Source organism: Solimonas variicoloris DSM 15731 (assembly GCF_000382285.1).
Lineage (GTDB): Bacteria > Pseudomonadota > Gammaproteobacteria > Nevskiales > Nevskiaceae > Solimonas > Solimonas variicoloris.
Map to the genome: position 1 here is coordinate 449,215 of NZ_KB907925.1, position 55,741 is coordinate 504,955.

Below are 55,741 nucleotides of genomic sequence, written 5' to 3' on the forward strand. Positions count from 1 at the left end.
CGGCGAGCGCGAAGCTGTAGCCGCTGACCTTGCCCTCGCTGCTGCCGACGAAGCCGTCGAGCGTCGTCGCCAGCGACGACCAGTCGTAGGCGGGCGCCGATTCGCCATCACCGCCGCCGCAGGCGCCGAGCAGCAGCGCAGAGGCGAGGGAAACGGCGGGCAGCAGAGTCTTGACGCGCATGAGGCGGATCCTTCCGAAGGGCGGGCGCGCGACTCTAGCGGAGGCTGGCTGAACGCAAACCGTCGCACGCCCTGCCCGGACCGCGGCAAACGTGCAAGAACCCGGGAAGACGGCGCCTTACGGCGGGTAGCGAACCCCGGTCAGCGCTTCGGAGACGGTCCAGAGCCGGTCCTGCGCGGCGGGGTCCTGCGCGTGCCGGGCCGGCTGCACGCGGACCGGCGCGCCGCGCAGCTCGCCCAGGCCGCGCGGACCGTAGAAGCCGCCGCCGCTCGCGTGCGGATCGGTCGCCGCGTAGAGCAGCGGCAGCGCCCCGTCGGCCGCGGACTGGCCGCCCCAGCGCATCACGGCGCGATACAGCAGCACCTCGACGCGATCGCGCCAGCGCCGGCTCGGTTCGGTCATGCGCGCTTCGCCGATCGCCGTGCGGGCGACGCCGGGATGCGCGGCGAGGCTGGCCAGCGGCCAGCCGGCGGCGAGCGCGCGGCGCTGCAGCGCCAGCGCGTACATCAGGCAGGCGAGCTTGGTCTGCCCGTAGGCGCGCTGCCCTTCGTAGTGGCGCTCGGCCTGCAGATCGTCGAAGTCGATCGCCGCGTGGCGATGGACGATGCTCGACACGCTGACGACGCGCGCCTGCCGGCTGCGCAGCAGCGCCGGCAGCAGCAGGCCGGTCAGCGCGTAATGGCCGAGATGGCTGACGCCGAACTTCAGTTCGAAGCCGTCGCGCGTGGTGGCGCGGTCGAGGCGCGGCAGCAGCCCGGCGTTGTTGACGAGGATGTCGAGCGGCTGCGCCTCCGCGACGAGGTCGGCGGCGAAGCTTCGCACCGACGCCAGATCGCCGAGATCGAGCGCCGCGAAGCGGGCGCGGCCGCCGCCGGTCGCGAGCTGCCGCGCGGCGGCTTCGCCGCCGGCGACGTTGCGGTCGGCGATCAGCACCTCGGCACCGGCCGCGGCGAGTGCGCGCGCGACCTCGAAGCCGAGCCCCGCGGCGCCGCCGGTGACGAGCGCGCGGCGGCCGGGCAGCGGCGGGATGTCCGCGGTCGACCAGCCGGCCATGTGCTTCAGGCCGCGCTGGCCGTCTTCAGCAAGCCGCGCTCGCGCGCCATGGTGATGGCGGTGTCCTCGATCATGTCTTCCTGGCCGCCGACCATCTTCTGGCGGCCGAGCTCGAGCAGGATCTCGCGCGCCGGCACGCCGTACTTGGCTTCGGCGCGTTTGGCGAATAGCAGGAAGCTCGAATAGACGCCGGCGTAGCCGAGCGTCAGCGAGTTGCGGTCGATGCGCACCGGGAAGTCCATGATCGGCGTAACCAGGTCCTCGGCGACGTCGCTGACCTTGAACACGTCGACGCCGGTCTCGATGCCCATGCGGTTGCACACGGCCACGAACACTTCCATCGGCGTGTTGCCGGCGCCGGCGCCCATGCCGCCGCAGGCGCAGTCGATGCGCCGCGCGCCGGCGGCGACCGCGGCGATCGAGTTGGCGACGCCCATCGACAGGTTGTGGTGGCCGTGGAAACCGATCTCGGTCTCGGGCTTCAGCGCTTCGCGCAGCGCGCCGATGCGCGCCGTGACGTCGTCCGGCAGCATGTAGCCGGCCGAGTCGGTCGCGTAGATGCAGTTTGCGCCGTAGCTTTCCATCAGCCTGGCCTGCTCGATGAGCTGCGCCGGCTCGATCATGTGCGCCATCATCAGGAAGCCGACGGTGTCGAGGCCCATCTTGCGGCCGAGGCTGATGTGCTGCTCGGAGACGTCGGCTTCCGTGCAGTGCGTGGCGACGCGGATCGTCGGCACGCCGCAGTCCGCCGCCATCTTCAGGTGATCGACCGTGCCGATGCCCGGCAGCAGCAGGGCACTGACTTTCGCCTGCTTGAGCAGCGGAATCACCGCGCGCAGGTATTCCTCGTCGCTCGCCGCCGGGAAGCCGTAGTTGACCGACGCGCCGCCCAGGCCGTCGCCGTGCGTGACCTCGATCAGCGGCACGCCCGCTTCGTCGAGACCCTTGGCGATGGTCTTCATCTGCTCGATCGTGATCTGGTGCCGCTTCGGGTGCATGCCGTCGCGCAGCGACATGTCGTGCACCTTGATGCTGATGCCCTTGATATTCTGGCTCATTGCAAAAAACTCCTTCGTCTTGCTCCCCTCTCCCGCCTGCGGCAGAGGGGTTGGGGGAAAGGGCCGCGCGTCGGCGCGGAAGCTCGCCGGCTGCGCTGGCGCTCTCTCCCTGACCCTCTCCCGCAAGCGGGAGAGGGAATGGGTTCAGGCCGCTTCGAGCGTCAGCCGCCCGGAGAGGATTTCCTCGGCGAACATCTCGGCGGTGCGCGTCGCGCTCGCGGTCATGATGTCGAGATTGCCGGCGTACTTCGGCAGGAAGTCGCCGAGTCCTTCGACCTGCATGAAGCTGGTCACGCGATGGCCGTCGAACACCGGGCCGTTGACGAGGCGGTAGCCCGGCACGTACTTCTGCACTTCGGCGACCATGTCGCGCACCGAAGCTTCGATTTCCTTCTGCTTCGGCTCGTCGACCGTCAGGCAGTGGATGGTGTCGCGCATGATCAGCGGCGGGTCGGCCGGGTTGATGACGATGATCGCCTTGCCCTGATCGGCGCCGCCGATCTTGGCGACCGCGCCGGCCGTGGTGCGCGTGAACTCGTCGATGTTCTTGCGCGTGCCGGGGCCGACCGACTTGCTCGACACCGTGGCGATGATCTCGGCGTACTTCACCTTCTGCACGCGCGACACGGCATAGACCATCGGGATCGTCGCCTGGCCACCGCAGGTGACCATGTTGACGTTCATCTCGCGCTTGCCGGCGTGCTCCTTGAGATTGATCGGCGGCACGCAGTACGGGCCGATCGCCGCCGGCGTGAGATCGATCATCATCACACCGAGCGCGTTGAGCTTGTCGGAGTTGTCCTTGTGCACGTAGGCGCTGGTCGCGTCGAAGGCGATCTGCACGCCGTCGGCCTTGACGTGCGGCACCAGGCCGTCAACGCCCTTGTCGGTCGTCTTCAGGCCGTACTCACGCGCCCGCGCCAGACCTTCCGAGCTCGGGTCGACGCCGACCATCCACACCGGTTCGAGCACCTTCGAGCGGCGCAGCTTGTAGAGCAGATCGGTGCCGATGTTGCCGGGACCGATGATGGCGCATTTGATTTTCTGTGACATCGCGATGCTAAGCCTCGAAGCCGATAGCCGCTTCGCCGATGCCGGCGAGCGTCAGGTGGAAACGGTCGCCCGGCACCGCCGGCAGCAGCGGCGCCAGCGAACCGGACAGGATGATTTCGCCCTTCAGGAAGGGAATGCCGTAGCGGCCGAGCGTGTTGGCGAGCCAGGCGACTGCGGTCGCCGGATGGCCCTGCACGGCGGCGCCGGTGCCGGACGCGGCGTGCGCGCCGTTCTTGGTGATGTCCATCTTCACCGCGGCGAGATCGAGCGCGTGCGGCCGGACGCGATCATCGCCGACCACGAACACGCCGCAGGAGGCGTTGTCGGCGACGGTGTCCTGGATCCGGATCTTCCAGTCGTCGATGCGCGAATCGACGATCTCGAAGCAGGGCAGCACGTAGTCGGTCGCGTCGAGCACCTGATCCTCGGTAACGCCCGGCCCCTTGAGATCCTTCTTCAGCACGAAGGCGATCTCGCCCTCGGCGCGCGGCTGGATCAGGCCGGCAGCGGCGATGCCGACGACGGCGCCGTTGTTCACCTGCATGCGGTCGGTCAGAAAGCCGAAGTCCGGCTGGTGCACGCCGAGCATGTCCTGCACCGGCTTGCTGGTGACGCCGATCTTTTTGCCGATCAGCTTCTCGCCGTCAGCGAGGCGGCGGTGCAGGAAGTGCAGCGAGATGTTGTAGGCGTCGTCGATGTCGATGCCATCGACGCGTCCCGACAGCGGCGCGATCGTGCGGCGCGCGCGCAGTGCGGTATACAGCTCGTCGCCGAGCGCGACGATGGATGTCTGGGGCAGGGCCATCGCGTCAGCCGTTCCGCAGGAAGTCGGCGACCATGCGATTGAAGAACTCGCGATGCTCGACCATCACCCAGTGCCCGCAGTTCGGCACCGTGATCATGCGCAGATTGGGAATGCCCTTGGCGAGCTTGAGGATGCCGGTCTCCGGCATCATCTTCTCGTTGATGCCCCAGAAGGCGAGCGCCGGGCAGCGGATTTCGCCGAGGCGCGCCGTCATGTTCGGCACCTTCATCGTCTTGACGACCTGCGGGTTCTGCAGGCGCATCAGCGCGTGGCGCTCGGCGACCAGCGCATCGTCGATCAGCGACTTGTCGTGGACCAGCGCGTTTTCCATGAAGTAGCGCAGGCGTTCCGACGTCACCGGTTCCGCCGACATGAACACTTCCTTCATGAACGCCATCGCCGGCATCTTGAAGTAGTCCGGCTGGTCCTCGACGCCGCCCGGCGCCATCAGCACCAGCTTCTCGACCTGCTGCGGATAGTCGAGCGCGTAGCCGAGCGCGATCGCGCCGCCCAGCGAGTTGCCGATCAGCGTGCATTTCGCGATGCCGATCTGATCGAGCGTCTGCTTCACGCACTCGATGAAGAACGACAGCGGGTACTCGACGTCGTCCGGCTTGTCCGAATAGCCGTAGCCGATCAGGTCCGGCAGGATCACGCGGTACCCGGCGGCGACCAGCTCCCGATAGTTGCCCTTGAAGTTCGAGTAACCGCAGGCGCCGGAGCCGGAGCCGTGCAGGAACACGACGACCGGACCCTGTCCTTCGTCGAGATAGTGGATGCGATAGCCGTTCGGCAGCTGCGCGTACCGGCCTTCGGGAACCGGCTTGCTGGGAGTGTTTTGCGCGGGGGCGTTCATCGTCCTGGCCTTGGCGGCACGTGTGGCCGGCATGGTCCCGCATGCGAGGCCCCGCACTCTTCGTCCTTTTGGGTGATCGGCCGGCGCCTGCGGCCGCGATGGCTATCCGCCGTGCGCCGGCCCGGCGAAATGCCGTTGCCGGTATTCGCCCGGAGGCAGGCCGAGCCAGCTCTTGAATGCGGCGGTGAAGGAGCTTTGCTCGCCGTAGCCCAGCAGCAGCGTGATTTCGGACAGGCCCAGATCCGGCTGGGCGAGGTAGTGCAGTGCCAGTTCGCGACGCACCTGCACGAGCAGATCGCCGAACGACACGTGCTCGGCCTGCAGACGGCGGCGCAGGCTGCGCTCGCTCAGGTCCAGCGCCTGCGCGACCTCCGAAGCCGTCGGCGCCCGCTGCGGCAGGCGCTGGCGGATGGCCACGACCACGCGCGGCGTCAGTTGCGCGCCGTGAATCTGCTGCAGCTGTTCGCGCGCCCTTTGCTCCATCAGCAGGCGCAATTGCGCGTCGTGCTGGACCAGCGGCGTCGCCAGCAGGGCGATGTCGAAGCTCAGGGCGTTGTCTTCGGCATTGAAGCGCACCGGGCAGCCGAACAGGCGCTCGTACTCGTTCCCGCCGGTCGGCCGCCGGTGCTGGAAGCAGGCTTCGCGGATCTCGCCGCGGATGCCGGTGATCCAGCGCCCGAAGCTGAGCCAGCCGGCGACGATCGCTTCGTTGACCGGGCGCATGCGCTCGCCGTCCGGCATGCCGGAGCGCCAGGCCAGCCGCACCCGTCCGCCGCTGGTGCTCACCACCGTGCTGCCGCCGTCGTAGACCAGGCTTTCGTAGCGCGGGATCAAGGCCACCGCTTCGCCGAGCGTGTTGCAGCTCATGGCCGCGTAGCCCAGCGCGCTGAAGGTGCGCGGCCGCACCTGCATGCCCATGTGCAGGCCGATCAGGTCGTCGCCGCCGGCGTGGCGCGCGAGGTCGAACAAACGCAGCAGACCGTTGAGGTCGAGACGCCAGGCGGGATCGTCGAGATGCCGCATTTCGATGCCGGCTTCGGTCGCAAGCCGGCTGCGCTCGACGCCGCGCGCCGTGGCCGTATCGAGCAGCGCCTGGACATAAGCCGCCGATACCGAGCCGAGCACCGACTGGCCGTTGTGCCTAAGGATCTGGCCGGCCGTCATTACCGCAGCTTGGCGTGGCGACGGAAAAATACCGCGCATCTATTTTTGTTCTCCCCGGTCCTCATGATATCCGCCGAATCCGCTGCGCGCGCGCTGGGTCTCCTGCGCGATCCGACGCACTTCAAGTGGTACGTCATCCCCCTGCTGCTGATCGTCGTGTATGTCTACGCGGAGCAGGTTCGTGCGCGCCGGTGGCCGGTCGTGCTCGGCGGTCTGGCGTTCTGGTTCATGGACTGGATCAACGAAATCTGGAACGGCCTGGTCTTTCATTTCACGCAGTACGCGCCGGTCTGGGGCGCGCCCGGCGACACGGCCTACCTGATCCTGATCGGCCTCAACGTCGAGATCTGCCTGATGTTCGCGGTCATGGGCGTGAGCTCGCTGCTGCTGCTGCCGGCCGACCCGCGGCTCAGGATTCTCGGCATCAACAACCGGCTGTTCTTCGCCGCGCTGAATTCGGCGCTGGCGGTGGCGGTCGAGTGCTGGCTCAACGCCATCGGGGCGCTCACCTGGGAATACCGTTACTGGAATCGCGGCTTTCCCTATCTCGTATTCGTCATCGGCTATCTGCCGTTCTTCCTGGTGGCCTACTGGGTCCACGACCTGCCGGATACGCGCCAGCAGCTCAAGGCGGTCGGTGCGCTCGGCGGCGTGGTCGCGGCGAGCCTGTTGCTGTTCGGCTGTCTGCTGGGCTGGCTGTGATGCGGAGCTTGTCGATGAAAAAGCTGCTGGCGGTCCTGCTTCCCGTGCTGCTGACGCTCGGTGCCTGCGGGCGCAGCGAAACATCGGCGAGCGATCCCCCGGCCATGCCGTGGCCGGATACGCCGTTCATGCCGCAGCCGGACCCGTCCGCCGTGCTGCTGCCGTGCATCCCGGTCGGCACGATCGGACTCGAAGGCACGCTGGGCCGGGAGGACGATACCCGGCCCGCAGCGACCGGCCCGGACCTCGGCAACGGTCTGGCCGCCGATGCCGTCGGCAGCGGCCCCGCGGACCTGCCGGAACAGGTTTTCCTGCGTACGGACACCGAGACCTTCAACCGCCGCTACCAATTCGCGCTGCGCGACGGCAAGGTCTGGTTCAAGTCGAACACCGCCGTCACCGGCATCCGCCAGCCGTGGGCCGCGGTGACGATGCCGGCGTGCCTCGCCGGCACCGTGATCGGCATCGCCGTCGACGACGACGAGCTGATCGCCATCCGTGCCGACGGCGGTATCTACGGCATGGACAACGCGCTCAAGGACTACGCGCGCTTCAACTGGTCGTCGCGATGGGGCGCGCCGCTGTGGCTAGGTCTCGGCTACCAGCTGCCGCCGGACTACCGGGCCTGGAGCTGGACCGTGATTTCGCCCGCCGAGGACGTGCACTGGACCGATCCCGCCGACAACCTGCACGCGGTCGGCAACGGCAAGGTGTCGCACATCTGGTCGCTGCGCGCGGACGGCCAGCGCTACACCCTCAACGATCCCTGGCTGCCGCCCGACGGCAGCTACGAAATGTGCGGCCCGCGCCGCGGCCAGTTCCGCGGCGTGAATCTGTCGGCCAGTGGTTCGACGATCTTCACCGTCAATCGCTACGGCGATCTCTACACGCGCAACTACGATTTCGATCTGTGCGGCGACGATGGCGTGTTCTTCGACTATTCCTACGAAGACCAGCGCGGCGTCAGCAATCCGGCGATCCAGCTGCCGACCTTCGACTGGCAGCGGCAGCCGAAGATCCGCGGCGCGATCACGCAGAACATCAGCGTGCACAAGGTCGGCGTCGACATGGCGCACCGCATCCTTCGCGTTGAAGGCGAGGATGCCGCGGGCCATACCGGCTACTGGGAGAAGGACTACCGGGACATGGACGCCTCGCACTGGGCCTTCATCCGCACCGACCAGCCCTTGCGCGGCGTGCTGCTCGACAACCGGCCGTACGACAGCTCGCTGGACGACGCAGCGCCGAGCGAAGACGCGTACTTCTCCCGCAACATGGACCAGCTCGCGGCGCTGGCTGCGCATTCTTCGGTCAGCGGCGATGACGACTGGGCCGGCGAGCTGCCCGATTTCAACTTCTACTGCCCGCCGCAGGCGCTGCGCATCTGGTTCGCGCCGGATCAGCATCTCGATCTGATCCTGCACACCGTCGACACCATCCGCCAGCTGCCGGCCAGCCGCGGTCTCGGCGCGACGCCGCGCCGTTTCAGCGGCGACATCGAAGTTCCGGCCGAGACTCTGGCCGCGCTCGACACGCTGCCGGCGAAATCGCGGCAGTTCATCCAGCTCTATCTGAAAGACCAGCGCCACACCGGCGTCACGCTGCGCGGCACCAGCACGCGGATCACGATCACGGAGTTCGGATGGCAGTTCGAAAGCCCGTGATGCGGTGGTGCCGCGCTGCGGCGGCCGCGGCCCTGATCCTCGGCGTGGCCGGCTGCGGCTCGTCCGACGCACCGACGCCGGCCGAGGCGCTGCCGCGTTCGACCGGGCCGCTGCGCGCGGACGGCCGCTGGCTGCGCGACCAGCAGGGCCGGGTGGTGATCCTGCACGGCCTGCAGCTCGCGCACAAAACCGCGCCGTACTATCCGCCGCCGGAGAGTTTCACTGCGGACGACGTGCGGCTGATGCGCGACGCCGGCTTCAACGCGGTCCGTCTGGCCTGGTTCTGGAAAGGGCTGGAACCGGAGCGCGGGCAGTACGACGCCGACTATCTGGCCCAGTACCTGCGGCAGGCGCGGCTGATCGCCGAGCAGGGCTTGTTCGTGATGCCGGAGTTTCATCAGGATCTCTACAACGAGCAGACCCTCGGCGCCGGCTTTCCCGACTGGGCCACTCTGAGCGACGGTCTGCCGGCCGTGCCCGACGCGGGCGCGCTGAACCTCTACAACCTCGCCGCTGCGCGCGCGTTCGACAATCTGTACGCCAATCGCGACGGCCTTCAGGACGCCTTCGCCGACGCCTGGCGGCAGGTCGTCGTCGCCCTGCGGCCCTATCGCGCGCAGCTGGCCGGCTACGACCTGTTCAACGAGCCGGCGGCCGGCACGCAGAACCTGCTCTGCTCGCAGCCGGCCGGTTGCCCGCAGTTCGATCGGCTGTCGCTGCAACCTTTGCAGGACAAGCTCGCGGCGGCGGTGCGGGCCGAGGATGCCGACGGCATCGTCTGGTACGAGCCGCATACCTTCTTCGACTTCAGCGTGTCGTCCTGGCTGGCCGCGCCGCCGGCGGGCATCGGCGCGGTCGGCTTTGCCTTTCATGCGTACTGCCTGCCGGCGATCCTCACCGGCCAGCCGGATCAGGAATCGCAGGCGCCGGCTTACGGCCTTTGTCCCGCGCTCGACGGCCGGGTTTTCGATAACGCCGAGGCCACCGCGGCGCGCATGGCGGCGCCGCCGCTGTTCAACGAATTCGGCGACACCCAGGATCTGCACCAGATCCGGCGGCTGATCGCGCTCGCCGACAGCCGTCGCATCGGCTGGATGTACTGGGGTTACAAGGACTGGGTCGACGTGCCCGGCGGCGCCGGCGACGGCGGCCTGTTCGACGATGACGACGACAACCGTACGCTGCGCGGCGCCAAGCTCGACGTGCTGTCCGAGCCCTATCCGATGGCCGTCGCCGGCACGCCCGAGCAATACGGCTACGATCCGGACCGCCGCACGTTCGAGCTGCGCTACACGCCGGACCCTGCGCTTGCCGCGCCGACGCTCGTGTTCACGGCGCCGCGCCAGTACCCCGCAGGCTATCGGCTCGAACTCAGCGGCGGGCGCGTCGTGTCCGCCGAAGGCGCGGCCGTGCTCGGCGTGCAGCCCGTGCCCGGCGCCAGTACCGTGATCCTCCGCCTGCGGCCGCCCGACGCCTGAGCGCCGGCCCTGCGCGGCCGGCTCGTTCAGAGAGATGAGGCCGGCACCGCCGCGGCTGCGTACAGTGCGCGGGAACACTCGCCGAGGCTGCAGAACGAGGATGGCGCAATCACCGAGAACCGTGCTCGTCACCGGCGGCGCCAAGGGCGTCGGCCGCGGCATCAGCGAGCGCTTCCTGGCGCAGGGCGAGGCGGTCGTCGTCTGCGGCCGCGAGGCGCCGGACGCGCTGCCGGAGGTCGACGGCCGCCGCGCCGAGTTCATCGCCGCCGATGTGCGCGATGCCGCCGCGGTCGAGGCGCTGTTCGCGCAGATCGCGCAGCGCCACGGCCGCCTCGACGTGCTCGTCAACAACGCCGGCGGCGCGCCGTTCGCGATGGCCGACAAGGCCTCGCCGCGCCTGCACGAGAAGATCATCCAGCTGAACCTGCTGGCGCCGCTGCACCTGGCGCAGAAGGCCAACGCGATGATGCAGGCGCAGCCGCGCGGCGGCGTCATCGTCTTCATCGGCAGCGTCAGCGGCCTGCGCGCCTCGCCGGGCACCGCCGCCTACGGCGCCGCCAAGGCCGGCGTGCTGAATCTGGTGCAGACGCTGGCCGTCGAATGGGCGCCGAAGACGCGCGTCGTCGCCGTCAGCCCCGGGCCGGTGCTGACCGAGCATGCCGACCTGCATTTCGGCGATGAGGCGGGCGTCGCCGCGGTGGCGCGGACGATCCCGCTCGGGCGCCTGGCGACGCCGGCCGACATCGGCGAGGCCTGCGCCTGGCTGGCCTCGGACGCTGCCGCCTATCTGTCCGGCACCAACCTCGTGCTGCACGGCGGCGGCGAGCGGCCGGCCTTCCTCGACGCGGCGACCGCGAACCGGGACGGCTGAACGCCGGCCGGGGCGGCCGGATCGACGCCGCCGTGCAGGCGCGGACGTGAACGCGGCGGATCACCGCCAGGCAGCGGGAGACATGGCGATGCGCAGACTGGCAGGCAAGGTGGTGATCGTCGCCGGTGGCGGCTCCGGCATCGGCGCGGAAACGGCGCGGCGTCTGGCCGATGAGGGCGCGGCCGTGCTGGTCGGCGATCTCGACGGCGTCGCCGCCGAGCGCGTCGCCGCCCGCATCGTCGCCGACGGCGGCACGGCGCGCGGCCAGCACTGCGACATCGCCGACGAGGCCAGCGTCGCGGCGCTGGTGCAGGCCGCGGTCCGGGACTGGGGCGGTCTCGACGGCATTCACGTCAACGCCGCCGACATGCGCGCGCTGCTCGACGACACCGACGCGCTCGACGTGCCGCTGGACATCTTCGACCGCACGCTGCGCGTCAATCTGCGCGGCCATCTGCTGTGCACGCGCGCCGCGCTGCCGGCGCTGCTCGCGCGCGGCGGCGGCGCGATCGTCTATACCAGCTCCGGCGCCGCCGACATGGGCGAGCCGACGCGCGTGTCGTACGCCGTCAGCAAGAGCGGCCTGCAGGCACTGATGCGGCACGTCGCGACACGCTGGGGCAAGGCTGGCGTGCGCGCCAACGCGATCGCGCCCGGCCTGGTGCTCACCGAACAATTGCGCGAGCACTTTCCCGAGGATCTGCGGCAGGCGACGCTGGCGATCACGCGCAGCCCGCGCCTCGGCCGTTCCGAGGACATCGCGGCGGTGGTGGCGATGCTGATGTCGGACGACGGCGCCTGGATCAACGGCCAGGTGCTGGGCGTCGACGGCGGCGCGCGGCTGCGCTGAGCGTGCGGGCGCTCAGTGCGCCGGGCTGCCGAGCACCGGGAACAGCACCAGCAGTCCCGAGGCGATGAAGCCGATCGCGATCGCCGACAGGATCAGGCCCATGATGCGGGTCGCGATGTTGAGGCCGGTCTGGCCGATGAAACTGGTGAGGAAATCGCTGGAGCGCATCGCCAGCCAGGTCAGCAGCGCGACGATGAGGATGTCGACGAGCAGCACCGTCATGCCGAGCGGGCCGCCGGATTTCTGCGCGTAGATGATCGCGGCGCTGATCGCGCCGGGGCCGGCGAGCAGCGGGATGCCGAGCGGCACGACGCCGACCTGGCGCTTGTCATGCGCCTCGCTCTGTTCCTCGGGCGTCTGGCGCGTGTTGCCGGGGCTGGCGTTGAGCATGGCGATCGCCATCAGCAGGATCAGGATGCCGCCGCCGACCTTGAACTCGGGGATGCTGATGCCGAACAGCGCGAGCAGGAATTCGCCGGCCAGCGCCGAGACGATCAGGACCACGGCGATCGTCATCGCCGCGTAGCGCGCGGTCAGTGCCCGGTGCGCGCGGCTGTCGCCGGCGGTGAGCGTGGCGATTGCCGAGACGCCGAGCAGCGGATTGACGATGACGATCAGGCCGATCAGCGTGTGCAGGCCGCTCAGCAGCAGGCTCATGGGAATTCCGGGTCGGCGCGGGATCGGCGGCAATGGCCGGACTGTAGCGAATCGGCGGCGCGCTGCGTAGCGGACGCCGTGGACGACGGGGGAGACGGGCATGGACGACGCACGCGCGATCGAGCATCTGCTGTACCGCTATGCCGAGCACATGGATGACGGCGACTTCGCCGCGATCGGCGCCCTGTTCGCGCGCGGCCGCATCGTCGCGCCGGCGCTCGGGCTGGCCTACGAAGGCGCCGAGGCGGTGCGGGCGCTGTACGAGGCCAGCGCGCGGCGCTACGCGGACGGCACGCCGCGCACGCAGCACCTGGTCAGCAATGTGCGCATCGAGATCGACGCCGGCGCTGCCGGCGCGCGGGCCTGGTCGCGCTATACCGTGTTCCAGGCCGTCGAGCGCCTGCCGCTGCAGGCCATCATCGCCGGCCGCTACGAAGATCGCTTCGCGCGCGACGCGGCCGGCTGGCACTTCGTCGAGCGCGTCCTGCGCACCGACCTGCTCGGCGAGCTCGGCCATCACCTGCTCTACGAACTGCCGCGCTGAAGACCGCGCGCGCGGCGCTCACCTCATCCGCTTGAGCGATTTTTGCGTGCCGGCCAGCCACTAGGCTGCGCCTATTCGAGACGGCGCACCGACGCCGCACTGGCAGGCCCGAGAGGAGAATCCGCATGAGCGAGGCGTCCGCCCCGTATTCGCGTCATCGTCCGTGCCGGCCGCACGAAGTGCCGCGCTGGGATCTGGAGACCGAGGTCGCGATCGTCGGCTTCGGCGCCGCCGGCGCCAGCAGCGCGATCGAAGCGGCCGGGCTCGGCGCGAAGGTGACGCTGTTCGAAGCCGGCTCCGGCCACGGCGGCACCTCGGCACTGTCCGGCGGCGAGATTTATCTCGGCGGCAGCGGCGGCACGCCGATCCAGCGCAGCGCCGGCTTCACCGACGACACCGAGGATCTGTACCAGTACCTGCTGATGGCCGGCGGCCCGGACGCCGACGCCGACAAGTGCCGGCTCTACGCCGAGCAGAGCCTCGCGCACTACGAATGGCTGGTCGCGCAGGGCGTGGTCTACAAGAATTCCTTCATTGCGCAGCGCATCGTCGAGCCGGTCAGCGACGATTGCCTGATCTGGAGCGGCAGCGAGGAAGCCTGGCCGTTCCGCGAGCGGGCGCGGCCCTGTCCGCGCGGCCACACGCCGCAGTGGATGGGCATGGGCGGCGGCAAGTATCTGATGGACGTGCTCGCCGCGCGCGTGCAGGCACTCGGCGTCGATGTCCGCTGCGATGCGCGCGCGGTCGCGCTGATCGCCGACGACGCCAACCGCGTGATGGGCCTGGTCGTGCGCCGCGACGGCCGCGACCGTTTCGTGCGCGCGCGCCGCGGCGTGATCCTCTGCGCCGGCGGTTTCATCATGAACCGCGCCATGCTGCAGCAGCACGCGCCGCAGCTGCTGCGCGCCAACACGCCGATCGGCACCGTCGACGACGGCGCCGGCATTCATCTGGCGCAGAGCGTCGGCGGCCATGCGATCCACATGAGCGAGGGCTTCGTGACGCTGCCCTGGTATCCGCCGGAATCGCTGATCCGCGGCATCTTCATCAACGAGCAGGGCCAGCGCTTCATCAACGAGGACGGCTATCACGGCCGTACCGCGCAGGCGATCCTGCAGCAGCCGGGCACGCGCTTCTATCTGCTTGCCGACGGCGAGATCTTCAAGGAGCCGGAGTTCAGCGACTTCGCGCGCATCCGCATCGCCACCGCCGGCGAGAGCTGGGCGGAAGTCGAGCGCGATCTCGAACTGCCGGCCGGCGCGCTGACCGGCACCGTCGAGCTTTACAACGCGCATGCGGCGCGCGGCGCCGACCCCTTGTTCCACAAGCAGCCGAAGTGGCTCAAACCGCTGACGCAGCCGCCGTTCGTCGCGCTCGACTGCCGTATCGACTACTGCACCTACTTCACGTTCACGCTCGGTGGCATCGACACGCGGCCGGGCGGCGAGGTGCTCGATGCCGGCCGCGCGCCGGTGCCGGGGCTCTACGCCGCCGGCCGCACGACCAGCGGCCTGCCGCGCTGGGGCGCCGGCTACAGCTCCGGGCTGTCGCTCGCCGACGCGACGTTCTTCGGGCGTCAGGCCGGACGCAGCGCCGCGCTGCGCAACGGGGTTTGAAAGGAGGCGCCATGCCAGACGATGTTCTCGTGCTCGGCGGGACCGGCCTGATCGGCGGCCACGCCGCGCTGCACCTGCAGTCGCTCGGCCATCGCGTGACGATCGCCGCGCGCCGTCCGCCGCAGCCCGGCAGCGCGCTGGCCTCGCTGCCGTTCATCGAAGGCGATTACATCAGCGGCGAGGGCTTTCCGCCGCCGCGGCTCGCCGGCTTCGACACGCTGGTGTTCGCCGCCGGCAACGATATCCGCCACCTCGCGCGCGACGCCGACGCCGACGCGCACTGGCAGCGCGCCAACATCGAGGGCGTGCCGCGCTTCTTCGCCCGCGCCCGCGCCGCCGGTGTGCGCCGCGCCGTGCACGTCGGCAGTTTCTATCCGCAGGTGCGGCCGGAGCTGGTCGAGCGCGTGCCGTATGTGCGCTCGCGCCATCTCGCCTGCGCCGGCGTGCGCGCGCTGGCGACGCCGGATTTCCACGTGACCTCGATCAACGCGCCGTTCGTGGTCGGCCGCGTGTCGGGCCTGAAGGTGCCGATGTTCGATCTGTACACGCGCTACGCGCTCGGGCAGATGGCGCCGATGCCGGTGTTCGCGCCGGCCGGCGGCGTCAACTTCATCTCGACGCGCTCGCTGAGCGAGGCGATCGCCGGGGCGCTCGCGCGCGGCGAATCGGGCAAGGCCTATCTGGTCGGCGACGAGAATCTCAGCTTCGCCGATTACATGACGACGGTCTTCCACGCCGCCGGACAGGACATCGTCGTGCCGGCGCGCGACGAGAATCATCCGCTGCTGCCGGACGCGATGATCTATGCCGGCCGCGGCACGCTGCTGTACTACGAGCCGGACGCCGCCGAGGTGGCGCTGCTCGGCTACCGGCGCGGCGACGCGCGGCCGGCGATCGTCGAGGCCGTGCGCCAGGCCAAGGCGATGATCGGGGCGGGCTGAGGCCATGCTCCCGAACGAAGTGGCCGACGCGCTCGAAGCGATCCGCTGCCTGAAGGCGCGCTATTTCCGCGGCGTCGACGGCAAGGACGCCGCGCTGCTGCGCAGTGTCTTCACCGACGATGCCGTCACCGACTTCCGCAGCGAGTCGCCGGACGGCGATGCGTCATTGCTGCAACGCGACCCCGACGCCTTCGTCCGCAACACGCTCGCCGTGCTCGACGGCACGGTCACCGTGCACAGCGCCAGCATGCCGGAGATCGAGCTGTTGTCGGCCGACGAGGCGCGCGGCCGCTGGACCCTGCACGACCGCATCTGGGTGATCGACGCGGCGCGCTGCCCCTTGCCGTTCCGCTCGCTGCAGGGCTGGGGCTATTACCACGACCGCTACCGGCGCGGCGCGCAAGGCTGGCGGATCGCCGCGACGCGGCTCGAACGGCTCAAGGTGCTTGTCGACTAACGAAGGCTGGATCGCGCCGTCGTCGCGAGGCCGCGCCGCGGCCGTGGTGATCCAGCACCCCACTGGCGTCGTGCGCGGCTGGACGGCTTCGTCGCCTGCGCCTCGCAATGACGGTGGATCAACTCTTACGAGCTTTCCTGGCGCTGCCGGCGGCCTTCACGCGTGCCGCCGGCGTGCGCCGCCGCGCCGCGGGCTTCGCCGGCGCCGCGCCGCGCAGGTAGGCCGCGAGCAGGTCGGCGAGCGCGTCGATCACCTCGTCGCGCGACAGCAGCGGCGCGTCGAGGCTCAGGTAGTGCGCGACCGTGTAATGCAGCGAATTGATCGCCACGAACAGCGCCGCCGGCAGGTTCGGCACGCGGTATTCGTCGTGATGGCGCAGCAGGTAGAGGCGGCAGTGCTCGAACATGCGCTGTTCGAGCGCCTGAAAGGTTGCCCCGGTGCGCAGGCGGTGCCAGTGGCGGACCAGTTCGCGCTGCGCCGGATCGCGCTCGACCTGCTCGAACACGGCCTCCAGCACGCGCTGCGTCACCGTATGCGGGTCGGCGTCGAGCAGCGTGCGCAGGCGGGCGTCGACGGCGGCGAGCAGACGCTGCGCGTGTCGCTGCAGCAGCGCCTCGACGATCGCATCCTTGCCGGCGAAGTACTGGTACAGCGAGCCGATGCTGACGCCGGCACGCGCGGCGACGTGGTTGGTCGTGGTCGCATCGAGGCCGCGCGTGCCGATCTCGCGCTCGGCGGCGTCGAGCAGCGCATCGACCATCTGCCGGGACCGTTGCTGCGCGGGCTGTTTTCTCATCGGCACGGACGCGAGTTGAATGCGAGCAAATGCTCGCATTAGCGTGCCGGCATGGACAAGGCCGCCGCTCCCGCATCGCCCGTGCCGCGCCGTCACGGCGCCGATCCGCAGGTCGCACGCCGCATCGCGCGGCCGCTGCGCCGCCTGATCGACGGCGATCCGGAACCGACGCCGGCGCAGTGGCAGGCGCTCGGCGCCGCGTGGACGCAGGGCGATGCGCCGATGGACCGGCTGCTGGCGTGGATGGTGAGCGAAGGGCTGGCGCGCAGCCGGCCGCTGTTCGATCTCGCTGCCGCGCGCGGCATCGAGGCGCTGCCCGACGCGCCGGTGCCGCTGCGCGAATTCTTCTGCCGGATCGAGGCGACGCCGGACTGGGTCGATGCGGCGCGGCGCGACGAGGGCGCCCGCGTGTCCGGCATCGCCGGTCTGACCGGGCTCGACGTGCTGCGTGATCTCGGCCTGCTCGCCGGCTATCAGGCCGCGGCGATCAATCGCACGCTGCTGCTCACCGGCGCCCTGGAGAAGGGCGCGCAGCGTCGCGTCGCCGAGACCACGCAGTGGTGGGTCGCCTGCACGCGGCCCGGCGGCATGGCGCGCGGCGCGCCGGGCTACGTGGCGACGCTGCAGGTGCGACTGATCCACGCGCTGGTGCGGCGCCGCGTCGCCGCGCGGCCGGATTGGGACGCCGACGAATACGGCCTGCCGATCAACCAGGGCGATCTGCAGGCGACCTACCTCGCGTTCTCGGTGATCTACCTGTTCGGTCAGCGCCTGCTCGGCGTGCCGCTGCGCCGCCGCGAGGGCGCGGCGGTGATGCATCTGTGGCGCTACATCGGCTGGCTGATCGGCGTCGAGCCGCGCTGGCTCTGCGATACCGAGCAGCAAGGTCGCGTCGCCCTCTATCAGAACCTGCTGGCGCAGGCGCCGCCGGACGAGAGCAGCCGCCTGCTCGGCCGCGCCCTGCGCGACGAGCCGCTGCAGCGCCACTACGCGAACTTCGCCGCGCTGCGCGGCCGCTGGAACCGCGCCAAGCATCTCAGCATCGCGCGCAGCTTCATCGGCGCGCGCGGCATGCGCGCGCTGGGCCTGCCCGACGGGATCTGGCCCTGGTATCCGCTGCTGAGCGCGCCGCCGCGCCTGCTCGTGCACCTCGGCTGGCGCGCCTGGCCGGGCGGCCGCGAGCGGCTGATCCGCCGCGGGCTCGCCGCGCAGCAGGACTATCTGCGCGTGCTGTTCGGGCGCGACCGTCCGGCGCTCGCCGCCGCGGACGGCGTTTGACGCAAATCATCGCGGGGGGAGGGGGCTGGAGTTGTATCATTGCGCCCCTTCCAGTCATGCAAGGGATCCGCACATGATCGCGGTCGTCGAGGCAGCGAGGGCCGGCCTGTTCGGGCGCCGGCACTGGGTGCCCAATCTGGTCGCCGGCCTGATCGTCGGCATCGTCGCCCTGCCGCTCGCCATGGCCTTCGCCATCGCCAGCGGCGCCAAGCCCGAGCAGGGCATCTACACCTCGATCATCGCCGGCCTCGCCGTGTCGCTGTTCGGCGGCTGCCGCATCCAGATCGCCGGTCCGACCGGCGCCTTCATCGTCATCCTCGCCGGCATCACCGCGCACTACGGCATCGACGGCCTGATGCTGGCGACGCTGATGGCCGGCATCATCCTGATCCTGCTCGGCGTCGCCCGTTTCGGTGCCGTCATCCGCTTCATTCCCGATCCGGTCATCACCGGCTTCACCGCCGGCATCGGCGTCATCATCTGGGTCGGCCAGTGGAAGGAATTCTTCGGCCTGCCGGCGGCCGGCGGCGCGCACTTCCACGAAAAGCTGCTGCATCTGCTGCAGTCGCTGCCGCAGCTGCATCCGGCGACCACCGCGCTGGCGGCGCTGAGCCTGCTGCTGGTGCTGTACGGGCCGCGCCTGCCGGGTCTGGCCCGCGTGCCGGGGCCGATGCTCGCGATGGTCGTCGCCACCGTGCTGCAGTCGGTCTTCCACTTCGAGGGCGTTGCGACCATCGACAGCACCTTCGGCGGCATCCCGCGCGGTCTGCCGCACTTCGCGCTGCCGGACGTCAGCTTCGACCGTCTCATCACGCTGGTGCCGGCGGCGTTCACGATCGCCATGCTCGGCGCGATCGAATCGCTGCTGTCGGCGGTCGTCGCCGACGGCATGGCCGGCACCCGCCACGACTCCAACCAGGAGCTGATCGGCCAGGGCATCGCCAACGTGCTGACGCCGCTGTTCGGCGGCTTCGCCGCGACCGGCGCGATCGCGCGCACCGCGACCAACTTCCGCAACGGCGGCACCGGGCCGCTGGCCGGCATCGTGCACTCGGTCACGCTGGTGCTGATCCTGCTGCTGGTTGCGCCGCTGGCCGGCCGCATCCCGCTCGCCGCGCTCGCCGCGATCCTCTTCGTCGTCGCCTGGAACATGAGCGAGGCCAAGCACTTCGTGCGCATGGCCCGCACCGCGCCGCGCGCCGACGTCGGCATTCTGCTGATCACCTTCGGCCTGACCGTGTTCACCGACCTCGTCGTCGCCGTCAACATCGGCGTGATCCTGGCGATGCTGCAGTTCCTGCGCCGCATGTCCTCGTCGGTCGAGGTGCAGAAGCTCGACGAAACCAAGCTGCAGGCCGAACTCGCCGCCGCCGGCCACGCCGCGCTGCCGCACGACGTCATCGTCTATTCGATCGACGGGCCGTTCTTCTTCGGCGCAGTCGAGAACCTGGAGCGCGCGCTGCAGCAGACGCACACCGATCCGCGCTGCATCGTCATCCGCCTGAACCGCGTGCCGTTCATGGACATCACCGGCATCCAGACGCTCGAAGAGGCGATCCAGAACCTGCAGCGCCGCGGCGTGCGCGCGATTCTCTGCGAGGCCAATCACCGCGTGCTGCGCAAGCTGGTGCGCGCCGGCCTCGTGCGCCGCGACGAGCGGCCGATTCGCTACTACCGCGAGTTCGCGCACGCCATCGACAGCGCTGCCGCTACCCCCGCCGCCGCGCCGGCATGAGCGAGGCGGCGTTCGTCGTCGCCAGCCCGCGCCTGCGCCTGCGCGAGGTCGACGACGGCGACGCCGCCTTCATCGTCGAGCTGCTGAACACGCCGGGCTTCCTGCGCTACATCGGCGATCGCGGCGTGCGCGATCACGCCGGCGCCCTGCGCTACATCGCCGAGGGCCCGCGCGCGAGCTACGCGCGCCACGGCTTCGGGCTCTATCTCGTCGGGCTGCGCGCGACGGCGACGCCGATCGGCCTCTGCGGCCTGCTGCGCCGCGAGACGCTGGATGCGCCCGACATCGGTTTCGCCTTCCTGCCGGCCTACGAAGGCGGCGGCTACGCGCACGAGGCGGCAGCGGCCGTGCTGCAGTACGGCCGCGACACGCTCGGCCTGCACCGCGTCGTCGCCATCGTGCAGACCGGCAACGCCCGGTCGATCCGTCTGCTCGAAAGGCTCGGTCTGCGCTACGAAGGTCCGGTCGAGCTGCCGGGCCACGGCGGGGAGGGCGCGCTGTACGGGGCGGCCGATCGCGAAACCGCAGTCCGGATGGCAACGGCCGCGAGCTGAGTGGAAGCGGGGCCTGCGCCGCGGCGGAAGCAACGGCGATTGGTTCTGCGGCGGTTCTGCCGCCAAGCGATCCCAGGCGTCAGGGCGAGGCGGTCGATGTGCTGGCGAGTCCCGCTTCCAGTTCCGGAAAGCGGATGATGACCGACTGCAGATCGAGCTGGCCCGCAATCAGCTGCTGGCTGAAGCGCTCGCAGTAGCGTCCCCGTTCGTCGGGTGGCAGTGCTCGCAGCCAAGCCGCCGCCGACGCGACCGGCTGGTCGCTCGTCGACTGCAGCTCCCATTCGAGGCGCTGCTGTGGATCGCGGATCGTCGGATCGCCGGACTGGCGGCGCACCTGCTCGTAGTAGCGTTCTTTGTAGGCGTTGATCTGCGCGGCGACGCTGTCGTTGCGTTGATGCCAGGCCAGCAGCGCCGCCTGCACGGCGTCCGCCTGCTCCGGAGCGCGCGAACTGCAACCATGGCCCATGACCGCGACGAACTTGCGCATGTGCAGCGCCTGCGACACGCCGGCGAGCGCCGGAGGGACCAGCCCCTGTTGCGGCGCGAACGTCACCTTCATTTTGCCCCAGGCGCTGGCAGGCTGGCCGTCGACGATGGGCGGCGTGAATCGGCAGGGGCGCATGGCATCGACCGCGGCGCGATCGAGACGCTCGAAGCCGCTGGATTGCGCCACTTCGATCTTCTCCACATGACCATCTGCGGCCACGAGCAGCGACAGCAGCACCGAGCCGCTTTCGCCGGCGATCAGTGACTCTCGCGGATAGGCTGGCGTGGCGCAGGTACCGGGCAGGCCTTTCACGGCCGGCAGGTCGTCATGGTCCGCGCCGGCTCTGGCGCCGGCGAGCGGCAGCAGCAGCGGCAGTGTCAGCAGCGCGGCGCGGATCGATCGGGTGAGTCCCATAGGGTGCGGCAAGCAGCGGCGGTTGGCGGGCATGGCGGGATCGAGTGAAGCTCCATGTCGACCATACCGCTTGCTGGCACGGCGTGCTCATCGAAGGCGTGCTTCGCGATCGTCCCTATGGAGGATGCCCCGGATGCCGCCAGCTCCGCATGATCGGCGTGGTTCGATCACACGATGACAGACGAGGAGTGCGGCATGGCGACGTTTCCGAAGGGCGCGGTGCTGGTGTTCGGCGGCAGCGGCGGCATCGGCCAGGGCGTCGCCCGGACGTTTGCGGCGGCCGGCAGCGATGTGGCGATCGCCTATCGCGCGAAGCAGGACGTCGCCGAGCGCGTCGCCGGCGAGATCAAGGCGCTCGGCCGCGCGGTGACGGCGCATCGTACCGACGTCACCGTGGCGGCGCAGGTGCAGGCGACGGTCGCCGAGGTACTCCAGGCGCACGGCCGCATCCATACCGTGGTCTGGGCGGCCGGCCCGGTCGTCGAGCAGGTGTTCCTCAGCCAGGCCGACGAGGCGCTGTGGAAGCGTTCGATCGACATCGAGGTGCATGGCTTCTATCACGCGGTGCAGGCGACGCTGCCGGCGATGCGCGAGGCCGGCGGTGGCTCGTACGTGCATCTCGGCTCGGCCGGCCACCTGTGGTTCCCGCAGCGCGACGGCCTGTCCGTCGTGCCGAAGGCGGCGAACGAGGCCTTCATCAAGGGCATCGCCAAGGAAGAGGGCGCGCACAACATCCGCGCCAACTCGGTGCTGGTCGGCGTGATCGAGGCCGGCATGTTCCTCGAACTGACCAAGCGCGGCGTGTTCGACCAGAAGTGGATCGACGAGACGCAGAAACTGCTGTGCCTGAAGCGCTGGGGCCAGCCGGAGGACATCGGCAACGCCGCGGTCTACCTCGCCACCGCGAACTACGTCACCGGCCAGCAGATCAACGTGTCGGGTGGCTTCGGCGTCTGAGCGGGTGTCATCCGGACGCATGAGGCCGCGCCGCCGGCTTCGCGCCAGAGTCGTCGCGAATCCGCAGCCGACCGAGGAGAAGCGATGTCCCTGCCGCTCGAAGACCTGGAACTGATCCGGCGCCTGAAGTACGCCTATTGCCGCTGCATCGACACCGCCAATTTCGCGGAGCTCAAGGACCTGTTCACCGAGGACGTCAGCGTGCGCTACGTCGGCGGCAGCTACGTGTTCGAAGCCGCCGGCCGCGACGTGGTGCTCGAGGCATTGGCCAACGCCTTCCACTCGGAAGCGATCGCCGTGCATCACGTCAATCATCCGGAGATCGATTTCGTCTCGCCGACCGAGGCGACCGGGCAGTGGTACCTGAAGGACTGGTTCCTCGATCTGCGCAACAAGATCATCACCGACGGCACCTCGTTCTACCGCGACACCTACGTCAAGCAGGACGGCCGGTGGAAGATCAAGCGCGCCAGCTACGAGCGCGTCTACGAGATCGTCACGCCGTTCACCGACGTGCCGAACATCACCGCGCACTACCTCGCCCGGCACGGCCGCAAGCTGCCGCCGCTGGCCGCCTGAAGCCCCGCTGCCGATGCGCCTGCCGCGCCGCCTGATCGTCCGCGATCTGGGCGTGATCGCGCTGGCGCTCGGCGTCTGGCGCGGCAGCCACGTCCTGCACGACGCCGCTTCGGCGTACGCGTGGCCGGCGGCGCTCGCCGCCGGGCTGCTGATTCCGCTCGCCGCTTTTCTCGTGCACGAATGGGGGCATCTGGTCGGGGCGCGGGCCAGCGGTGCGCGCGTCGTTTACGCCGAGCGGATCCGCAGCGTGTTCCTGTTCCGCTTCGACGTCGCCCGCAACGACCGCCGCCAGTTCCTGGCGATGTCGAACGGCGGTTTCGCCGCCAGCCTGCTGCTGCTCGCGCTGCTGGGTACGCGGCTGTCGGTGCGCTATCCGGGCGACGCGATCGCACTCGGCTTCGCGGCGCTCGGCGTGCTCGCCACACTCGTCCTCGAAGTGCCGGTCGCCTGGCGTGTCTGGCGCGGCGCCGCGTTGCCGACCGGCGCGGCGTTCGTGTCCGGTCGCGACTGAAGCTCAGCGCGTTCCGCCGTTGCCGGCCGGCGGTTCGCGCAGCAGGGTCTGCATCGTCAGCCGCAGCGCCGCGAGCAGGCCCTCGCGGTCGAAGTCCGGATTGACCAGGGCGCGGATCGCCAGGCCGTCGAACAGGGCCGCGATCAGGTTGGTGCGGCCGTCGAGCAGGCGCGGGTCGGCGGCCAGCGCCGGATTGGCGGCGATCAGCGTTTCCTTCATCTTCGCCATCGCCACGCGGTCGGATTCGCACAAGGTGCCGAGAATGCCGGGGCTGCGCGCCGCCTCGGCGAGCACCTCGATCGTCATCGCCGCGCTGGCGCGCTCGGTCTGCTTGGCCATGCCTTCGTCGACTTTCTCGACGAGGGCGGCGAGCACGTCCGGGTGGCGGCGCAGCTCGTCCATCTTGTCGACGACTTCCTGCGCCTTGGCCTCGACCATCGCGCGAATGATCGCTTCCTTGTTCTCGAAGTAGTGATAGATGTGGCCGACGCTCATGCCGGCCGCTTTCGAGATCTCGGCCATGCTGGCGCTATGGAAGCCGCGCCGCTGAAAGCATTCGGCGGCGGCGGCCAGGATCTGGCGGCGACGCTGCTCGTTGCGTTCGGGGTTGCGGGGCGCTGCATCGGTCATGGGGTCCTCTTGAGGTCGTCGGGCTTGTGGCGCGCGACACCCAGGCCTAGAATGAACGCTCATTCTAAACTCTTGCGTCGACTTCGTCGCGCCCGCACACTGGCTTTCGGTTCATGAGCCGGTGAAGCGCAAGCCCGTTATTGCGTTGCGCAGCGCTTCGACGCCCCTTCAGCCCGTCGTGCCCCCGCACTCTATGGCCATGTCCCCGATTTCCGCACCGTCCGAAGCTGTGAAGCGCTCCGGCCTTCGTCCTGTCGCCTGCGTGGCGTTCGCCGTGCTCGCCGCCTGCGGCGGCAAGGCCGAGCAGGCCGCGCCGCCGCCGCCCGAGGTCAGCGTCGTGACGCTGAAGACGCAGGCGGTGCCGCTGACGACCGAGCTGCCGGGCCGCACCACGGCCTATCGCGTCGCCGAGGTGCGGCCGCAGGTCGGCGGCGTGGTCCTCAAGCGCCTGTTCACGGAGGGCGGCGAGGTTAAGGCCGGCCAGCCGCTGTACCAGATCGATCCGGCGACCTATCAGGCCAGCTACGAGAGCGCCAAGGCCGCGCTGGCGCGCGCCGAGGCGCAGGCCCAGTCGGCGCGGACGCTGGCTGAGCGCTACGAGGGTCTGGTCGCCGCCAACGCCGTCAGCAAGCAGAGCTATGACGACGCGGTCGCGGCGAATCTGTCCGCGCAGGCCGACGTCGCCTCGGCCCGGGCGGCGCTCGAGACCGCGCGCATCAACCTCGTCTATACCAAGGTGTTGGCGCCGATCTCGGGCCGCATCGGCCGCTCGTCGGTGACCGAAGGGGCGCTGGTCACCGCCGGCCAGACGACGGCGCTGGCGACGATCCAGCAGCTCGATCCGATCTACGTCGACGTCACCCAGCCGGCGACGATGCTGCTGCGCCTGCAGCGCGAGTTCGCGAGCGGCCAGCTCAAGAAGGTCGGCGAGCAGCAGGCCGAGGTGAAGCTCAAGCTCGAGGACGGCAGCGCCTACGAGCACGCCGGCAAGCTGCAGTTCGCCGAGGTCACGGTCGACCCGAGCAGCGGTTCGGTGACGCTGCGCGCGGTGTTCCCGAATCCCGAGGGCCTGCTGCTGCCGGGCATGTTCGTGCACGAGCAGATCCAGGAAGGCATCGACGAGACCGCGCTGCTGGTGCCGCAGCAGGCGGTGACGCGCGACCAGCGCGGCGACGCGACGGCGCTGGTCGTCAACGCCGAGAGCAAGGTCGAGCCGCGCGTGCTGCAGACCCGCCGCACGGTCGGTGACCAGTGGCTGGTGACCGGCGGCGTCAAGGCCGGCGAGCGCGTGATCGTCGAGGGCGTACAGAAGGTGCGGCCCGGTGCCGTGGTCAAGGCTGTCGAACAGGGCGCCGCGCCCGCCGCCGCTCCGCAGACCGGAGCGCGCTGATGATCAATTTCTTCATCGACCGCCCGATCTTCGCGTGGGTGGTCGCGATCGTCATCATGCTCGCCGGCGTGCTGTCGATCCGCTCGCTGCCGGTCGCGCAGTATCCGGCGATCGCGCCGCCGTCGATCTCGATCAGCGTCAGCTATCCCGGCGCCTCGGCCGAGACCGTGCAGAACACGGTCACGCAGGTCATCGAGCAGCAGCTGTCCGGCATCGATCACCTGATGTACTTCTCGTCCGAGAGCAACAAGGACGGCAGCATGACGATCACGCTGACGTTCGAGCAGGGCACCAACCCGGACACCGCGCAGGTGCAGGTGCAGAACAAGCTCTCGCTGGCGCAGCCGCAGCTGCCGACGGAAGTGCAGCAGCAGGGCATCCGCGTCGCCAAGGCGACGCGCAACTTCCTGCTCGTGGTCGGTTTCGTGTCGCGCGACGGCCGCATGGACCGCAACGACATCGCCGACTTCATCGTCTCCAATGTGCAGGATGCGATCAGCCGCACCAAGGGCGTCGGCGACTACCAGGTGTTCGGCTCGCAGTACGCGATGCGCATCTGGCTCGACCCCGCCAAGCTGAACAGCTACAGCCTGACGCCGGTCGACGTGAAGAGCGCGATCCAGGCGCAGAACGTGCAGATCTCGTCGGGCGAGCTCGGCGGCCTGCCGGCGGTGGCGGGCCAGCAGCTCAACGCCACGGTCATCGGCCCGACGCGCCTGCAGACGGTCCAGGATTTCGAAAACGTGCTGCTGCGCGTCAACGCCGACGGCTCGCAGGTGCGTCTCGGCGACGTCGCCCGCATCAGCTTCGGCGGTGAGTCGGAAGCGATACACGCGCTGTACAACGGCCAGCCGGCCTCCGGCATCGCCGTCAAGCTGGCCAGCGGCGCCAACGCGCTCGACACCGCCGCCGCCGTGCGCGCGACCATCGAGAAGCTGCGGCCGAGCTTCCCGCAGGGTCTGGACGTGGTCTATCCGTACGACACCACGCCGTTCGTGCGCTTGTCGATCGAGGAAGTGATCAAGACGCTGTTCGAGGCGGTCGTGCTCGTCTTCCTCGTCATGTATCTGTTCCTGCAGAACCTGCGCGCGACCTTCATCCCGACGATCGCGGTGCCGGTGGTGCTGCTCGGCACCTTTGCGGTGCTGGCCGCGGCCGGCTTCACGATCAACACGCTGACGATGTTCGGCATGGTGCTGGCGATCGGCCTGCTGGTCGACGACGCCATCGTCGTGGTCGAGAACGTCGAGCGGGTGATGGCCGAGGAAGGGCTGTCGCCGAAGGACGCGACGCGCAAGTCGATGCAGCAGATCACCGGCGCGCTGATCGGCATCGCCCTGGTGCTGTCGGCGGTGTTTCTGCCGATGGCGTTCTTCGGCGGCTCGACCGGCGTCATCTATCGCCAGTTCTCGATCACCATCGTCTCGGCGATGGCGCTGTCGGTGCTGGTCGCGCTGATCTTCACGCCGGCGCTGTGCGCGACGATCCTCAAGCCGGCCGCGCACGGCGAGCACGCGCCGCGGCGCGGCTTCTTCGGCTGGTTCAACCGCTTCTTCGACGCCAGCAACCGCTGCTATGAATCCGGTGTGCACCGCGTGCTGCGCGGCACTGGCCGCTACATGGTGATCTACGTGGTGCTCGTCGTGGCGATGGGCTGGCTGTTCACGCGCATCCCGACGGCGTTCCTGCCGGACGAGGACCAGGGCCTGATGTTCATTCAGGTCACGGCGCCGCCGGGCGCGACCAACACGCGCACCGACGCAGCGCTGGCGCAGGTTCGCGATTACCTGCTCAACGAGGAGAAAGCGGTCGTCAACTCGGTGTTCACGGTCAGCGGCTTCAACTTCAGCGGACGCGGCCAGAACTCGGGCATGGCCTTCGTCATGCTCAAGGACTGGGCCGAGCGCCCCGGCGCGCAGAATCGCGTGCAGGCGATCGCCGGCCGCGTCATGGGCCGCTTCGCCGGCTACAAGGACGCGATGATCTTCGCGATCGCGCCGCCGGCCGTCGTCGAGCTCGGCAATGCGACCGGCTTCGACTTCGCGCTGCAGGATCGCGGCGGACTCGGCCACGCCAAGCTGATGGAGGCGCGGAACCAGCTGCTCGGCATGGCGGCGCAGAACCCGCTGCTGATCGCGACGCGTCCGAACGGCCTGTCCGACGAGCCGCAGTACAAGGTCGACATCGACTGGGAGAAGGCCAGCGCCTACGGCCTGACGATCGGCAACATCAACGACACGCTGTCCTCGGCCTGGGGCTCCTCGTACGTCAACCAGTTCATCGACCGCGGTCGCGTCAAGCGCGTCTACATCCAGGGCGACGCGCCGTCGCGCATGAAGCCCGAGGATTTCGGGCAGTGGTACGTGCGCAACAGCGCCGGGCAGATGGTGCCGTTCTCGGCCTTCTCCAGCGGCCACTGGATCTACGGCTCGCCAAAGCTCGAGCGCTACAACGGCATCGCCTCGGCCGAGATCCTCGGCCAGCCGGCGCCGGGGCACAGCAGCGGCGAGGCGATGCAGCAGGTCGAGGCGATGATCGCCAAGCTGCCGGCCGGCATCGGCTACGAATGGACCGGCCTGTCGTACGAGGAGCGCCAGTCCGGCGGCCAGGCCCCTGCGCTGTACGCGATCTCGATGCTGGTCGTGTTCCTGTGTCTGGCGGCGCTGTACGAGAGCTGGTCGATCCCGCTGTCGGTGATGCTGGTCGTGCCGCTCGGCGTGCTCGGCGCGGTGCTGGCGACGCTGCTGCGCGGCCTCGGCAACGACGTCTACTTCCAGGTCGGCCTGCTGACCACGATCGGCCTGTCGGCGAAGAACGCGATCCTCATCGTCGAATTCGCCAAAGCCAACTACGAACACGGCATGGGTCTGGTCGAGGCGACCGTGCACGCCGCGCAGCAGCGTCTGCGGCCGATCCTGATGACCTCGCTCGCGTTCATGCTCGGCGTGCTGCCGCTGGCGATTTCGACCGGCGCCGGCTCCGGCGGCCAGAACGCGATCGGCACCGGCGTGATCGGCGGCATGATCGCCGCGACCGTGCTGGCGATCTTCTTCGTGCCGGTGTTCTTCGTCTGGGTGCGCAAGTTCGTCGAAGGCGAGCGCGTGCGTTTGCAGAACGGCCCGGCGCCCGTGGCCAAGCAGACCGCGGAGCACTGACATGAAACCGACCCTGAGCCTCGTCGCCATCGCCGCCACGGCCGCGCTCGCGGCCTGCACGCTGGAGCCGCGCTACCAGCGGCCGGACGCACCGGTCGCCGCCGCCTATCCCGCCGCGCCGGCCGCGGCCGCCGACCTCGGCTGGCGCGATTTCTTCGCCGACGCGCGCCTGCAGAAGCTGATCGAGATCGCGCTCGCCAACAACCGCGATCTGCGCGTCGCCGTGCTCAACATCGAGGCGGCGCGCGCGCAGTACCGCATCCAGCGCGCCGATCTGCTGCCGGCGCTCGACGCCAGCGGCTACGAGACCGCGCAGCGCAGCGCCGACGACTTCACCGCCGCCGGCCAGCCGAACACCACGCATACCTACAGAGCCGGGCTCGGCATCACCGCCTACGAATTCGACCTGTTCGGTCGGGTGCGCAGCCTGAGCCGCAGCGCGCTGCAGCAGTACCTCGGCACCGAGGAAACGCGGCGCAGCACGCAGATCGCGCTGGTTGCCGAAGTCGCCAACGCCTATCTCAGCCAGCTCGCCGACCAGGCGCTGCTGCGGATGACCGAGGACACCTTCGCCAGCCGGCAGTCCTCGTACGACCTGACGCGGCGCAGCTTCGAGGCCGGCGCCGCCAGCGCGCTCGACCTGCGCCAGGCGCAGACCGCGCTGGAGACGGCGCGTGCCAATCTCGCCCAGTACCGGCGCTTCGTCGCGCTCGATCAAAACGCGCTGCTGCTGCTGCTCGGCGTGCCGGCGCTGCCGGCCGAGCTGCCGCCGGCGCGCGATCTCGACACCCAGCAGCTGCTCGCCGAGCTGCCGGCCGGCGTGCCGTCCGAAGTGCTGACGCGGCGTCCGGACGTGCTCGCCGCCGAGCACAGCCTGATGGCCGCGAACGCCAACATCGGCGCGGCGCGCGCGGCGTTCTTCCCGCGCATCACGCTGACCGGCAGCTACGGCACGATGAGCACGCAGTTCGACGGCCTGTTCGACAGCGGCACGCGGGCGTGGAGCTTCACGCCGACGATCACGCTGCCGATCTTCAGCGGCGGCGCCAATCTCGCCAACCTCGATCTCGCCAAGACGCAGAAGAACATCTACGTCGCCCGCTACGAGAAAGCGATCCAGACCGCGTTCCGCGAAGTCGCCGACGGCCTGGTTGCGCGCGGCACACTCGATGAGCAGCTGGCGGCGCAGCAGACGCTGGTCGAGGCGACACAGGCGAGCTACCAGCTCGCCGACCTGCGTTTCCGCGCCGGTGTCGACGACTATCTCGCCGTGCTCGACGCGCAGCGCTCGCTGTACGCGGCGCAGCAGTCGTACATCGCCACCAAGCTCGCCCGGCTGCAGAATCTGGTGACGCTGTACAAGGCGCTAGGCGGCGGCTGGGACGAGCGCGGCGCCGCGCAGGACACGGCGCGCACCGCGCCATAGGCGCGGCGCGGGTTCAGCGCGCCGCGCCGGCCAGCGTGCGCAACAGCGTCTCGCTGTCGGCGTCGGCCGGGAAGAAGCTTTCGACGCGCAGCTCGTCGGTGGTGACGTCGAGCGGCGTGCCGAAGGTCGTCAGCATCGAGAACAGGCGCAGACGCAGCGTGCCGGCGCGGAACTCGGTCGGCAGCACCGGCAGCGGCGCCACGCGCAGATCGATCTGGCGCCAGTGGCGCGGCAGGCCCGGATAGCGCAGCACCTCGTCGAGCAGTGCGGCGAGCGCCGGATGTTCGAGCGCCTCGCGCGCGGTGCGCGCCAGCAGCGGCGGCGCCACCTCGTCGAGGTTGGCGATGTACGGCCGCAGGCCGTGCTCGTGCAGCGTCAGCTTCAGCAGATTGCGCGGTCCGTCGCCGCAGACCGTGTGCCACATCGTCGCGTCGACGCCGAGCGCGTCGAGCAGGCGCGGCGTTACGGCGTTGGTGCGCAGCACGTTCCAGGCGCGGTCGACGACCGCCGCCGGATAGGGCTCGTGATGACGCAGCAGGGCATCGAGCGCCTGCAGCGCCGGCTGCATGTCCGGCGCCTCGAGCGGGCGCTGCGGATAGATGCCGGCATAGCCGGCGGCGAGCAGCAGGCGGTTGCGCTCGCGCAGCGGCAGGTCGAGTGTCTCGGCGAGCTGCAGCACCATGTCGCGGCTCGGCTGCGCGCGTCCCGATTCGAGGAAGCTCAGATGCCGCTGCGAGACCTCGGCCTGCAGCGCGAGCCCGAGCTGCGAGAGGCGCCGCGCGCGGCGGTTCTCGCGCAGCAGCGTGCCGAAGTCCGGCAGATCGGTGCCGTGCGTCGCGGGCTGGAAGCTCATGGCCGGATGATGGCACGGGCCGGCGGCACGTCGATTACCCGGCCGGTAATTGAACGCCGGCAGCGCGGCGCGCACCGTGGCGGCCGACCGCTTCCGGTCGCTTGCCACGCAGGAGTTGCGCCATGAACCGCACCGTCACGCTCGTGCTGCTGGGCCTCGTTCTCGCCGATTTCGCGCTGCTGTCCGGCTATGCGCTGGTGCAGCATGGCTACTGGGGGCTGTTCGCGCAGCAGCTGCAGAACAGCGCCGGCTGGCAGGTGCTCGCCGATCTGGTCATCGTCTGCGCGCTGGCGATGATCTGGATGCTCGCCGATGCGCGCCGCAGCGGCCGCATCGTCTGGCCGTACCTGCTGGCGACACTGGCGTTCGGCTCGTTCGGTCCGCTGCTGTATCTGCTGGTCGGCGCGCTGCGCGGTGCGTCGCGGCGCACGCCGGTCTACGGCTGAGGCGGGCCCACCGCGCGTACGCCTTTGCGCCCTGGCAGGCCGAGCCGATGTCCGACGCCGTGCCCGTTCCGCAGACGCTGAGCATCGCGGCCGCCGACGGCTATCCGCTGCGTCTCGAACACTGGGCGTCGGCCGCCGGCCCGGCCCGTCGCCTCATCGTCATCGCCCCGGCGCTCGGCGTGCCGCCGGCCTTCTACCGCGCGTATGCCGCCTTCATGGCGCAGCAGGCCGAGGTCGGCTGCATCGTCTGGCGCGGCACCGAGCCGGATCAGGCGCACGGTCGCGGGGCGGTGATGGCGGACTGGGGCCGGCTCGATCTCGAAGCCGCCCTGCGCTGGGCCGAGGCTCGCCACGCGCGGCGCGTGCTGGTCGGCCACAGCGCCGGCGCCCAGCTCGTCGGGCTGGCGCCGGCCAGCGCCGGGCTCGAGGCGCTGGTGCTGGTGGCCGGCTCGGCGCCGCACCGCCGCCACTATCCGCCGGCCACGGCGCTGAAGTTCTCGCGGCTGTGGACGCTCATTGCGCTGCGCAGCCTCGCGCGCCGTCGCCGCTGGCCGCCGGGCAGCTTCGGCGTCGCCGGCACGCCGCTGCCGGTCGGCGTGCTGCGCCAGTGGGCGCAATGGGCGCGCCGCCCGCACTACCTGTTCGATCCGGCTTCGCGGCTCGATCTCTCCGGCTACGGGGTGCTGCGCCAGCCGCTGCTGGCCTGGCGTGCCGATGACGACGACTACGTCAGTGCCGCCGCCGAGGCGGCGCTGCTGGTGCGCTTCCCCAGGCCCGGATCGAGCAGCGCGCGCTGCGGGCGGCGCCGGGCGCGGCCGTCGGCCACTTCGGCTACTTCCGCAAGCCGGCGCGCGCCGCATGGCAGCAGACGCTGGACTGGCTGGACGCGTCGGGGCCGCGCGTGGCGTAAGCTCGGCGTCCCGAATCGCCGAGGAGCCCTTCATGCTATTGCCCGAACTGCCGAACGCCGGCCAGCCCTTCCCGCAAGTCGCCACCGCCGGTCGCCCGAGCGCCGACCAGTTCGCGCTGGCCAAGCAGCGCGGCGTCGGCACCATCGTCAATCTCTGCCCGCCCGGCGAGCCGGCCGCGTACGACGAAGCGGCGCTGGTCCGTGAGCTCGGCCTGCAGTACGTCAACATTCCGGTCGCCGGTGCCGGCGATCTCAACGAGGCCAACGCGCGCAAGCTCGCCGAGGCGCTCGAACACGCGCACGGCGTCGCGCTGGTGCACTGCGCGAGCAGCAACCGCGTCGGCGCGCTGTTCGCGCTGAAGGCCTACTGGCTCGAGAAGAAGAGCGTCGACGAGGCGCTGGCGATCGGCCGCGCCGCCGGTCTGCGCGCGATGGAGCCGGCGGTCCGTCAGCTGATCGGCGCCTGAGTCGCGCCCCGCGCGTTTCCGGACGCGCCAACAAAAAACCCCGCCGAGACGGCGGGGTTTTTTGTTGCGGCGACGGCGGTCAGGACATCGGCGCCGCGTCCGGCGCTGCCTCCGGTGCCGCGTCCGACGCCGGCGCGCTCGGCTCGGTGCCGACGTCCGCCGGTGGCGGGGCCGCGCCGCCGCCCTCGGTGATTTTCAGCTCGACGCGGCGGTTGTGCTCGCGGCCCTCGTCGGTGGCGTTGTCGGCGATCGGCTTGGATTCGCCGAAGCCCACCGTCGTCATGCGCTCGGCAGCGATGCCCTTGCTGGCCAGATAGGCTTTCACCGCATCGGCACGACGCTGCGAGAGCTTCTGGTTGTAGGCGTCCGCGCCCTTCGAGTCGGTGTGGCCGTCGACCTCGATCTTGATGTCGGCGTGCCGCGTCAGCTCGGTGGCGACCTGATCGAGCAGGGCCTTGGCATTGAGCGTCAGCGTCGCCTTGTCGAAGTCGAAGTTGACGCCGTGCAGCACCAGCGTGTCGCCGACCGTGCAGCCGTCGAGGTTCAGCGGTTCGCCGGGCTGCGGCTGATGGCATTCCGGCGGCGGCGGGGGTGGCGGCGGTGGCGGCGGCTCGACCGGCTCGACCACTTCGACCGGCGTCTCCGGCTCGGCGACCGGCACCGGGGCCGGCGGCGTGCTGAAGAAGTAGCGCAGCGTCAGCATCGCCGACTGCGCTTCGTAGTTGGTCTCGACATGCGCGCCCGGCTCGTCCTTGACGAGGCTGAACTTGCCGGTGTCGGACTTCAGATAGCGGTAGTCGAGCGACACCGTCCAGCGCGGGCTGAGGTCGTAGGCGAAGCCGGCGCCGAACTGCCAGGCCAGCACCGTGTCGAAGCGGCTCTCCAGCTGGTTGCCGTTGAAGCTGACGTCGTCGATCGCGAAGCGCGCGGCGCCGATGCCGGCGCCGAGGTACGGATGGAGGCGGCGGGCGCGGAACAGGTCGTACCAGACGTTGAACATCGCCGTGGCGACGTTCTCGCCGCCGTCGACGTCGGTGGTGGTGCTGCCGGAGCCGCCGAAGGGGCCGAGCGGCGGCAGATGCATGCGGTCGAGATCGTTCTCGCGGTAGGCGAGTTCGAGTTCCGGCCGCCAGCCGTTGGCGTAGGCGTAGCCGAGGCTCAGGCCGCCGAGCCAGCCGGTGTCGAACTCGGCGTCCGCGACCTTGGTGCCGTCGGGCAGCGAGCCGATCAGCGGATCGTAGTCATAGATCCGCAGGTTCTGTTCGCGGACCCAGTTGGCGCCGCCTTCGAGTCCGAGATACCAGCCGTCGCCGGCTTCGGCGGCGAGCGGCGCGGCGGCGGCGGCGAGCGCCAGCGGCAGCAGCCGCAGCCGGCTATGCAAGCGTTTGCGAGTCATGCGTGTTCCCCTTGTTCTTCGTTGAACGCGACTCCGGCAACCCGTCCGTTCCGCTACCGGAGAATGGGTGCAGCAAAGGCAAGCATAAAGAACTTCGGCCGCCGGCGCCCGCGCCGCGGCATTGCCGGCGCGACCGTTCAGGCGCGGTCGGGGTAGTCGGTGAACAGGCCGTCGACGCCCATGCGGCGCAGGCGCAGCATCTCCTCGGGGTCGTTGACGGTGTACACGTAGAGCCGGAGGCCGCGCGCGTGGGCATCGCGGATCAGCTTGTCGTCGACGAACTCGCTGGACACCGACAGCACCGCGGCGCCGAGTTCGGCGGCCGGCCCGGCCCAGTCCAGCGGCACGCCGCAGACCAGCGCGCCGATCGGCACTTCGGGCAGCAGCTCGTGGAACTCCCACAGCTCGGGGTGATGGAACGAGGACACCAGCAGGCGCTCGGCCGGCCAGCCGTCGGCGAGATAGTCGCGCAGGATGCGGGCGACGGCTGCCGCGCAGCCGTTCCAGGTCTTCAGCTCGATGTTGACGCCGGCGCGATTGGCGACGAGGTCGAGCGCTTCGTTGAGCGTCGGCACCGCCTGGCCGCCGCCGGCGTCGAGCGCGCGGATCTGCGCGGCGCGCAGCGCGTCGAGGCGGCCGTGGCCGTTGGTGGTGCGGTCGATGGTGAGGTCGTGCATCAGCCAGCATTCGCCGTCGACCAGCTGCACGTCGAACTCCAGCCAGTGCGCGCCGAGGCGGATGCCGGTATCGAGCGCGAGCAGGGTGTTCTCCGGCGCGTGGCCGCGCGCGCCGCGGTGGCCGATGATGGTGAAGGCCGGGGTATCGGACATGTCGCGCCTCCGTTCTCTGCGCCTATCTTGGCACGCGCCGGCGGGCCGGTGCGGGCTTTCTCAGGTCTGGCCGACCGTCATGATTTTCATCGTGTTGGTGCCGCCCGGGCCGACGCCGTCGCCCTTGGTGATGAGCACCCGGTCGCCATCGGCGACCATGCCGCGCGCCTTGAGCAGGTCGATCGCCTCGAAGGTCTTGGCCAGGCCCGGCGCCGCTTCGTCGCTCGGCTGGAAGGCGTACGGATAGACGCCGCGGCACAGCGCCATGCGCCGGCGCGTGCGCTCGTGCGGCGTCAGCGCGTAAATCGGGATCTGGCCTTCGCTGCGCGACATCATCAGCGCGGTGGCGCCGGATTCGGTCATGGCGATGACCGCGCGCGCGTGCATGTGCCGCGCCGTCCAGCTCGTCGCCATCGCGATCGCCTCGTCGGTGCGCTCGAAATGCGTGTCGAAGCGCAGGCTGCGGCGGATCGTCACCGGCAGCGTCGCCTCGGCGCCGATGCAGACGCGCGCCATCGCTTCGACCACCTTGACCGGATAGCGGCCGGTCGCGGTCTCGGCCGACAGCATCACCGCGTCGGTGCCGTCCATCACGGCGTTGGCGACGTCGAGCACTTCGGCGCGCGTCGGGATCGGGCTGGTGATCATCGATTCCATCATCTGCGTCGCCGTGATCACCATTCGGTTCTGTTCGAGCGCCTCGGCGATGATGCGCTTCTGCCAGCCCGGCAGCTCGGCGTCGCCGATCTCCACGCCGAGGTCGCCGCGCGCGACCATCACCGCGTCGCTAGCGGCGACCAGCTCGCGCAGCACCGGCAGCGCTTCGGCGCGCTCGATCTTGGCGACCAGCCAGGCGCTGCCGCCGCAGGCCTGCATCAGCGCGCGCGCCTCGGCCATGTCGGCCGCCGAGCGCGGGAACGAGACGGCGATGAAGTCGGCGTCGAGCGCCACCGCGGTGCGCAGATCGTCCTTGTCCTTCTCGGTCAGCGCCGCCGCCGACAGGCCGCCGCCCAGCTTGTTGATGCCCTTGCGGTTCGACAGCGGACCGCCGACCAGCACCGTGCAGATCACGCGCATGCCGGCGACTTCGTCGACGCGCATGGTGATGGCGCCGTCGTTGAGCAGCAGCACGTCGCCGGCGGCGACGTCGCGCGGCAGCTCCTGGTAGGCGCAGCCGACCACGCTGGCGTCGCCGGCCTGCGCGCCGAGCGCGGTGTCGAGCGTGAAGCGTTGGCCCTCGTGCAACTCGACCGGCCCGGCGGCGAACGATTCGATGCGGATCTTCGGGCCCTGCAGGTCGGCGAGGATGCCGACGTCGCGGCCGAGTTCCTGCGCGGCGGCGCGAACCTGCGCGGCGCGGCGCCGATGGTCGTCGGCCGAGCCGTGCGAGAAGTTCAGGCGCACCACGTCGACGCCGGCGGCGAGCACCTTGCGCAGGACGTCCGGGGCATCGGTGGCGGGACCGAGGGTGGCGACGATTTTGGTGCGGCGGGCCATGGCTTCAGCGCTACTCCGAATACAATGCGGGGCTGTACACGCAACGCTCCCGCGCGTTGGCGGGCCTCCAGTGTATGCCGGCGCCGGCCGCGGCGAGGCATCGCGTTTTCATCATCGTGGTTTCGGCGGAGATTGGCATGACGGTTTTCGGGACGCCCCTGAGCGGCAATGCGACCAAGGTGCTGATGCTGGGCTCGGGCGAGCTCGGCAAGGAAGTCGTCATCGAGCTGCAGCGCTACGGCGTCGAGACCATCGCCGTCGATCGCTACGCCAACGCGCCGGCGATGCAGGTCGCGCACCGCAGCCACGTCATCAACATGCTCGACGGCGCCGAGGTGCGGCGCGTCATCGAGCTGGAGCGGCCGGACCTGATCGTCCCCGAGATCGAGGCGATCCACACGCCGACGCTGCTCGCGCTGGAGCAGGAAGGCTACACGGTGATCCCGACCGCGCGTGCCGCGCGCCTGACCATGGATCGCGAGGGCATCCGCCGCCTCGCCGCCGAAGAGCTGGGCCTGCCGACCTCGCCGTACCGCTTTGCCGGCAGCATCGAGGAATACCGTGCCGCGGTCGACGCGCTCGGCCTGCCCTGCGTGGTCAAGCCGGTGATGTCCTCATCGGGCAAGGGCCAGTCGGTCGTCCGCTCGGCGGCCGACGTGCAGCACGCCTGGGATTACGCGCAGGCCGGCGGCCGCGCCGGCCAGGGCCGCGTCATCGTCGAGGGCTTCGTGCCCTTCGATTACGAGATCACGCTGCTGACGGTGAAGCACGCCGGCGGCATCAGCTTCTGTCCGCCGATCGGCCATCTGCAGATCGACGGCGACTACCGCGAGTCCTGGCAGCCGCAGCCGATGAGCGAGGCGGTGCTGCGGCAGTCGCAGGAGATCGCCGCCAAGGTCGTCGAGGCGCTGTGCGCGCCGAACGGCCGCGGCCTGTTCGGCGTCGAGCTGTTCGTCCGCGGCGGCGAGGCGATCTTCTCCGAAGTCTCGCCGCGCCCGCACGACACCGGCCTGGTCACGCTGATCTCTCAGGACCTGTCCGAATTCGCGCTGCACGCGCGCGCGATTCTCGGCCTGCCGATTCCCAACATCCGCACGCGCGGCGCGGCCGCGTCGTGCGCAGTGCTGTTCGAGGGCGATCGCCGCGCGCCGCGCTACGCCGGCGCCGCCGAGGCGCTGGCCGAGCCCGACACCCAGCTGCGCCTGTTCGGCAAGCCGGAGATCGTCGGCAAGCGGCGCATGGCGGTGACGCTGGCGCTCGCCGAATCGATCGACATGGCGCGCGACAAGGCGCGCCGCGCGGCGGCGCAGCTGCGCCTGGTCGACTGAAGGCGCGTTCGGCGCGGCGTCGCGCTGGCGAAGCCGGACGCTGCGCGCGCGGCCTTCAGCGCGCCGGCAGCGGAATGAACTCGGTCTCGCCGGGCACCGCCGCGAAGCGCTGCGCCAGCCAGTCGGCCTTGGCCTGCTCGATGCGCTCGGGCCGGCTCGACACGAAGTTCCACCACACCGTGCGCGCGCCGAGCGGTTCGCCGCCGAGCAGCATCAGGTGCGTGTCACGGTCGGCGACGATCTCGACCTCGGCGCCGGCCGCGAATACCGGCAGCATGCCTTCCGTGAAGTGCCGTCCGGCGGCGCTGACGCTGCCGTCGACGACGTAGAGCGCGCGCTCGCTGTACTGCGTGGGCAGAGCCAGGTGCGCGCCGGCCGCGAGGTGCGCCTCGACGTAAAAGGTCGGCGAATGGGTGGCGACCGGCGAGCGCAGGCCGTAGGCCTCGCCGGCGATCACGCACAGGCGCACGCCGTCGCCGGCGCTGCGCGGCAGCGTCGCGCCGGGGTAGTGGATGAAGGCCGGTTCGCATTCCTCGTCGGCTTCCGGCAGCGCGACCCAGGACTGGATGCCGTGCACGTGCGGGCCGGCCGCGCGTTCGTCGGCGGGACTGCGCTCGGAGTGCGCGATGCCGCGGCCGGCGGTCATCCAGTTGACGTCGCCGGGCACGATGGTCTGCACCGAGCCGAGCGAATCGCGATGGTCGATGCGGCCTTCGAACAGATAGGTGACGGTCGACAGGCCGATGTGCGGGTGCGGGCGCACGTCGACGCCGCGGCCGGGCGCCAGGTTCCACGGCCCCATGTGATCGAAGAAGATGAACGGGCCGACCATCAGGCGATGGGCGATCGGCAGGACGCGGCGCACGATCTCGCCGTCGCCGAGGTCGCGGCTCCGGCCTTGCAGGATGTCGATGACGGCGTCGCTCATGTCGGCTCTCGCGGGGGTGGCCGCCAAGCATAAGCGAGGGCCCGCGGCGGCGCCGCGGACGGGCGTGTGCCCGTTCCCGTGGCGCGCCGTCAGTGCTGGCGGAGCGCGTCGTTCGCCGCGCAGCGCGGCGCGCCGCCGGCGCCGAGCAGCGGCGAGTGCTTGCCGCGGAACGCCCAGTCGGCCTGCTCGGCGAAGATCTGGCGCTGGCGCTCGCAGGTCTCGATGGTCGCGCGCAGGTCGTTGAGCAGACCGCCGGCTTCGCCGTGCAGGTCGGGCGGCAGCGGCAGCAGGCGCTGCTCGCGGCGGTACGCGTGCAGGGCGTAGCGCGCCAGCGAAACCGGCGCCAGCAGCGCGTGGGTGAGCCAGATCGCCAGCGCCAGCGACAGCAATGTCGCACCGGCTGCCCAGGCGATCAGCGTCTGCGGCTGCCAGTCGTCCGGCGCCAGCAGCAGGAAGCCGATCAGGACCAGCAGCGGCATGCCGCCGGCGAACACCAGCACGCCGTAGAGCTGATCGGCGAGCAAGTCGAACGGCAGCAGGGGATGCAGCCGCCGGTAGCGTTCGAGAGGAAAATTCGTCATGGCCCGCAGACTAGCGCCTGCCGCCGCCGCTGCGCCGCCGACGCGCCGAACGGCCGCAAACAGGGGATCAAGCGCGGGCCGGGGCGGGGGAAATCCCGCCGCCGCACCCGGCTGCGGGAACGATTCCTAGCGGATGCTGACGCGCGGCGGTGGCGCCACCGGGTCCGGCACCGCCAGCGGCACGATGTGCATGCGGTGGCCGTCGGCTTCGAGGCGCTGCTGGACGGCCAGCGGCATCTGGTTGTGCAGCCAGCGCGTCAGCAGGGTCTCGTCGCCGAACACCAGCTTGCTGGCGAACACGGTCGCGTTCGGGAAGTCGGCGAACACGCGCGGCAGGATGCCGAGCAGCTCGCCGAGCGGATCGCCGCCGTAGGCCTGGTAGGTTCTGGTCGCCAGCCCGCGGCTGGCGCAGTAGCTGGTGAAGTAGTTCAGCGAGTTTTCGATGCGCGCGCGCAGGCTCTTGAGCGTGCGTTCGCTGTTGAAGGCGTCCTTGTCGACTTCGCCGACCGACACGAATACGAAGTTGCGGAAGCGGCCGGGGAAGGTGTCGAGCACCCAGCGCAGCGCGTGCATGCCGGCACCGCGACTGTTGCCGACCAGGATCACGGCGGTCTCGCCGGCCGCATCGGTGGGCAGCGGGCGGGTGTCCTCGTCCCAGTCTGGCTTGATGGCGTAGACCTGGTCGACGCGCAGCATCAGCCGGCGGATGTGTTCGTAGTGGCGGTGGATCAGCAGGCAGAAGCCGACCACGCCGCTGGTGATCAGCACCGTGACCCAGCCGCCGAGCATCAGCTTCTCGGCGAGGATCACCAGCAGGATCGCCACGCAGACCACGAAGCCGAGCGCGGCCATCGCGAACTTGGCTTTCCAGTCGAGCCGGTACAGGCGCTGCTCCCACCAGTGCCGGCAGAGGCCGAACAGCGACAGCGAGAAGGTCAGGAACACATTGATGCTGTAGAGCACCACGAGCAGGCCGACCTTGCCGCGCGTCAGCAGCAGGATCGCCAGCGCGGCGACGCCCATCACCAGCACGCCGTTCTGCGTGACCATGCGGCTCGACAGCTGGCGGAACTGGCGCGGCACCCAGTGGTCGGCGGCCATGCTGGCGAGCACCGCCGGACCGCCGAGGAAGCCGGTGTTGGCGGCGACCAGCAGCAGGCCGGCTTCGAGCGCGAGCACGATGATCAGCACCACGCGCGCGGTTTCGGCGTCCCACGGCAGGCTTTCGAGGATGGCGCGGAAGGTCACTGCGTTGAGCGTCTGGCCGGCGACCGGCTCGGCGTTCCACAGCAGGTAGAGCAGGATGATGCCGCCGGCGGTGAAGGCCAGCGACAGCGCCATGTAGAACATCGTCCAGTGGCCGGTGCGCACGCGCGGCTCGGCCAGCATGTTGATGTTGTTGGAGACGGCCTCGATGCCGGTGTAGGTGCCGGCGCCGACTGAGTACGCGCGCAGGAACAGGGCCACCGCGAACATCCAGCCCGACTCCTGGGTCAGTTTCGCGGTTTCCGACCAGGTCGCCGCGACCATGTCGTCGAGCGCCTCGGCGTGGAAGTTGATGCCGTAGACGATCAGGAAGACGTGCGTGATGAAGAAGCCGAGGAAGATCGGCGCGAGCACGGCGATCGATTCCTTCATGCCGCGCAGGTTGAGCACGATCAGCATGACGATCAGGCCGATCTCGGCGCCGAGCTTGTAGCCCTGCGCCTGCGGCGACAGCAGGCTGAACAGCGCGTCGGCGCCGCTGGCGACCGAGATGGCGATGGTCAGCACGTAGTCGACGATCAGCGCCGAGCCGGACACCAGGCCGGCGTGCTTGCCGATCAGCTGCGTCGCCGCCTTGTAGCCGCCGCCGCCGGACGGGAACAGCTCGATGACCTGGTTGTAGGCCAGCGAGATGATGAACACCGTCAGCGCCGTGGCGCCGGCCAGGTAGAGGGCGATGTGGCGGTGCTCGCCGAGCGCCAGGAACGCTTCTTCCGGGCCGTAGCACGATGACGACAGGCCATCCGCGCCCAGCCCGATCCAGGCCAGAAATGCGACCAGCACGATGTGCTGGCGGGTCTTCGGATCGAAGGGGTCCAGCTTCCTGCCGAGGATCAGGCGCCGTAGGCCTTGCAGCACGCTCATTCAGGTCTTGCGGTCGGGCGAAGCGCCCGATTCTAGCACCGTGAGCAATTGTTGCCCTATCGCTGCAATGGGCCGGCGCGTACAATTCAGCCCCTTTTGCCGGACGCCGTTCGTTCCGGTCCGTTCCGGCCGCCGGCGCGGCCGGGCCGGGAATTCGGCAAAAAGCCCCCATCTTTCGGAAAACTTTCCGGTTTCGGTGCACCCGTGATTCAGAACCTTCGCAATATCGCCATCATCGCCCACGTCGACCACGGCAAGACCACGCTGGTCGACAAGCTGCTGCGCCAGTCGCAGACCCTCGACGCCCGCGAGCAGCTCGGCGAACGCATCATGGACTCCAACGATCTGGAGCGTGAGCGCGGCATCACCATCCTCGCCAAGAACACGGCGATCCGCTGGACCGACAAGCGCAACGGCACCGAGTACCGCATCAACATCGTCGACACCCCGGGACACGCCGACTTCGGCGGCGAGGTCGAGCGCGTGCTGTCGATGGTCGACTCGGTGCTGTTGCTGGTCGACTCGGTCGACGGCCCGATGCCGCAGACCCGCTTCGTCACCCAGAAGGCCTTCAACATGGGCCTCAAGCCGATCGTCGTCCTCAACAAGATCGACCGTCCAGGCGCGCGTCCGGACTGGGTCGTCGACCAGGTCTTCGAACTGTTCGACCGCCTCGGCGCGACCGACGAACAGCTCGACTTCCCGTTCATCTACGCCTCGGGCCTCAACGGTTATGCCGGCCACTCGGCCGACATTCGCGAAGGCGACATGACGCCGCTGTTCGAGACCATCGTCGACAAGGTGCCGGCGCCGGAAGTCGACGTCGACGGCCCGTTCCAGATGCAGATCACCTCGCTGGCGCACTCGACCTACGTCGGCATCATCGGCACCGGCCGCGTCAAGCGCGGCAAGATCAAGACCAACACGCCGGTCTCGGTGGTCGGCCGCGACGGCAGCGTGCGCAACGGCCGCGTGCTGCAGGTGCTCGGTTTCATGGGCCTCGACAAGGTCGAGGTGCCGGAAGCGCAGGCCGGCGACATCATCGCCATCACCGGCATCGAAGAGCTCGGCATTTCGGAAACGGTCTGCGACGCCAAGGTGCCGGAGCAGCTGCCGACGCTGCAGGTCGACGAACCGACGATGAGCATGATCTTCGAGGTCAACAAGTCGCCGTTCGCGGGCAAGGAAGGCAAGTTCGTCACCTCGCGCCAGATCGGCGACCGCCTGACGCGCGAGCTGCGCACCAACGTCGCGCTGCGCGTCGAGCCGGGTGAATCGCCGGACCAGTTCCGCGTCTCCGGCCGCGGCCTGCTGCATCTCGGCATCCTGCTCGAAAACATGCGCCGCGAGGGCTATGAAGTCTCCGTCGCCCGTCCGCAGGTCATCCTCAAGGAAATCGACGGCGAGGTCTGCGAGCCGTACGAAACGCTGGTCGCCGACGTCGAGGAAGCCAATCAGGGCGGCGTCATCCAGGGCCTCGCCGAGCGCGGCGGCAAGATGCAGAACATGGTGCCGGACGGCAAGGGTCGCGTCCGTCTCGAATACATCGTGCCGTCGCGTGGCCTGATCGGCTTCCAGACGCAGTTCATGACGATGACCTCGGGCACCGGCCTGCTGTTCCACAACTTCGACCACTTCGGTCCGAAGACGGAGTCGACCGACATCGGCCAGCGCCACAACGGCGTGATGATCTCGAACGACCAGGGCAAGGTGCCGGCGTACGCGCTGTTCAACCTGCAGGAGCGCGGCAAGATGATCTCGTCGCCGGGCGACGAGGTCTACGAAGGCCAGATCGTCGGCATCCACGCGCGCGACAACGACCTCGTCGTCAACGTGCTGCGCGAGAAGAAGCTGACCAACATGCGTGCCTCGGGCTCGGACGAGAACGTCATCCTGACGCCGCCGGTGAAGTTCTCGCTCGAACAGGCGCTGGAGTTCATCAACGACGACGAACTCGTCGAACTGACGCCGACGTCGATTCGCGTGCGCAAGAAGTTCCTGAAGGAGCACGAGCGCAAGCGCGCCGAACGCGCGGACTGAGCCGCGCTCGGCCTTGCCATCGGGGGGCGCATCGACGATGCGCCCCTTTTTTGTTGAGAGCCCGCCAGGGGAACAAGAACGTGGACGGCCTGCTGCCGGCATATCTGCAAGGCTTCGCGCTCAGCGCCGGCCTGATCGTCGCGATCGGCGCCCAGAACGCCTTCGTCCTGCGCCAGGGCCTGCGGCGCGAACACGTCTTCGTCGTCGCCACGATCTGCTTCGTCTCCGACGCCTTGCTGATCGCGCTCGGCTGCGCCGGGTTCGGCACGCTGGTGCAGGCGCATCCGGCGCTGGTCGCCGCCGTGCGCTGGATTGGCGCCGCTTTCCTGATCGCATACGGCGCGCGCAGCGCCTGGGCCGCTTTACGCGCGCAGGCGCTGGACGCCGCGGCCGCGGCGGCGCCGCTGAGCCGGCGCAAGGCCGTCGCCAGCGTCCTGGCGCTGACCTGGCTGAATCCGCACGTCTATCTCGACACCGTGCTGCTGGTCGGCGGACTCGCCGGGCGCTACGCGGAGACGCCGCGCGCGGCATTCGCGGCCGGCGCCGCGTCGGTTTCGGCGCTGTGGTTCTACGGGCTCGCCTACGGCGCGGCTTGGCTGGCGCCGCTGTTCCGCCGGCCGCTGACCTGGCGCGCGCTCGACGCCGTCATCGCCCTGACGATGTGGGCGATCGCCGCCAGTCTGCTGCGCGGCGGCTGAGCCGCGCCGGCCGGTTCAGCCGAGCTGCGCCGCCTCGTAGCGCGCGCCGCGTTCGGCGTCGTACTGGCCTTCCCATTTGGCGATGACCAGCGCCGCGAGCGAGTTGCCGACCACGTTCAGCGCCGTGCGCGCCATGTCGAGGATGCGGTCGACGCCGGCGATGAAGGCGAGGCCTTCGAGCGGGATGCCGACACTGCCGAGCGTCGCCAGCAGCACGACGAACGACACGCCGGGCACGCCGGCGATGCCCTTCGACGTCACCATCAGCGTCAGGATCAGCACGATCTGCTGGGTCAGCGTCAGGTCGATGCCGTACAGCTGGGCGAGGAAGATCGCGGCGATGCTCTGGTAGAGCGTCGAGCCGTCGAGGTTGAACGAATAGCCGGTCGGGATCACGAAGCTGGCGATCGGCTGTGGCGCGCCGTAGGCCTGCATCTTCTCCATGATCCGCGGCAGCACGGTTTCCGAACTCGCCGTCGAGTACGCCAGGATCAGTTCGTCCTTGATCAGGCGGATCAGGCGCGTGATGCGAAAGCCGAACAGGCGCGCGACCGCGCCGAGCACGACCAGCGCGAAGAACAGTACCGCGGCGTAGACCAGCACGACGAGCTTGGCCAGCGGCAGCAGCGAGGCGAAGCCGAAGGTCGCCACCGTCACCGCGATCAGCGCGAACACGCCGATCGGCGCGTAGCGCATCACCATGTGGGTGACCTTGAACATGGTCTCGGCGATGCTGCGGAAGGTCTGCACCAGCGGCTCGCGGTGCTCGGCCGGCAGCGCCGAGAGGCCGAGGCCGAACATCACCGAGAAGAAGATGATCGGCAGGATCTCGCCCTTGGTGATCGCCTCGAAGACGTTGGCCGGGATCAGGCCGAGGATCGTCGTCACCAGGCTGTGCGGCGCGTGCTGAACGGCTTCGGTCGTCTTCTGGTACTGCGAGATGTCGGCGGCCGTCAGCTGCTGCATGTCGATCCCGGCGCCGGGCTGCAGCAGGTCGGCGAACAGCATGCCGACGAGGATCGCGACGGTGGTGATGATCTCGAAGTAGACGATGGTCTTCAGGCCGATGCGGCCGAGCTTCTTGGCGTCGCCGACGCCGGCGATGCCGACGATCAGCGAGGAGATGACGATCGGCACGACGATCATCTTGATCAGCCGGATGAAGATCTGGCCGGCCGGCTGCAGGATGTTGACGATCAGCCAGTCGCGCGGCCCGCCCATTTCGTGCAGCACGCTGCCGGCGACGACGCCGAGCGCGAGCGCGATGAGGATTTGCCAGGCGAGGCTGAGGCGGGGCAGGGGCATGGGCGGCGGATTTCCTTGCGTGAAGGACGGACCATAGAAAGCTTGCGGGTCCGGACGCAAATTTCGTCCCGCCGGCGGCGCCGCGGATCGCGTCTCCGGTGGTGCCGGCGCCACCGCGACGCTAGGATGCCGAACGGTGCCGCGCGCGGCATCGCCGCGTTCATTCCCCCTAGTCCGGAGCCCCCATGAACCTGTTCTCGCCGCTGTCGCAGCGGTCCCTCACCCTGCGCAACCGCATCGCCGTGGCGCCGATGTGCCAGTACTCGGCCGACGAAGGCGTGCCGAACCAGTGGCATTTCGTGCACCTGGGTTCGCGCGCGGTCGGCGGCGCGGCGCTGGTGATCAGCGAAGCGACGGCGGTCGAAGCGCGTGGCCGCATCTCGCCGGCCGACACCGGGTTGTGGAACGAGGTGCAGGCGCAGGCCTGGGCGCCGATCACGCATTTCATCCGTGAAGCCGGCGCCGTCGCCGGCGTGCAGCTCGCGCATGCCGGGCGCAAGGCCAGCGTCGCGGCGCCGTGGAACGGCGGCAAGCCGGTCGCGCCCGCCGACGGCGGCTGGCGGCCGGTGGTCGCGCCGTCGGCGCTCGCGTTCGACGCTGGCAGCATCGAGCCGCAGGCGATGTCGCTCGCCGACATCGACGCACTGGTCGAGGCGTTCGTGGCGGCGGCGCGACGGGCGCTCGACGCCGGTTTCGAGCTCGCCGAGATCCACGGCGCGCACGGCTATCTGCTGCATGAGTTCCTGTCGCCGCTGTCGAACCGCCGCGACGACGACTACGGCGGCAGCTTTGACAACCGCATCCGCCTGCTGCGTCGCGTGATCGCCGCCGTGCGTGGCGTGTGGCCGGATCGTCTGCCGCTGTGGCTGCGCATCTCGGCGACCGACTGGGCCGCCGACGGCGGCTGGGATCTGGAGCAGTCCTGCGCGCTGGTCGAGGCGATCCGCGGCGACGGCGTCGATCTGATCGACGTGTCGAGCGGCGGCATGCTGCCGAAGGCGGAGATTCCGGTCGGCCCGGGTTTCCAGACGCCGTTCGCCGCCGAGATCCGCCGCCGCTGCGGCGTCGCCACTGGCGCGGTCGGCCTGATCACGGCGCCGGCGCAGGCCGACCACATCGTGCGCACCGGCCAGGCCGACGTCGTGTTGCTCGCGCGCGAACTGCTGCGCGATCCGTACTGGCCGCGCCGCGCCGCCGCCGAGCTGCGCCAGAAGATCGAGGCGCCGCTCCAGTACCAGCGCGCCTGGTAGGCCGGGCTCAGCCGGCGGCGGGCACGCGCACGATCCAGGCCTGCCGCGCCGGCGGATCGCGACGGACCTTGGCCAGCGAGCGCTGCGCCGCGTCGCGCGTCGCATGGTGGCCGGCGAGCACGCGATAGACCGGCTTGCCGTTGGTGCGCATCAGCACCGTGTCGGCGGCGTAGCCGCGCGCGCCACTGCCGCGTCGCGCGCTGCGCGCTTGCGGCGTCCGGCAGCGAGGCCAGCACGATCCGCCATTCGCCGCCGCGCGCCGGACTGCGCGCGGCCGCCGCGGTCGGCGGCGCTGACGCGGGGCGTGCGACGGGCGTCGGCGCCGGTTCGATTTCCGACACGACCAGCGTGGTGCCGGCCTGCTCCGCCAGCGACGGCCGCGCGCTGCCGTCGCGCTGCGCCTGTTCGGCGGCGTAGCGCGCCGCGTAATCGTCGGCGAAGCGGGTGCGCGCCAGACGCGGCGCCAGCGAGCCGACCTCGGCGACACCGAGACGCTGCCCGCCACGCGCCGTCCAGCGCAGGCATTCGCCCGGCTCGTCGAGGCGCTCGTGGCCGCTCGGCGTCTGCACCTCGGCGGCGCCGCCCAGCAGGCACAGCTCGTCGCCGGCCGCCGAGGTCTCGGCCCAGGCGTCGGCGCCGTAGAGGCGCGACTGCAGATGGCGCTGCGCGAGGCGCACGTCGCCGGGCGCGCCACCATCGGGCTTGCGGGCGTCGACGTGCACGGCGCCGGCCTCGAGCTGCAGGTGCAGCAGCGCGGCGCGGCCCGGCGGGTCCGGCGGCTCGCCGCCGGCGAAGCGCAGCCGGCCGTCGCCGCCGAGCAGCAGCGTGCCGCCGCCGGCGGCCTGCAGGCTGATGCGGCCGCTGCTGCCGGTGCTGACGAGGCTGCCGATCGCCAGCGCCTGGCGCGCTTGCAGCGCGGCGCCGCCGTCGAGGAAGGCCGGCGCCTCCAGGCGGCGCGCGAGCAGCAGCTCATCGGCCAGCGCCGGTGCGGCGACCAGTCCCAGCATCCAGGCCCACAGCGGTGCGCGGTGCATCACGTGACGTCTCCCGAAACGGCGGCGAGGGTAGCAAATGCGGCGTCGATTCCGGCGGGCCGCGGTGCTAGCATGCGCCGCGGCTTTCAGGCCGCCCTCCGCCTCAGCCTTTCATGCCCGACGTGCCTTCAGAACCTCCGCCTGACGGGGCTCCCCGTCGCTACGCGCCATGAGTGGCGTCGTCGTTGTCGACCATCGCGGCGACTGGCCGCTGAACATTCCGGGCATCGAGGTCGTCACCGCCTGGGACTACCTGACGCATGAGGACCTGACGCGCGCGCGCAAGGTGCGCGTCTACAACCTGTGCCGCTCGTTCGGCTATCAGACGACCGGCTACTACGTCTCCCTGCTCGCCGGTGCGCGCGGCCACAAGCCGCTGCCGGAAATCACGACGATCCAGGATCTCAAGCTCGCCGAATCGCCGCGCATCCTCAACGACGAGATCGAAGAGCTGATCCAGCACTCGCTGGCGCGCATCGGCTCGGCCGAATACGTGATGAACGTGTACTTCGGCCGTTCGATGGCCAAGCGCCACGAACGTCTCGCGCGGGCGCTGTTCAACCAGTTTCCGGCGCCGCTGCTGCAGGCCAAGTTCAGCTATCGCGGCGACGAATGGCGGGTCGACACGCTCGGCCCGATCGCGCTCGGCGAGGTGCCGGGCTCGCACCACGCCTTCCTCTACGAGGCCGCGCAGGACTACTTCGTCCGCCGCCGCCCGCTGCGCGTGCGCCGCGAGTCCTCGCGCTATGACCTGGCGATCCTCGTCAACGACGACGAGAAGGAGCCGCCGTCGAACGCGCGCGCGCTGAAATCCTTCGAGCGCGCCGCCGAGGATCTCGGCTTCGACGTCGAGTTCATCGACAAGTCCGACTACGGCCACGTCGCCGAGTTCGACGCGCTGTTCATCCGCGAGACGACCGCGGTCAACCACCACACCTATCGCTTCGCGCGCCGCGCCGCGCGCGAAGGGCTGGTGGTGGTCGACGATCCGCTGTCGATCCTGCGTGCCGCCAACAAGGTCTTTCTCGCGCAGCTGATGGAGCGCCTGCGCATTCCGCAGCCGAATACCGTGCTGCTGCATTCGCGCAACCTCAAGCAGGTGGCGCGCGAACTGGGCTTTCCGTGCGTGCTCAAGCAGCCGGACTCGCAGTTCTCCAAAGGCGTGATCAAGGTCGAGTCCGAATCCGAGTTCCGCCGCGCGGCGTCGGAAATGCTGGAGCGCTCGGATCTGATCATCGCCCAGTCCTACGAGCCGACCGAATACGACTGGCGCATCGGCGTGCTCGACGGCCAGCCGCTGTACGCCTGTCGCTACTTCATGGCCAAGGGCCACTGGCAGGTCGTCAAGCGCGCCGGCAACGGCGCGATCGTCGAGGGCGGGCACGAGACGCTCGACGTCAAGGACGTGCCGGCGGCCGTGCTCAACGTCGCGCTGCAGGCGGCGCGCGCGATCGGTAACGGGCTCTACGGCGTCGACCTCAAGCAGTTCGGCAAGGTCGTCAAGGTCATCGAGGTCAACGACAACCCGAACATCGACCACGGCGTCGAGGATCTGGTCCTCAAGGAAGCGCTGTACCGCAAGGTGATGGAGTACTTCATCAAGCGCCTCGAGCAGCGCACGCGCGAGCAGGCGCGGTGAAGCCGAGACTGCGCCGGGCGCGGGCCGGCGACGTCGACGGCATGCTCGATCTCGAGCGCCATTTCCCGGGCGATCGCATGTCGCGCGCATCGGTGCGGCGCTTCCTGCGCGTGCCGAGCGCGCGGGTCTGGGTCGTCGACGCGCCGCCACACGGGCTGGTCGGTGCCCTGATCCTGCTGATGCGCCGCAACAGCACGACGGCGCGCCTCTATTCGGTGGTCGTCGATCCGCGCGCCCGCGGCCTCGGCCTGGGCCGTCGCCTGGTGCAGGCGGCCGAGCGCGGCGCGCGTGCAGCCGGATGCGATGCGGTGTCGCTGGAAGTGCGCGAGGACAACGCGGCGGCGCGCGCGCTGTACGCGCGCCTCGGCTACGTCGAGCGGCAACGCCTGCCGGGCTACTACGACGACGGCGGCAACGGGCTGCGGCTGCGCAAGGCGCTCACGAGTCGACGCGCGCGCTGAGAGCCTGCCGTGCGCAGCGCGTGCGCCTGCTGCGAACGCGGCGCCGTATCTCCACCGCCGGCACCAACGAAAACGCCGCCCGAAGGCGGCGTCTTCTCGCGACGAAGTCTGCTTACTGCGCGGACTTGTCTTCCTTCGGCTCGCCGACCGACAGCAGCTCGACTTCGAAGATCAGGACCTGATTCGGGCCGATCTTCACGCCGGCGCCGCGCTCGCCGTAGGCGAGGTCGGACGGGATGTAGAACTTGTACTTGCTGCCCGGCGTCATCAGCTGCACGCCTTCGGTCCAGCCCGGGATCACGTTGCCGAGCGGGAAGCTGACCGGCTGGCCGCGCGAGTAGGAGCTGTCGAACTCCTCGCCGTTGATCAGCGTGCCCTTGTAGTGCACGGTGACGGTGTCGGTGGCCTTCGGATGGGCGCCCTTGCCCTCGGTGATCACTTCGTACTGCAGGCCCGAGGCGGTGGTCTTCACGCCATCGCGCTTGCCGTTCTCCTCGAGGAACTTCTGGCCTTCGTCCTTGTTCTTCGTCGCCTGCTCCTCGCGCTGCTTGAGCTGGCGCTCCTGCATCTTCTTGGCGACCGTGTTCTTGATTTCCTCGCGCGCGGCGTCGTCCATCTTCGGCGCGGTGCCGGCGAAGGCGTCGTCGAGGCCGGCCTTCAGCGCGGCGAGATCGACGTCTTCCTTGACCGGCTGCAGCGACTTGCCGAGATCGACGCCGATCGCATAGCCGAACTTCTGCGCGTCGGTTTCGAGCGCGGCATTGCCGGCGGCGGCCTTGTCATCCTTCTTGGCGCAGCCGGCGATGAGCGCGGCGGCGGCGACGCTGAGGGCCAGCATGCGTAACGAATTCTTCATGGGGTCGTCCAGATGCGAAAAAGGCGCGATTGGCGCCGGTAGCGCTCGATTATAGCGGCTTTTCCGGGCCTGTCCCGGGGTGGTTTTCCCCCCGGTCCGGCCCGGTCGTGGCGGCCTCGGCACCCGCCTCCGGAGCAGTCGCCGAGCGCTCGGCGGCGCGCCGCCGCGACAGCAGCTGCAGCAGCATCTGCCGCGCCTCGTCGGACAGCAGCTCCAGCGAGCGTTCGGCGATGCGGTCGATGCGCGCATCGACGGCCAGCGTCTTGTCGGGGCCGACCGTTACCAGGCCGACGTCGATCAGGGTGTTGAGGTAGCCCTTGAACAGCGCCTTGTCGAAGAACTCGGGCGCGTCGCGGCCGGTGAGGATCGCCATGCGTTCGGCGAGCAGGCGGCAGTCCTCCTCGAAGCGCTCGCGCTTGAGCGGCTGCTGCGAGCGGCGCTCGTCGGCGAGCAGCAGCGCCGTCATGCAGTAGCGCTCGTGTGTCTCGCCGAGCACGCGGCCGAGCATCGCCAGCGTCGAGTACGCCGGCTGATTGGCGTCCGGGCGGCGCAGGCGGTCGTTCTCGCGGCTGAGCAGACCGAGGCCGAGCATGACGTTGATCCAGGCCTTGGCGACGCCTTCGATCTCGGCCGGCTGCCAGCGCAGGAAGAATTCGTTGCGCAGGAACGGATACAGCGCGCGCACGCCCATGATGACGGCTTCGTCGGACAGCATCTGCCGGGTGCGGAACAGGTTGGCGATCAAGGACGGGATCGCGAACAGATGCTGGATGTTGTTGCGGTTGTAGGTGAGCGCGACGGCGTCGCGCGCGGTGACGCCGTGCAGCTCGCCCCAGGGATGCGGCACGCGCGCGATCTGCGCGATCGGCCCGCTCCAGTCGACGACGGCTTTCGGCGAGACTTCCGGAATGTAGAGATGTTCACCGTAGGGCTCGCCCTTCAGCAGCCAGATCAGGTAGCCGATCTGCTCGATGAATTCCTCGTGCGCGACCACGCGCTGCGGCGAGGCGAGCAGGGCGATCGCCGCCAGACTCGACGGATTGGCGACCGCCGCGGCGTTGATGCGGCGGCTGTTCTCGAGCGCGAGTTGCGCGACGAAGGCCTTGAAGTTCTCCGGCAGCGCCTCGTCGTCGGCCGTCATCGCCTCGCGCCAGCCCGGCAGGTGCTGGCTGGCGTAGTCCTGCAGGATGATCGGCTCGCCGAAGTTGATGTAGGCCTTGCCGTAGGACTTGCCGAGGATCTTGCCGGCCTTGAGCAGGCCCTCGGCGGATTCCTTGCTCTTCGCCCCGCCGCGCAGTTCCTTGGTGTAGCTGCCGACTTCCCAGACGCGGTCGTAGCCGATGTAGACCGGCACCATCGCCAGGCGCCGCGTGTTCTGGCGCAGGCCGGCCTCGACGACCATCGACAGCAGACCGGTCTTCGGCTGCAGCAGACGGCCGGTGCGGCTGCGCCCGCCTTCCGGGAAAAACTCGATCGCATAGCCGCGCTTGATCAGCGCGTCGACGTAGGCACGGAACACGGCGGTGTAGATTGCGTCGCCCGAGAAGCTGCGGCGCAGGTAGAACGCGCCGCAGCGGCGCAGCAGGCCGCCGACCGGCCAGAAATTGAGGTTGACGCCGGCGGCGATGTGCGGCGGCACGACGCCGGCGTGGTACAGCGAGTACGACACCAGCAGATAGTCGGCGTGCGAGCGGTGCGAGGGCATGTAGACCAGCTCGTACTGCTGCGCCAGCTCGCGCATGCGCTCCAGGCCCTGCACGTCAATGCCGGCGAACACGCGCTTGAAGACGACGTAGGTCAGGAAGCGCTCGAGGAAGTTGATGCTGGTCGTCGAGTAGTCGGCGGCGATCTCCTCGGCGCACTTGCGCGCGTAGGCGCGCGCCTTGTCCAGGGTCATGCCGTTCTTGCCGGCGGCGCGCTCGATCGCGCGCTGCACCTCGGCGCTGTGCAGCAGGCCGTCGATGACCACGCCGCGGCGCAGCAGCGTCGGGCCCAGCGCTGCGGTGCGCGCGCGCAGGAAGTGGAAGTGCAGCACGCGCGTCAGCTTGCGGATCGAGGTCGTCGCGTCGGGGCCGCGGTCGACGTACTCGCGGAACGAGAACGGCAGGCCGAAGTGCGCCAGCACGTTGCGGCCGTTGAACAGCATGATGAAGAACTTGCGCACGCGGCCGGCCTGCACGCTGTCGGCGAACAGCAGCTTCCACAGGCTGGTTTCCTTGCCCGGATCGCGGCCCCAGAAGATCGACACCGGCACCAGCTGCGCCTCGAAGGTCTTGGTCGCGATGCCGGTCTCGATCAGGCGCGTCAGGTCGGTCGGCCGCATGCGCGTTTCGAGCAGCGCATCCATGTAGACCACGCCGGCGCGCTCGACGGTCGGGAAATTCGAGCCGGTGCGGTTCGGCCGCGGCAGCACCAGCTCTTTGCAGATGCGTTCGAGCACGAACATGTCGACCCAGGAGCGCTGGGCGAGGATGTAGACGACCGGCTTGGTCGGGTCGATCTTCAGCCCTTCGCGCAGCGGCTGCGGCGCGGTCTTGTAGCGGACCAGACCCGAGAACGGGCGGAACATCCACCACACCAGGCTGTAGAGGACACGATTGAGCAGAGCGCGCATGCGACTCCTTCCATAAAATGGTTCGCGGTCGCGCGACGCTGCGCATCGAAAGGCGCGCCTCGCGCGCCCGCCGTTCCCGCCATCACGCAAAAAGTTTACCGGAAGCGAACATGACAGGTCCCGGCGTATCGACTGATCCCGTTCGTGCCGCCGCCGCCGCGCTGCCCGCGCGGCAGGCGGCGCTGCATGCGACGCGGGCGCGCCTCGATCGCCTGGCGTGGTGGCTCGACAGCGGCATCGGCGTGCCGGGCACGCGCTGGCGCATCGGCGTCGAAGCGCTGATCGGCCTGATCCCGGTGGTCGGCGATCTCGCCGGCGCGCTGTTCGGCAGCTACTTCGTGATCGAGGCCTGGCGCGTGCGTGCGCCGCGCGGCCTGCTCGCGCGCATGACCGGCAATGTCGTGCTCGACGCCGCGCTCGGCTTGGTGCCGGTGGTCGGCGATCTCGCCGACTTCGCGTTCAAGTCGAACCAGCGCAATCTGCGCCTGCTGCATGCGCATCTCGACGCCGAGCTCGGCGTGCGCGCGGTGCGTCCGCGGCGGCGGCTGGCGTGGATATTGCTCGGCCTGCTCGCAGTCCTCGCCGCCGCGGCGATCTGGCGCCTTGGGGGATTTACCGGATGACCACCCGGCGGGGCGCGGGCATAGTGCGGCGGTTTGTGAACACCGAACCCGCATCGCGCGCGATCCGCGCGCCGGACGCGCCGTTTCTCTGACGAGGTCTTGATGAGCGAGAAAACCTGGCTGGGCCACCCGCGTGGCCTGGCGACGCTGTTTTTCACCGAGATGTGGGAGCGCTTCACCTATTACGGGATGCGCGCGATCCTCGTCTTCTTCCTCGCTGCCGCCGCGACCGAGATCAATCCGGGCCTCGGCCTGACGCGCGAGGAGGCCGGCGCCATCTACGGACTCTATACCGGCGCCGTCTATCTGTTCTCGCTGCCCGGCGGCTGGATCGCCGACCGCCTGATCGGCAGCCGCCGCGCGGTGTTCTGGGGCGGCCTGTTCATCGCCGCCGGCAACTTCGCGCTGGCGATTCCCGGCCCGGCGGCGCTGTTCTTCGTCGGCCTCGCGATCATCGTCGTTGGCGTCGGGCTGCTCAAGCCGAATGTGTCGGCGCTGGTCGGCACGCTCTACGAGGGCAATGCCGACGTGCGCCGCGACGCCGGCTTCTCGATCTTCTACATGGGCATCAACCTCGGCGCGGCGATCGCGCCGTTCGTGGTCGGCGCGATCGGCGAGAACTGGTCGTGGCGGCTCGGCTTCGGCGCCGCCGGCGTGTTCATGCTCGGCGGCGTCATCCAGTACCGGCTGACCGAGCACTACCTCGGTTCGGGCGGGCTTGCGCCGGCCGGCACGCCGGAGCAGCGCCGCGCCGGCTGGCGCCTGCTGGCGATCGCGGTGGTGGCGCTGCTCGCGGTGGCCGCGGTGCTCGCCAGCGGCCTCGTGCCGGTGGGCCCCAGCGATCTCGCCAAGATGGCCGGTGTGGCGATGGCCGCCGTCGCCATCGGCTTCTTCGGCTACATGCTGCTGTTCGCCGACCTGACGCGCATCGAACGCGGCCGCGTCGCCGTGATCGCGATCCTGTTCCTCAGCTCGGCGACGTTCTGGGCCGGCTTCGAGCAGGCGGCGACCTCGCTGAACCTGTTCGCGCAGGACTACACGGACCGCGCGCTGCTCGGCGCGTGGTTCCCGAGCGGCGAGCATCCGGCGTCGTGGTATCAGGCGGCGAACCCGGTCTACATCATCCTGTTCGCGCCGTTCTTCGCGGCGCTGTGGGTGCGGCTCGGGCGCCGCAACCTCGATCCCGCGGCGCCGGCCAAGTTCGGCCTCGCGCTGATCCAGATGGGCCTCGGCTTCATCGTCATCATGTTCGCGGCGCAGCTGTGCGTGACGAGCGGCGCCAAGGTCGCGCCGACCTGGCTGCTGCTGACCTATCTGCTGCACACGACCGGCGAGCTGTGCCTGGCGCCGGTCGGCATGTCGAACGTCACGCGCCTGGCGCCGCCGCGTTACGTCGGCCAGCTGATGGGCACCTGGTTCCTCGGCCTGGCGGTCGGCAATCTCGCCGCCGGCCTGATCGGCGGTCACGTCGGCGGCAGCGACATCAAGGACATGCCGGATCAGTTCCTCAGCGTCGCGCTGCTCGGCCTCGGTGCCGGCGGGCTGATGCTGCTGATCAGCAAGCCTGTCAAGAAACTGATGGCGCTGCCCGCAGCGCCGGACGCAAAGTGAAGTTTTCGGGAGAATGTCGATGCGCACCCTGCTGATTCCGCTCGCCGCCGCCGCGCTCGTCGCCGCCTGCGGGCACAAGGACACCGCCGCGCCGTCCGCCGCCAAGGCGACGCCGGCCGAAGCCGACGCTTTCATGGCCGGCGTCAACGACGACTACCGCCAGTTCATTCCGTACCTGAGTGCCGCGCAGTGGACGCAGGCGACCTTCATCAACGACGACACGCAGAGGCTGTCGTCGCGCGCCAACGACGAGTGGCTGGGCTACCTCGGCGGAAAGCTCGACGAGTCCAAGCGCTTCAACGGCGTGGAGATGGGCAAGGACACGGCGCGCGGCATGCTGCTGCTCAAGCTGTCGACCGCCAATCCGGCGCCGAACGACGCC

Annotated in this window: 52 protein-coding genes (2 of these 52 running past the window's edge); 30 read left to right on the forward strand and 22 right to left on the reverse strand. The window is 69.9% G+C overall.

Features of this window, described 5'->3' with window-relative positions; genetic code table 11:
• The 7 genes from H149_RS0102165 to H149_RS19400 all read right to left on the reverse strand — a co-directional run.
• Positions 1-181 carry the 5' end (the start) of a serine hydrolase domain-containing protein gene (locus tag H149_RS0102165; protein ID WP_020648087.1) on the reverse strand. 884 nt of this gene lie to the left of the window's left edge, so the window shows 181 of its 1,065 coding nt (coding positions 1-181); it begins with the start codon at positions 179-181; its stop codon lies beyond the left edge, outside the window.
• Between the two features lie 117 nt (positions 182-298).
• Positions 299-1,234 (reverse strand): oxidoreductase, encoded by a 936-nt coding sequence (locus H149_RS0102170; RefSeq protein WP_020648088.1) that lies wholly within the window; start codon positions 1,232-1,234, stop codon positions 299-301.
• A 5-nt stretch (positions 1,235-1,239) separates the two neighbouring features.
• A complete protein-coding gene (dmpG, locus tag H149_RS0102175) occupies positions 1,240-2,292 on the reverse strand; it encodes a 4-hydroxy-2-oxovalerate aldolase (protein WP_020648089.1) in 1,053 nt (350 codons plus the stop codon).
• Between the two features lie 144 nt (positions 2,293-2,436).
• Entirely contained in the window at positions 2,437-3,345 is a 909-nt protein-coding gene (locus tag H149_RS0102180) for an acetaldehyde dehydrogenase (acetylating) (RefSeq protein ID WP_020648090.1), read from the reverse strand.
• A 7-nt stretch (positions 3,346-3,352) separates the two neighbouring features.
• The gene (locus H149_RS0102185) at positions 3,353-4,150 is read right to left on the reverse strand and encodes a fumarylacetoacetate hydrolase family protein (protein WP_020648091.1); all 798 of its coding nucleotides are present in this window, start codon (positions 4,148-4,150) and stop codon (positions 3,353-3,355) included.
• 4 nt (positions 4,151-4,154) lie between these two features.
• Positions 4,155-5,006, reverse strand: coding sequence for an alpha/beta fold hydrolase (locus tag H149_RS0102190; protein WP_020648092.1), 852 nt, complete (start codon positions 5,004-5,006; stop codon positions 4,155-4,157).
• A 102-nt stretch (positions 5,007-5,108) separates the two neighbouring features.
• Complete coding sequence (locus H149_RS19400) at positions 5,109-6,170, reverse strand: AraC family transcriptional regulator (protein WP_020648093.1); 1,062 nt, start codon at positions 6,168-6,170, stop codon at positions 5,109-5,111.
• A 63-nt stretch (positions 6,171-6,233) separates the two neighbouring features.
• Between H149_RS19400 and H149_RS0102200 the strand changes: the two genes are divergently transcribed.
• The 5 genes from H149_RS0102200 (at position 6,234) to H149_RS0102220 (ending at position 11,735) form a co-directional block, all read left to right on the forward strand.
• Positions 6,234-6,872 (forward strand): hypothetical protein, encoded by a 639-nt coding sequence (locus H149_RS0102200; RefSeq protein WP_020648094.1) that lies wholly within the window; start codon positions 6,234-6,236, stop codon positions 6,870-6,872.
• Positions 6,873-6,886: 14 nt separating this feature from the next.
• Positions 6,887-8,536: a hypothetical protein gene (locus H149_RS0102205; protein ID WP_020648095.1), complete on the forward strand. Its 1,650-nt coding sequence runs from the start codon at positions 6,887-6,889 to the stop codon at positions 8,534-8,536.
• Positions 8,536-10,014: a cellulase family glycosylhydrolase gene (locus H149_RS0102210; protein WP_020648096.1), complete on the forward strand. Its 1,479-nt coding sequence runs from the start codon at positions 8,536-8,538 to the stop codon at positions 10,012-10,014. The genes H149_RS0102205 and H149_RS0102210 overlap by 1 nt, the downstream gene beginning before the upstream one ends.
• Before the next feature lie 100 nt (positions 10,015-10,114).
• Complete coding sequence (locus H149_RS0102215) at positions 10,115-10,885, forward strand: SDR family oxidoreductase (protein ID WP_026352765.1); 771 nt, start codon at positions 10,115-10,117, stop codon at positions 10,883-10,885.
• Between the two features lie 82 nt (positions 10,886-10,967).
• The gene (locus H149_RS0102220; protein ID WP_020648098.1) at positions 10,968-11,735 is read left to right on the forward strand and encodes an SDR family NAD(P)-dependent oxidoreductase; all 768 of its coding nucleotides are present in this window, start codon (positions 10,968-10,970) and stop codon (positions 11,733-11,735) included.
• Between the two features lie 12 nt (positions 11,736-11,747).
• Here the strand turns inward: H149_RS0102220 and H149_RS0102225 are convergent, their stop codons facing one another.
• Positions 11,748-12,392, reverse strand: coding sequence for a MarC family protein (locus H149_RS0102225; protein ID WP_020648099.1), 645 nt, complete (start codon positions 12,390-12,392; stop codon positions 11,748-11,750).
• A 100-nt stretch (positions 12,393-12,492) separates the two neighbouring features.
• Here H149_RS0102225 and H149_RS0102230 point away from each other — a divergent pair, with 100 nt between their 5' ends.
• From H149_RS0102230 to H149_RS0102245, 4 genes are all read left to right on the forward strand, one after another.
• Positions 12,493-12,936, forward strand: a complete 444-nt coding sequence (locus H149_RS0102230; RefSeq protein ID WP_020648100.1) for a nuclear transport factor 2 family protein — start codon at positions 12,493-12,495, stop codon at positions 12,934-12,936.
• 125 nt (positions 12,937-13,061) lie between these two features.
• Positions 13,062-14,552, forward strand: a complete 1,491-nt coding sequence (locus H149_RS0102235) for an FAD-dependent oxidoreductase (protein WP_026352767.1) — start codon at positions 13,062-13,064, stop codon at positions 14,550-14,552.
• A gap of 11 nt (positions 14,553-14,563) precedes the next feature.
• Positions 14,564-15,493, forward strand: coding sequence for an NAD-dependent epimerase/dehydratase family protein (locus H149_RS0102240; protein WP_020648102.1), 930 nt, complete (start codon positions 14,564-14,566; stop codon positions 15,491-15,493).
• A gap of 4 nt (positions 15,494-15,497) precedes the next feature.
• Positions 15,498-15,950: a nuclear transport factor 2 family protein gene (locus H149_RS0102245; RefSeq protein ID WP_020648103.1), complete on the forward strand. Its 453-nt coding sequence runs from the start codon at positions 15,498-15,500 to the stop codon at positions 15,948-15,950.
• Between the two features lie 118 nt (positions 15,951-16,068).
• Here H149_RS0102245 and H149_RS0102250 read toward each other — a convergent pair whose 3' ends face one another.
• A complete protein-coding gene (locus H149_RS0102250; RefSeq protein WP_169518300.1) occupies positions 16,069-16,746 on the reverse strand; it encodes a TetR/AcrR family transcriptional regulator in 678 nt (225 codons plus the stop codon).
• A gap of 81 nt (positions 16,747-16,827) precedes the next feature.
• On the opposite strand from H149_RS0102250, the gene H149_RS0102255 reads away from it, so the two are divergent.
• From H149_RS0102255 to H149_RS0102265, 3 genes are all read left to right on the forward strand, one after another.
• On the forward strand, positions 16,828-18,024 hold the full coding sequence (locus H149_RS0102255; RefSeq protein ID WP_211213517.1) for an oxygenase MpaB family protein: 1,197 nt from the start codon (positions 16,828-16,830) through the stop codon (positions 18,022-18,024).
• Between the two features lie 73 nt (positions 18,025-18,097).
• Complete coding sequence (locus tag H149_RS0102260) at positions 18,098-19,759, forward strand: SulP family inorganic anion transporter (RefSeq protein WP_020648106.1); 1,662 nt, start codon at positions 18,098-18,100, stop codon at positions 19,757-19,759.
• A complete protein-coding gene (locus tag H149_RS0102265; RefSeq protein ID WP_020648107.1) occupies positions 19,756-20,313 on the forward strand; it encodes a GNAT family N-acetyltransferase in 558 nt (185 codons plus the stop codon). The genes H149_RS0102260 and H149_RS0102265 overlap by 4 nt, the downstream gene beginning before the upstream one ends.
• 79 nt (positions 20,314-20,392) lie before the next feature.
• On the opposite strand, the gene H149_RS21910 is transcribed toward H149_RS0102265, so the two are convergent.
• Positions 20,393-21,247: an energy transducer TonB gene (locus H149_RS21910; RefSeq protein ID WP_083930759.1), complete on the reverse strand. Its 855-nt coding sequence runs from the start codon at positions 21,245-21,247 to the stop codon at positions 20,393-20,395.
• Between the two features lie 162 nt (positions 21,248-21,409).
• Between H149_RS21910 and H149_RS0102275 the strand changes: the two genes are divergently transcribed.
• The 3 genes from H149_RS0102275 to H149_RS0102285 all read left to right on the forward strand — a co-directional run bounded on the left by H149_RS0102275 (position 21,410) and on the right by H149_RS0102285 (position 23,261).
• Complete coding sequence (locus H149_RS0102275) at positions 21,410-22,171, forward strand: SDR family NAD(P)-dependent oxidoreductase (protein WP_020648109.1); 762 nt, start codon at positions 21,410-21,412, stop codon at positions 22,169-22,171.
• Between the two features lie 84 nt (positions 22,172-22,255).
• Positions 22,256-22,750, forward strand: coding sequence for a nuclear transport factor 2 family protein (locus H149_RS0102280; RefSeq protein ID WP_020648110.1), 495 nt, complete (start codon positions 22,256-22,258; stop codon positions 22,748-22,750).
• Positions 22,751-22,763: 13 nt separating this feature from the next.
• Positions 22,764-23,261 carry a hypothetical protein gene (locus tag H149_RS0102285; protein WP_020648111.1) on the forward strand — a complete coding sequence of 166 codons (498 nt, stop codon included), beginning with the start codon at positions 22,764-22,766 and terminating at the stop codon, positions 23,259-23,261.
• A gap of 3 nt (positions 23,262-23,264) precedes the next feature.
• Here the strand turns inward: H149_RS0102285 and H149_RS19410 are convergent, their stop codons facing one another.
• Positions 23,265-23,891: a TetR/AcrR family transcriptional regulator gene (locus H149_RS19410; protein ID WP_020648112.1), complete on the reverse strand. Its 627-nt coding sequence runs from the start codon at positions 23,889-23,891 to the stop codon at positions 23,265-23,267.
• Between the two features lie 199 nt (positions 23,892-24,090).
• On the opposite strand from H149_RS19410, the gene H149_RS0102295 reads away from it, so the two are divergent.
• Genes H149_RS0102295 through H149_RS0102305 form a run of 3 tightly spaced genes read left to right on the forward strand, consistent with a single transcriptional unit; the run spans position 24,091 to position 29,862 of the window.
• Positions 24,091-25,281: an efflux RND transporter periplasmic adaptor subunit gene (locus H149_RS0102295; protein WP_039747762.1), complete on the forward strand. Its 1,191-nt coding sequence runs from the start codon at positions 24,091-24,093 to the stop codon at positions 25,279-25,281.
• Positions 25,281-28,436: an efflux RND transporter permease subunit gene (locus H149_RS0102300; RefSeq protein WP_020648114.1), complete on the forward strand. Its 3,156-nt coding sequence runs from the start codon at positions 25,281-25,283 to the stop codon at positions 28,434-28,436. Before H149_RS0102295 ends, H149_RS0102300 begins: the two co-directional genes overlap by 1 nt.
• Before the next feature lies 1 nt (position 28,437).
• Positions 28,438-29,862, forward strand: coding sequence for an efflux transporter outer membrane subunit (locus tag H149_RS0102305; protein WP_020648115.1), 1,425 nt, complete (start codon positions 28,438-28,440; stop codon positions 29,860-29,862).
• A gap of 13 nt (positions 29,863-29,875) precedes the next feature.
• Here H149_RS0102305 and H149_RS0102310 read toward each other — a convergent pair whose 3' ends face one another.
• A complete protein-coding gene (locus H149_RS0102310) occupies positions 29,876-30,715 on the reverse strand; it encodes a helix-turn-helix domain-containing protein (protein ID WP_020648116.1) in 840 nt (279 codons plus the stop codon).
• A gap of 122 nt (positions 30,716-30,837) precedes the next feature.
• On the opposite strand from H149_RS0102310, the gene H149_RS0102315 reads away from it, so the two are divergent.
• Both H149_RS0102315 and H149_RS23895 read left to right on the forward strand, forming a co-directional pair.
• Positions 30,838-31,161, forward strand: a complete 324-nt coding sequence (locus tag H149_RS0102315; RefSeq protein WP_020648117.1) for a DUF2834 domain-containing protein — start codon at positions 30,838-30,840, stop codon at positions 31,159-31,161.
• Between the two features lie 47 nt (positions 31,162-31,208).
• Positions 31,209-32,276 carry a hypothetical protein gene (locus tag H149_RS23895; protein ID WP_245540447.1) on the forward strand — a complete coding sequence of 356 codons (1,068 nt, stop codon included), beginning with the start codon at positions 31,209-31,211 and terminating at the stop codon, positions 32,274-32,276.
• Between the two features lie 341 nt (positions 32,277-32,617).
• On the opposite strand, the gene H149_RS23545 is transcribed toward H149_RS23895, so the two are convergent.
• The 3 genes from H149_RS23545 to pyk all read right to left on the reverse strand — a co-directional run bounded on the left by H149_RS23545 (position 32,618) and on the right by pyk (position 36,261).
• Complete coding sequence (locus tag H149_RS23545) at positions 32,618-33,934, reverse strand: OmpA family protein (RefSeq protein WP_020648121.1); 1,317 nt, start codon at positions 33,932-33,934, stop codon at positions 32,618-32,620.
• A gap of 137 nt (positions 33,935-34,071) precedes the next feature.
• On the reverse strand, positions 34,072-34,764 hold the full coding sequence (locus tag H149_RS0102340; RefSeq protein ID WP_020648122.1) for a glycerophosphodiester phosphodiesterase: 693 nt from the start codon (positions 34,762-34,764) through the stop codon (positions 34,072-34,074).
• A 60-nt stretch (positions 34,765-34,824) separates the two neighbouring features.
• Positions 34,825-36,261 carry a pyruvate kinase gene (gene pyk, locus H149_RS0102345; protein ID WP_020648123.1) on the reverse strand — a complete coding sequence of 479 codons (1,437 nt, stop codon included), beginning with the start codon at positions 36,259-36,261 and terminating at the stop codon, positions 34,825-34,827.
• A gap of 137 nt (positions 36,262-36,398) precedes the next feature.
• Here pyk and purT point away from each other — a divergent pair, with 137 nt between their 5' ends.
• Complete coding sequence (purT, locus tag H149_RS0102350) at positions 36,399-37,589, forward strand: formate-dependent phosphoribosylglycinamide formyltransferase (protein ID WP_020648124.1); 1,191 nt, start codon at positions 36,399-36,401, stop codon at positions 37,587-37,589.
• Between the two features lie 55 nt (positions 37,590-37,644).
• Here the strand turns inward: purT and H149_RS0102355 are convergent, their stop codons facing one another.
• From H149_RS0102355 to H149_RS0102365, 3 genes are all read right to left on the reverse strand, one after another.
• Entirely contained in the window at positions 37,645-38,517 is an 873-nt protein-coding gene (locus H149_RS0102355) for a pirin family protein (protein ID WP_020648125.1), read from the reverse strand.
• 89 nt (positions 38,518-38,606) lie between these two features.
• On the reverse strand, positions 38,607-39,098 hold the full coding sequence (locus H149_RS0102360) for a hypothetical protein (RefSeq protein ID WP_020648126.1): 492 nt from the start codon (positions 39,096-39,098) through the stop codon (positions 38,607-38,609).
• A gap of 126 nt (positions 39,099-39,224) precedes the next feature.
• Complete coding sequence (locus H149_RS0102365; RefSeq protein WP_020648127.1) at positions 39,225-41,228, reverse strand: APC family permease; 2,004 nt, start codon at positions 41,226-41,228, stop codon at positions 39,225-39,227.
• 204 nt (positions 41,229-41,432) lie between these two features.
• Between H149_RS0102365 and typA the strand changes: the two genes are divergently transcribed.
• Positions 41,433-43,268: a translational GTPase TypA gene (gene typA, locus H149_RS0102370; RefSeq protein WP_020648128.1), complete on the forward strand. Its 1,836-nt coding sequence runs from the start codon at positions 41,433-41,435 to the stop codon at positions 43,266-43,268.
• Positions 43,269-43,348: 80 nt separating this feature from the next.
• Positions 43,349-43,966, forward strand: coding sequence for a LysE/ArgO family amino acid transporter (locus H149_RS0102375; protein WP_020648129.1), 618 nt, complete (start codon positions 43,349-43,351; stop codon positions 43,964-43,966).
• A 15-nt stretch (positions 43,967-43,981) separates the two neighbouring features.
• On the opposite strand, the gene gltP is transcribed toward H149_RS0102375, so the two are convergent.
• Entirely contained in the window at positions 43,982-45,271 is a 1,290-nt protein-coding gene (gene gltP / locus H149_RS0102380) for a glutamate/aspartate:proton symporter GltP (protein WP_020648130.1), read from the reverse strand.
• Positions 45,272-45,456: 185 nt separating this feature from the next.
• On the opposite strand from gltP, the gene H149_RS0102385 reads away from it, so the two are divergent.
• On the forward strand, positions 45,457-46,521 hold the full coding sequence (locus H149_RS0102385) for an NADH:flavin oxidoreductase/NADH oxidase (RefSeq protein WP_020648131.1): 1,065 nt from the start codon (positions 45,457-45,459) through the stop codon (positions 46,519-46,521).
• 7 nt (positions 46,522-46,528) lie between these two features.
• Here H149_RS0102385 and H149_RS23035 read toward each other — a convergent pair whose 3' ends face one another.
• The gene (locus H149_RS23035) at positions 46,529-46,672 is read right to left on the reverse strand and encodes an SPOR domain-containing protein (protein WP_154654595.1); all 144 of its coding nucleotides are present in this window, start codon (positions 46,670-46,672) and stop codon (positions 46,529-46,531) included.
• A gap of 397 nt (positions 46,673-47,069) precedes the next feature.
• Here H149_RS23035 and H149_RS23040 point away from each other — a divergent pair, with 397 nt between their 5' ends.
• Genes H149_RS23040 through H149_RS0102400 form a run of 3 tightly spaced genes read left to right on the forward strand, consistent with a single transcriptional unit; the run spans position 47,070 to position 49,655 of the window.
• Entirely contained in the window at positions 47,070-47,819 is a 750-nt protein-coding gene (locus H149_RS23040; protein WP_154654596.1) for a hypothetical protein, read from the forward strand.
• Positions 47,725-49,194, forward strand: a complete 1,470-nt coding sequence (locus tag H149_RS0102395) for a RimK family alpha-L-glutamate ligase (protein ID WP_020648133.1) — start codon at positions 47,725-47,727, stop codon at positions 49,192-49,194. Before H149_RS23040 ends, H149_RS0102395 begins: the two co-directional genes overlap by 95 nt.
• Positions 49,191-49,655, forward strand: a complete 465-nt coding sequence (locus tag H149_RS0102400) for a GNAT family N-acetyltransferase (RefSeq protein WP_020648134.1) — start codon at positions 49,191-49,193, stop codon at positions 49,653-49,655. Before H149_RS0102395 ends, H149_RS0102400 begins: the two co-directional genes overlap by 4 nt.
• 112 nt (positions 49,656-49,767) lie before the next feature.
• On the opposite strand, the gene bamJ is transcribed toward H149_RS0102400, so the two are convergent.
• Together bamJ and plsB are read right to left on the reverse strand one after the other, a co-directional pair.
• Positions 49,768-50,511, reverse strand: a complete 744-nt coding sequence (gene bamJ, locus H149_RS0102405) for a BamJ family beta-barrel-assembly machinery protein (RefSeq protein ID WP_026352770.1) — start codon at positions 50,509-50,511, stop codon at positions 49,768-49,770.
• A gap of 49 nt (positions 50,512-50,560) precedes the next feature.
• Complete coding sequence (gene plsB / locus H149_RS19420; protein ID WP_020648136.1) at positions 50,561-53,125, reverse strand: glycerol-3-phosphate 1-O-acyltransferase PlsB; 2,565 nt, start codon at positions 53,123-53,125, stop codon at positions 50,561-50,563.
• A 110-nt stretch (positions 53,126-53,235) separates the two neighbouring features.
• On the opposite strand from plsB, the gene H149_RS19425 reads away from it, so the two are divergent.
• The 3 genes from H149_RS19425 to H149_RS0102425 all read left to right on the forward strand — a co-directional run.
• The gene (locus H149_RS19425; RefSeq protein WP_020648137.1) at positions 53,236-53,748 is read left to right on the forward strand and encodes a DUF4112 domain-containing protein; all 513 of its coding nucleotides are present in this window, start codon (positions 53,236-53,238) and stop codon (positions 53,746-53,748) included.
• A 102-nt stretch (positions 53,749-53,850) separates the two neighbouring features.
• Entirely contained in the window at positions 53,851-55,359 is a 1,509-nt protein-coding gene (locus H149_RS0102420) for a peptide MFS transporter (protein ID WP_020648138.1), read from the forward strand.
• Positions 55,360-55,372: 13 nt separating this feature from the next.
• Positions 55,373-55,741 carry the 5' portion of a M2 family metallopeptidase gene (locus tag H149_RS0102425; RefSeq protein ID WP_020648139.1) on the forward strand. 1,581 nt of this gene lie beyond the right edge of the window, so only the first 369 of its 1,950 coding nucleotides appear in the window; the start codon lies at positions 55,373-55,375; its stop codon lies beyond the right edge, outside the window.

Coding starts and splice junctions, on each gene's coding strand:
- H149_RS0102310 (WP_020648116.1), bottom strand. CDS start 30,715: ATGAGCTTCCAGCCCGCGACGCACGGCACCGATCTGCCGGACTTCGGC.
- H149_RS0102185 (WP_020648091.1), bottom strand. CDS start 4,150: ATGGCCCTGCCCCAGACATCCATCGTCGCGCTCGGCGACGAGCTGTAT.
- H149_RS0102295 (WP_039747762.1), top strand. CDS start 24,091: ATGTCCCCGATTTCCGCACCGTCCGAAGCTGTGAAGCGCTCCGGCCTT.
- H149_RS0102300 (WP_020648114.1), top strand. CDS start 25,281: ATGATCAATTTCTTCATCGACCGCCCGATCTTCGCGTGGGTGGTCGCG.
- H149_RS19410 (WP_020648112.1), bottom strand. CDS start 23,891: ATGACCGATGCAGCGCCCCGCAACCCCGAACGCAACGAGCAGCGTCGC.
- H149_RS23895 (WP_245540447.1), top strand. CDS start 31,209: ATGTCCGACGCCGTGCCCGTTCCGCAGACGCTGAGCATCGCGGCCGCC.
- H149_RS0102305 (WP_020648115.1), top strand. CDS start 28,438: ATGAAACCGACCCTGAGCCTCGTCGCCATCGCCGCCACGGCCGCGCTC.
- H149_RS0102250 (WP_169518300.1), bottom strand. CDS start 16,746: ATGAGAAAACAGCCCGCGCAGCAACGGTCCCGGCAGATGGTCGATGCG.
- H149_RS0102225 (WP_020648099.1), bottom strand. CDS start 12,392: ATGAGCCTGCTGCTGAGCGGCCTGCACACGCTGATCGGCCTGATCGTC.
- dmpG (WP_020648089.1), bottom strand. CDS start 2,292: ATGAGCCAGAATATCAAGGGCATCAGCATCAAGGTGCACGACATGTCG.
- H149_RS21910 (WP_083930759.1), bottom strand. CDS start 21,247: ATGCCCGCCAACCGCCGCTGCTTGCCGCACCCTATGGGACTCACCCGA.
- H149_RS23545 (WP_020648121.1), bottom strand. CDS start 33,934: ATGACTCGCAAACGCTTGCATAGCCGGCTGCGGCTGCTGCCGCTGGCG.
- H149_RS0102275 (WP_020648109.1), top strand. CDS start 21,410: ATGGCGACGTTTCCGAAGGGCGCGGTGCTGGTGTTCGGCGGCAGCGGC.
- H149_RS0102200 (WP_020648094.1), top strand. CDS start 6,234: ATGATATCCGCCGAATCCGCTGCGCGCGCGCTGGGTCTCCTGCGCGAT.
- H149_RS0102235 (WP_026352767.1), top strand. CDS start 13,062: ATGAGCGAGGCGTCCGCCCCGTATTCGCGTCATCGTCCGTGCCGGCCG.
- H149_RS19400 (WP_020648093.1), bottom strand. CDS start 6,170: ATGACGGCCGGCCAGATCCTTAGGCACAACGGCCAGTCGGTGCTCGGC.
- H149_RS0102265 (WP_020648107.1), top strand. CDS start 19,756: ATGAGCGAGGCGGCGTTCGTCGTCGCCAGCCCGCGCCTGCGCCTGCGC.
- bamJ (WP_026352770.1), bottom strand. CDS start 50,511: ATGAAGAATTCGTTACGCATGCTGGCCCTCAGCGTCGCCGCCGCCGCG.
- H149_RS0102190 (WP_020648092.1), bottom strand. CDS start 5,006: ATGAACGCCCCCGCGCAAAACACTCCCAGCAAGCCGGTTCCCGAAGGC.
- purT (WP_020648124.1), top strand. CDS start 36,399: ATGACGGTTTTCGGGACGCCCCTGAGCGGCAATGCGACCAAGGTGCTG.
- gltP (WP_020648130.1), bottom strand. CDS start 45,271: ATGCCCCTGCCCCGCCTCAGCCTCGCCTGGCAAATCCTCATCGCGCTC.
- H149_RS0102215 (WP_026352765.1), top strand. CDS start 10,115: ATGGCGCAATCACCGAGAACCGTGCTCGTCACCGGCGGCGCCAAGGGC.
- H149_RS0102240 (WP_020648102.1), top strand. CDS start 14,564: ATGCCAGACGATGTTCTCGTGCTCGGCGGGACCGGCCTGATCGGCGGC.
- H149_RS19425 (WP_020648137.1), top strand. CDS start 53,236: ATGACAGGTCCCGGCGTATCGACTGATCCCGTTCGTGCCGCCGCCGCC.
- pyk (WP_020648123.1), bottom strand. CDS start 36,261: ATGGCCCGCCGCACCAAAATCGTCGCCACCCTCGGTCCCGCCACCGAT.
- H149_RS0102245 (WP_020648103.1), top strand. CDS start 15,498: ATGCTCCCGAACGAAGTGGCCGACGCGCTCGAAGCGATCCGCTGCCTG.
- H149_RS0102285 (WP_020648111.1), top strand. CDS start 22,764: ATGCGCCTGCCGCGCCGCCTGATCGTCCGCGATCTGGGCGTGATCGCG.
- H149_RS0102170 (WP_020648088.1), bottom strand. CDS start 1,234: ATGGCCGGCTGGTCGACCGCGGACATCCCGCCGCTGCCCGGCCGCCGC.
- H149_RS0102365 (WP_020648127.1), bottom strand. CDS start 41,228: ATGAGCGTGCTGCAAGGCCTACGGCGCCTGATCCTCGGCAGGAAGCTG.
- H149_RS0102230 (WP_020648100.1), top strand. CDS start 12,493: ATGGACGACGCACGCGCGATCGAGCATCTGCTGTACCGCTATGCCGAG.
- H149_RS0102360 (WP_020648126.1), bottom strand. CDS start 39,098: ATGACGAATTTTCCTCTCGAACGCTACCGGCGGCTGCATCCCCTGCTG.
- H149_RS0102385 (WP_020648131.1), top strand. CDS start 45,457: ATGAACCTGTTCTCGCCGCTGTCGCAGCGGTCCCTCACCCTGCGCAAC.
- H149_RS0102395 (WP_020648133.1), top strand. CDS start 47,725: ATGAGTGGCGTCGTCGTTGTCGACCATCGCGGCGACTGGCCGCTGAAC.
- H149_RS23035 (WP_154654595.1), bottom strand. CDS start 46,672: ATGCGCACCAACGGCAAGCCGGTCTATCGCGTGCTCGCCGGCCACCAT.
- H149_RS0102355 (WP_020648125.1), bottom strand. CDS start 38,517: ATGAGCGACGCCGTCATCGACATCCTGCAAGGCCGGAGCCGCGACCTC.
- H149_RS0102340 (WP_020648122.1), bottom strand. CDS start 34,764: ATGTCCGATACCCCGGCCTTCACCATCATCGGCCACCGCGGCGCGCGC.
- H149_RS0102280 (WP_020648110.1), top strand. CDS start 22,256: ATGTCCCTGCCGCTCGAAGACCTGGAACTGATCCGGCGCCTGAAGTAC.
- H149_RS0102315 (WP_020648117.1), top strand. CDS start 30,838: ATGAACCGCACCGTCACGCTCGTGCTGCTGGGCCTCGTTCTCGCCGAT.
- H149_RS0102205 (WP_020648095.1), top strand. CDS start 6,887: ATGAAAAAGCTGCTGGCGGTCCTGCTTCCCGTGCTGCTGACGCTCGGT.
- H149_RS0102220 (WP_020648098.1), top strand. CDS start 10,968: ATGGCGATGCGCAGACTGGCAGGCAAGGTGGTGATCGTCGCCGGTGGC.
- H149_RS0102210 (WP_020648096.1), top strand. CDS start 8,536: ATGCGGTGGTGCCGCGCTGCGGCGGCCGCGGCCCTGATCCTCGGCGTG.
- H149_RS0102180 (WP_020648090.1), bottom strand. CDS start 3,345: ATGTCACAGAAAATCAAATGCGCCATCATCGGTCCCGGCAACATCGGC.
- H149_RS0102420 (WP_020648138.1), top strand. CDS start 53,851: ATGAGCGAGAAAACCTGGCTGGGCCACCCGCGTGGCCTGGCGACGCTG.
- plsB (WP_020648136.1), bottom strand. CDS start 53,125: ATGCGCGCTCTGCTCAATCGTGTCCTCTACAGCCTGGTGTGGTGGATG.
- H149_RS0102260 (WP_020648106.1), top strand. CDS start 18,098: ATGATCGCGGTCGTCGAGGCAGCGAGGGCCGGCCTGTTCGGGCGCCGG.